We start from the raw sequence: 55,170 nt of genomic DNA, 5'->3' as shown, positions 1-55,170 counted from the left end.
GACGAGTTCGAAGGACGCGCGGCCCGAGACCTGCAGGACGGTCCCGCGCAGCGGCAGCATCCCCTCGCGCAGCGCCCAGCCCACCACCTTGTCGACGGCGTTGTGCCGCCCCACGTCCTCCCGCAGGCACAGGAGCTCGCCCTCGGCGGCGAAGAGACCCGCGGCGTGGACGCCTCCCGTGCGGTCGAACAGCTTCTGGCTCTCGCGTAGCCGGTCTGGCAGGGACGCGAGGATCCCGAGGTCCACGGGCGCGGCGTCCTCGTGCAGGTCGAACCGCGAGGACTTCCGCACCGCGTCGATCGACGCGGTGCCGCAGATGCCGCACGAGCTCGAGGTGTACACGTGGCGTTCCATCGCGGTGTCCGGCAGCTCGACGCCGGGACGGAGCTGGGCCTCCACCACGTTGAAGGTCTGCTGGCCGTTGTCGTCGACGCCGGCGCAGTACCGCAGGCTCGGCAGCTGGCCGGGCTCCCAGACCACGCCCTCCGAGACGAGGAACCCGGCCACGAGGTCGAAGTCGTCGCCCGGGGTGCGCATGGTCACGGTGAAGGCGCTCCCGCCGAGACGGATCTCCAGCGGCTCCTCCCCCGCCAGCACGTCCTCGCGGCGCCCCGTCTGTGCCCCCACGCGGAACTTGGTGATGCGGCGTCGCTGGGTGACCCGGTTCATGCTGTGCTCCTTGCATCGGTCCGTGCCTCGGTCCTAGAACGAGGTTAGTCGACCTCGGGCGGTCGCCCGGCCCGCCGGTGTCCCCGCAGGGAGGTGGACAGGAAGCCTCAGGCCCCGGGGGCGGGCCAGGGCAGGGACAGTGCGGGGACGTCGTCGCCCGCCGCGCAGCCCTCGGGCGGGACCACCAGGACGCCGTCCGCGGCGGCGAGGCCGCGCAGCATGCCCGAGCGCTGGTGGGTGCTCGGCACCGCCCGCCCGGCTTCGACCTGGTAGGGCACGAGGCGGCTCCTGCCGGGCAGCGGCTCGAAGGCGTCGGCGCTCGCCACCGTCCGGGGCTCGTCGAGCGCGGAGCCGCGCAGTCCGGCGAGCAGCGGCGCGGCGACCGTGAGCATGGCCATCATGGCGGCGAGCGGATTGCCGGGGAGCCCCACGAGGAAACGTCCGTCGGGCAGGCGTGCCAGCAGGGTCGGGTGTCCGGGCCGCATGGCGATGCCGTCGATGATCAGCTCCGCCCCCAGTTCCGTGAGCGCGCGGCGGATGTGGTCCGCGGAGGAGCTGCCGGTGCCGCCGGTCGTGATCAGCACGTCGCCGGAGGCACGTGCCAGCGAGAACTCGTCGGTCGGTTCCGCGCTGATGGCCGCCACGACGTCGTCGAGGTCGTCCTTCGCGCGGCCGGCGACGTCGACATGGCCGCCCAGCATCGCCACGAACCCGGGCAGCTGGGGGCCGAAGGTGTCCCGCACCTGGCCGGGGTGCGGCAGGCCGTGGTCGATCACCTCGTCGCCCGTCATGAGCAGCGACACGCGCGGTGCCCTGAGGACTGCGAGCGTGTCGTGCCCGCACACCGCGGCCAGGGCGATCTGCGCGGGGTTCAGGACGACTCCGGCGGGGATGGCCTCGGAGCCCTCCTCGGCCTCCTCCCCTGCGGGCCGGACGTGCTCGTGGAGCGAGGGCTCGTCGGGTCGTGCCGACTCGTTCCGCTCGAGCGTGTCGCCGCGGACGGCGCCGTGCTCGGTCCGGAGGATGCCGTGCGCGTTCTGCGGGACCACTCCTCCGGTGAGGATGAACGTCGCCTCCCCGGGCGCGAGCGACACCTCGCCGGAATCGGCGTGCGGTGAGGGCCTGCCCCGCAGGTGCTCCTCCGGCTCCGCGTGGCTCACCAGCGTCCAGGGCGGCTCGCCGCTGACCGCCCAGCCGTCCATCGCCGACGACGCGTAGTGCGGGATGGCCTGCAGTGCGTGGACGGGTTCTGCGAGTGTCTGCCCGAGGGCGTCGGCCAGGGTGACGGTCTGGAACGGCAGGGGGCGGCCCGCGGTGTGCGCGAGCGTGCGGGCGGTCGCCCAGTCGACGCCGCGTCCTGCGGCTGCCCCGCTCATGCGGTGCCTCGCTCCGCTGCGGCCTGCGCGCAGAGGGCATCGGCCACCGCTGACGCGGACCGCATGGCCACCTGCTCCTCCGCCTGCCCGCTGCCGACGGCGAGACCGGCGGCGTAGCCGACGACGAACGTGGTGAGGGGCGCCGCCGGCCGTACGACGCCGTGGGCGGCCCGTCCGGCCAGCCCGAGGACGGCGTCGATGTCGACGTCCGTCCCTTCGATCTCGAAGGCGGCGAGCAGCTTCTCGGTCCACTCGTGCAGCAGTTTCTCGCGGTCGTCCATGGGCCCTCCGGGTGGTGTCAGGGGACGTCGACACCCAGCTCTCGTGCGTCCTGCCAGGTGTCGACGTCGTGCGTCGTGCCCGGCGGAACCGGGATGTATCTGGTGCTCACACTAGCAAGGAGGCTTCGCATCGAGAGGTTGTCGGCGGGTCCGCGGGCCAGCACGGCGTCGACGGCGGCGGAGAGGTCATCGGTGCGGTACAGCGCCGCCAGCGGCTGGTCGCGGCCGCCGTCGACCGCCACCAGGGAGGTGTCGCCGCCCTTCGCGGCCTCGGCGAGGAGGAGTGCGAGCAGCTCCCCGACCCGGGGCATGTCGCAGGCGACGACGGCGCACCACGGTGCCGTGGGCTGCGTCACGGCGCGGGAGGACGATGCGCGGACTCCGGCGACGACGGCGGCCGCCGGACCGGCGAAGGCGGGTTCCTCCCGGACGAACGACGCGGTGCCCGTCGCGGGGCGGCCGTCGTCGGGCACGGGCCCCACGACGGTCAGGTGCAGGGCCGAGGAGAGGGCGGCGCAGGTGCGCTCGAGCAGGGTCTCGCCGTCGAGCACCAGACCGGCCTTCGGGACGCCGCCCAGTCGCGAGGAACGTCCCCCGGCCAGGACGATGGCGTCGAACGGCGGCGCGCCCGGGGTCACGCGGCGTTCTCCGCGAGGAACTCGCTCCACTGCGGTGCCGGCTTCTCGAGTTCGCGGATCTGCCACTGCGGCCCGCGGGGCGGGAGCGGGACCACCCGGAGCTTCCAGCCGAGGCTGCTGAGTGTCTTGTCGCCCTTGGCGTTGTTGCACCTGAGGCAGCACGCCACGAGGTTCTCCCAGGTGTCGGCGCCGCCCTTGGAGCGCGGCTGCACGTGGTCGATGGTCGAGGCGGTCTTCCCGCAGTAGGCGCACAGGTGGTTGTCGCGGCGCAGGACCCCGCGTCGCGTGGCGGTCACGTCGTGCCGGTACGGGATCTTCACGTACCGGTTGAGGAGGATCACCGACGGTCGGCCCAGCACTTCCGTCGGTCCGACGACCGGATCGTCGTCCTCGGCGACGACGCTGGCCTTCCCCGTGAGCACAAGCACCAGTGCCCGGCGGAAGGTGACCACCGCCAGTGGTTCATACCCTGCATTCAGAACAAGAGTGCGCATGAACAAAGCCTCGATGCTGACCTGTTCCCGCAACCGGTTGCCATCCCGGGGTTCGGGAGACGTGCTTCGGATTGACACTGCAAGGGTAAGCAAAACACACGCAGGCGGCTAATCGTCGGGATTCCGCGGCGTCCGTGTGGCGCACTGCAGAATCTGCTACCTGCTCACGCACGGGAGGACCGGCACACCGTGCCGGTCCTCCCGTGATCGTATGCGTCCGCCGATCAGCCGCCGACGCGGATGTAGACGCCGCCCGAGCCGAGTTCGGCGGGGGCGATGACCGTGGAGTTGCCGTTGAATCCACCGTGGACGGCCTGGCCGCCACCGATGTACACCGCGATGTGGGCCATGCCCATGCCGCCGTCGGCGTAGTAGATGAGGTCTCCGGGGATGGCCTCGCCGGCGCTGACGGTGCGCCCCAGGGAGAGGTAGCCTGCCGGCCAGCCGTGGAAGTTGATGCCTGCGGCGGCGAGCGAGTTGCTGGCCAGGCGGGTGCAGTCCTGCGTGACGCCCAGCTGGCCCTTGGCCGCTGCGGCGATCGTCGCGGCGACGCCCGACGACGCGACGGGAGCAGCGGGGGCTGCCGGTGCCGGGGCGACCGGAGCGGCGGCTGCCGCCGGGGCGGCGACGGGTGCCGGAGCCTTCGTGGCCACGGGAGCTGCGGCCTGGACGGCCGCGGGGGCCTCGACGGCGGCGACGGGCGCTGCGGCCACGGGGGCCTCGACGACGGGGGCCTCGACGACGGGCGCTTCGACGACGGGGGCCTCGACGACGGGCGCTTCGACGACGGGGGCCTCGACGACGGGCGCTTCGACGACGGGGGCCTCGACGGCGGGAGCCGGCTCGACGACGGGCTTCGCATTGACCTTGACCGCGGTCCTGTTGAAGGACACGACGGGCCCGGCGGGTGCGACGACGGCCGCGCGGGCCGAGGCGAGGGAGACGCTGGACGCCGCGACGTCGCGCTGGGGCTGGAGGTCGGCCGCGTTGGCGGCGACACCGCTGGACAGGACGAGGCCCGAAGCGGCGACGATGACGGCCGCCTGGCGGCCCATCCCGGTCGCGTTCGAGGTGACTGCTTTGGCGAGTTCGGAGAAGCCGGTGGCGGACCGCGCTTCTGCTCTATGGCGTGCGGGCATGACGGATGAAGGCATGGGGGATAACTCCAGGTGTGTGTTTCTAGCGGACGCGGACGAAGCTGGCGCCGGGCAGGTCGGCCAGGAAGTGGAGGCCGGTGTTCATACCGTTCAGGCCGCCACTGATGACCTGGCCGTTGCCGACGTAGATGGCCACGTGGCCGCCGGTGATCACGAGATCGCCGGGGGCGGGGCTGCTGACGACGTCGCCGAACTGGAAGAACTGGCCCGGGGCGAGATCGCCTACGGACTTGCCGACCGAGCGCAGTGCCTTCTCGACCATGGCGGTGCAGTCCTGGGCGACGCCGATCTGGGCGTACGCCGAGCCGACCAGGCCGGCAGCGACGCCGGAGGACGGGGCGGGAGCAGGAGTGGGCTTGGGAGCGGGAGCGGGAGCCGGTGCGACGGCGGCGGGCGCTGCGGCCGGTGCCACGGGAGCGGGAGCGGGAGCCGGTGCGACGGCGGCGGGCGCTGCGGCCGGTGCCACGGGAGCCGGTGCGGCGACGGGGGCCGGTGCCACGGGAGCCGGTGCGGCGACGGCAGCCACGGCGGGAGCGGCCGGCGCTGCGACCGGAACGACGGCGACGGGCGCTGCGACCGGGGCCGGCGCGGCGGGTGCCTGCTCCTCGACCACGGGAGCGGGCGCCTCGACGACGGGCTCGGGGGCGGCGGTGACCTCGACGGCCACGCGGTCGAAGGAGACCGTGGCGGTGGCGGGGACGGTGACCTCGGCCGAGACGACCCGGCTCACGGTCAACGCCGTGGAGGACGCTACTTCGCGCTCTGCGGGGGTGGCCCCGTGGGCCGGGAGGCCGGCGGTGAGGACGAGGCCCGAAGCGGCGACGATGACGGCTGCCTGGCGGCCGACCGATCCGGCGTTGGAGGTGACTGCAGTGGACAGGTTCGTCAGCGCACTGACGTTCCGGGCCGCACGGTGGCGGCCCAATGAAGAGCTATTGGACACGTTGGATTGCCTCTCCCAACGCCTGCGAGGTGAGCTGTCGGATTCGGATGGGAGTCACCCGGCCGCTGCGTGAAGCAGCGACTTAACCCCAAGGATTTCGGTTACGAAACCCAGAAATTGGTTCCCCCGCCTCTGCCATGCGATGGTGCGGACGGACCTCGAGCAATGGCAGAGCTAGGCGATTTGCAGGAGGGTGCCGGATCTAGAGCGAATTTGGCACGAGATGAAAGCTACCTCACAACCACCCGTTTGTCACGTTACGATCACGAAATGGTGTGTTCTTGGTGACGACGCCGGTTCGGAGGACCTTCTGCACACCCGCGCGGCGGCGGCCGAGTCCTCAGGCGGCGACGGAGACGAACACGTGCGAGGCCACCTCGGGCGGCAGTTCCAGGGCTCCCTCGACCCCCGGGACGCGGACGGACACGTAGTCACCCACGGATTCGAGATTGAGCTGCGCTCCGGGACGGAGGCCGCCCTCGTCGAGCTGCGTGAGCAGTTCAGGATCCACCTGGATCGGCTCGGCGAGGCGCACCAGGGTGACCTGCTTCCCGGGTGCATACGTGCCCATGGCGGACAGCAGGGTCACCACGCCGTCGGTGAACCGCTCGGACTCGATCCCGCCGATGGCCGCGAGTCCGGGGATCGGGTTGCCGTACGGCGATTCGGAGGGCTTGCCGAGGAGCTCGTAGAGCCGCCGCTCCACCCGCTCGCTCATCACGTGCTCCCAGCGGCAGGCCTCGTCGTGGACGTAGGCCCAGTCGAGACCGATGACGTCGCTGAGCAGCCGCTCGGCCAGACGGTGCTTCCTCATGACGCCCGTGGCCCTGTGGCGGCCCAGTTCGGTGAGCTCGAGGTGCCGGTCACCGGAGACGACCACGAGACCGTCACGCTCCATGCGGCCGATGGTCTGGGAGACGGTCGGACCCGAGTGGCGAAGGCGCTCGGCGATGCGCGCGCGGAGGGCGACGATGTTCTCTTCCTCGAGTTCAAGGATGGTCCGCAGGTACATCTCAGTGGTGTCGATGAGGTCCGTCATGCGGTTCAGCTCCTTGGTGCGGTGCGGGTGCGCGGCTGGAATGCCTCACGCCGGTGAGGCAGGCCAAAGCCGCCACGGACTGCTCCGCCCCACGCCCCCCAAGGTTAACCCATGGCGCAACGGCCCCGGCAATCGGGCGGAGCGCGGTCAGGGCGGCTTCCCGCAGCCGGTTAACAAATGGAGGGCCCGGGACCGCTGGGGCAGAATGAGGCCGTACCTGCCGCCCAACAGCTGGAGCATCGCATGAGTGACTCGCCCCGTATTCCCGACCACCTCCTGCCCTCGGACGGCCGTTTCGGCGCGGGCCCGTCGAAGGTCAGGAGCGGCCAGGTGGACGCGCTCGTGGGGGCGGGGCGGTCGCTGCTCGGGACCTCGCACCGGCAGGCTCCTGTCCGGGACCTCGTCGGCCGGGTCCGGACGGGTCTCAGCACGTTCTTCGGCGCCCCCGACGGGTACGAGGTGGTCCTCGGCGTCGGCGGCTCCACCGCGTTCTGGGACGTCGCCACGTTCGGGCTCGTCGAGCGGAAGGCGCAGCACCTGTCTTTCGGCGAGTTCGGCTCGAAGTTCGCCTCCGCGACGACGAAGGCGCCGTTCCTGGAGGCGTCCTCCGTCATCACGTCGGAACCCGGCACACGCCCGGATCCTGTCGCGGAGGCCGGCGTGGACACCTACGCCTGGCCGCAGAACGAGACGTCCACCGGTGTCGCCGCTCCGGTCCGGAGGATCGACGGCGCCGACAACGGCGCACTCGTGGTCGTCGACGCGACCTCCGCAGCAGGCGGGCTCGACGTGGACGTGGCGCAGGCCGATGTCTACTACTTCGCGCCGCAGAAGAACTTCGCGTCCGACGGCGGCCTGTGGCTGGGGCTCTTCTCCCCCGCCGCACTCGAACGCGCCGCGCGGGTCGATGCCGGCGACCGATGGATCCCGGATTTCCTGAACCTCCAGACCGCCATCGACAACTCGCGCCTGAACCAGACCTACAACACGCCGTCGCTGTCCACGCTCGTGACGCTCGATGCCCAGGTGCAGTGGCTCAACGCGCAGGGCGGACTGCCCTTCGCGACCGCACGGACGGCGGATTCGGCGGGGCGCCTGTACCGCTGGGCCGAGGCGTCCGCCGTCGCCCGCCCGTATGTCGCCCGTCCCGAAGACCGCTCGAACGTGATCGTGACCGTGGATTTCGACGACGCCGTGGATGCAGCACGCATCGCCGCGATCCTCCGGGCCAACGGGATCGTCGACGTGGAGCCCTATCGCAAGCTGGGCCGCAACCAGCTCAGGGTCGCCACGTTCGTGGCGATCGAGCCCGACGACGTCTCGGCCCTGATCGCCTGCATCGATCACGTCGTCGAGAATCTGCTCTAGGGCCGGTCGTCCACAGGCCCGCGCTATGGGGACGACATCGCGTGACTACTCCTCCACAGTCACGTCCCGCTCTGCGGAATAGAACATGTGTTCCATGAAATGGAGCCATGGCCGTCGCACCGACCGAACCGCTGACGCGGGCAGGCGGTTCGCTGGGTTCGGCGCGCTCGGCCCTAGCCGACTGTGCGCGCGCCCTGGGCCGTCGGCACCATGTCCTGTCCAGGACCGAGGCCCGCGATCTCGTCGTGGAGGTCGAGAACGTGTCCAGGATCGTCGATCACCTGCAGATCCGCCCTGGCCGCGGTCGTACTGCCCGGCCTGTCCGGCCCCGGCCTCCCGGCAACTGGCGGACACCGCCCACAGGTCATGGTGACGATCGCCCACCAGGATCTCGTCGGCATGACCGAGCAGGCCGGCTCCACCGGGTTCTCGGTACAGGCCAGTGCCCGTACCATCAGGAAGCTCGCCTGCGACGCCGACCTCATCCCGGTGGTCCTGGGCGGAAGCGGCCAGGTGCTGGATCTCGGACGGACCGCGGCGAAACCTGTTCCGGCAGGCAGGGCAGGTCATCGATGCGGACGTCACGCATCGATGACCTGCCCGTTCCGACCGACCCGGACCAGCCGAACCGGTAGGTCCCCGTGGTGGGCGTCGATGATGGATCATCGACGGGCGTGGCGTGCAGCGCCGGAAACCCTACGGCGCGTTGTCGCCGGCTCCGGCTTCGTGGTCGAGACGCAGGCGGCGCGGTGCGGACCGGTCGTAGCGCAGCCGCACCTCGTGATAACGCCACGCCCAGAAGATCCCTGCCGCCGCCGCGATGAGTCCTGAGGCCGCAGCGACCCCGAGGCTCCACCGCGGGCCGAAGGCGTCGGAGACCCAGCCGACCACCGGCGCACCCAGCGGCGTCCCGCCGAGGAAGATGGCGAAGTAGAGGGCCATGACGCGTCCACGCATCAGCGGATCGGTCGTGGTCTGCACGTAGGCGTTGGCGCTCGTCATCAGGGTCAGCGCGAACAGGCCCACCGGCACGAGCGCCAGCCCGAACAGCCAGAGGGTCGGTGCAAGAGCAGCGAGGATGCACGCGAGACCGAAGGCGGCCGACGCCCCGAAGACGAAACGCAGGCGCGGACGGTCCCGCCGCGCGGACAGCAGGGCTCCCGCGACCGATCCGATGGCCATCACGGAGGAGAGGACGCCGAAGACCCCCGCGTCCTGCCCGAACTCCGTGCGCGCCATGGAGGCGATGAAGACGGCGAAGTTCAGGCCGAACGTTCCGACGATGAAGATCGCGAGCAGCACCATCATGAGGTCGGGCCGGTGCCGTACATAGGCGAACCCGGCACGGATCCTGCCCTTGCCCGGCGCCTGCCGCGGCTGCCTGTTCAGCTCGGAACTGCGCATCGCGAGGAGTACGTAGACCATCGCGCCGAAGGTCAGGGCGTTGATCAGGAACACCCACCCGGGCCCGACCGCGGCGGTCAGGAGGCCCGCGATCGCCGGACCGATCAGGCGTGCGCCGTTAAAGGAGGCACTGTTGAGGGCCACGGCGTTGGGCAGGTACTCGTCACGCACGAGTTCGGACACGAAGGCCTGCCGCGCCGGGGCGTCGAAGGCCGAGACGATACCGAGCGCCAGGGCGAAGGCGTAGACGTGCCACAGGACGGCGACGTCGAGCAGGACCAGCACGCCGAGCCCGACGCCGAGGAGCGCCATGCCCACCTGCGTGACGACGAGCAGACGCCGCCGGTCGACGCTGTCGGCGATGAGGCCTGCCCAGGGGGCGATGACGAGCTGCGGCCCCAGCTGAAGGGCCATGACGACCCCGAGGGCCGAGGCGCTCTGCGGCGTCAGGATGTCGTAGACCAGCCAGTCCTGGGCTGTCCGCTGCATCCAGGTGCCGATGTTGGAGATCAGGGCCCCGACGAACCAGAGCCTGTAGTTGTGGATGCCGAGCGAACGGAAGGTACTCATGTTCCTCACCTTCCGCTACGGCGCCACGACGCGGTCACCCGGCGTCGGGGGCTTCCGCGGCGTCGTCGCCCGACGCGGTTTCGTCCGAGGCTGCAACCGACGGCGCCTCGTCGTCCTGGACCTGCGCCACGCCGTCGGCCGGCACCTGCCCGTCCGTCTGGGAGTCCTCGGGACGCACACGCTCGGACCATGGCAGCCACTCGGGCGCGATGAGGGACGCCGCGGAGGGCAGGAGACCCACCTCGCACACCGTCACGTCCTTGCTGCGCGCCACACGGGCGACACTCGCGTACCAGTGCCATCCTCCATAGCCCGGCACGAACGCCTCGAACCGGTGCGTGACGAGCCGTTCGCCTTCGACGACCGCGGACACGTGGCGGCCGACCTGCTCCTCTGGAGCGACCTCGAGGATGCCGAGGCGGGCGCGGTCCACGGCGGACTCGAGCACGACGTCGGACTTGGGGATGCGACGCGATGCCCGGGGCTTGCGCGGCGCCTCACCCGGAGCGGTCGTCGAAGCCTCGACCGACGTCCCGGCATCGGCGGAAGCAGCGGCGTCGGCAGTCTCAAGGTTGCTCGAGGTCATGATCGAAGCCTACGCGTGGAGGTCGTCGGCGACGGCGCGCAGCACGGCCGCGACCTTCGAGGCATGCGCCTTCTCGGGGTAACGGCCCTTGCGGAGTCCGTTGGACACCCCGTCGAGGAGCTTGATGAGGTCCTCGGTGATGACGGCCATGTCATCGGCGCTCTTGCGCGTGGCCTTGACCACCGACGGTGCCTGCTCGAGGATGCGCGCGGAGAGCGCCTGGGGTCCGCGCCGTCCGTCGGCCACGCCGAACTCGAGCTTCGTCCCGACCTTCACCTCGCTCACCCCGGCCGGCAGCGCCGAGGCGTGCAGGAACACCTCCTTGCCGTCGTCGGTGGACAGGAACCCGAAGCCCTTGTCCGCGTCGAACCACTTCACTTTGCCGATGGGCACGTCGTCTACCTCTTCTTAGCTGTACCGGGCGGCGAGCGCCTGCGGTCCTGGCCCCGATCCGTGAGCGCTCGGGTGTCCCGATGCCCGGGCGCACTGCCGCTCGGGCCGGCCGGGGAAGTCTGTACCCCCTAGGATATAGCGTCGCCCGGGGCCGCCGTCGCCGTGGTTCTTGTAGTCTGGGACAGCTATGATCCCCGACGAACCGGCACCGGCCCACTCCACCGACCCCCTGCACGGCGCCGCCGATGACGCACAGGACGAGAGATCCCGCGGCCGGTCGGTCGTGCTGATCCTCGCGGTGGCCTTCGCGGCCGTCGGGCTCGTCTCGCTCGCAGCGATCCTCGCCACCGCCTTTCTCCAGGGGACGGTGTGGCCCGGTTTCGTGCTCGCCACCTACTTCTGCCTGCCGATCGCCTTCCTCCTGATGGCGGCGCTCGTCGTGTGGTCGGTCGTCTCCCGCCGCAGATCCTGACCCCCGTCCCGCGAGGACGGGTGAGGCACGCGGACGGCCGGGCCCGTGTCGGAGGCGGCAGGTACCCTTGAAGGAATGTCCGCCATCCGAGCACTGGCCGAAGACCTGGCCCGCAGGAGCGACGACGACCTGCGCGGCCTGCTCGCCGTCCGGCCCGATCTCATCCTCCCCCCGGTGCCCGACTTCGCCGCGCTCGCGGCACGGGTGTCCACCCGCGCCAGTCTGCAGCGCGCCCTCGAGAACGTGTCCCGACCGCACCTGCAGGTCATCGAGGCGATCGTCGTCCTGAGCGACGACGACGGCGGCCCCGTCCCACGCGAACGCCTCACCAGCGCCTTCGCCGATTCGGATCCAGAAGCCATCGACGCCGTCCTCACGGGCCTCCTCGGGCGTGCCCTGATCGTGGGATCCGCGACGGAGGGCTTCCTGCCCGTCGGCGCGCTGCCCGACGCCGTCGGCCCCTACCCCGCCGGCCTCGGCAGGCCCTTCCGCGCGCTCGCCCGATCGATCCCACGCTTCGGCCAGGCGCTGATCCAGGCCGTCCCGCTCCTCGACCCTGCTGCGGCGGACGACACGATGACGAGCGCGTCCGCCGCGCAGGCCCTCACCCTCCTGACGTCGGACCAGGTGGCTTGGGACCGCGTCCTGGCCGACGCCCCCGAGGCCGCCGCGACCCTCCTCCGCCGGTTGAGGGACGCCCCAGTCGGCTCCACTGCGGCGGGAGGCGACGGCGGCGCCCAGCCTGCCGTGCGCTGGCTGCAGGACCGGTGCCTACTCGCACCGCTGGACGCCCTGCACGTGGAACTGCCACGCAGTGTCGGGATGGCGCTGCGCGGGCACGCGGTCTTCGCGTCCCTCGAGGCCGCACCGCCCACCGCCACGGGAAGCACCACCCGGGCGAGCCTGCGCGACAATGCGGCGTTCGGCGCCATCGCGGAGACACTCCGACTCATGACCGCCCTCCTCGGTTCCGTCGCGTCGACGCCCGTCGCCACCCTGCGGTCCGGGGGCATCGGGGTGCGTGAACTCCGACGCGTCCGCGAGGCGCTGCGCATCGACGACGACACGACGGCCTGGCTGCTGGAACTGGCAGCCGCCGTCGGACTCCTCACCCTCGATCCGGACGACTCGCGCTGGAAGACGTCACGTCTCGACGCCTGGGAGGCCCTGGACCGGGACGCCCAGTGGCTCCTGCTCGTCGAGGGGTGGCTGGCCGTGGACCGCGCACCGGCACTCGTGGGCTCCCGGATGCCCGACGGCACCGCGATCAACGCCCTCGCCGCAGAGGCTTCCCGGCCCGACGCCCCGATGGTGCGCCAGCGGCTGCTGGCCGTCGCCGTCGAACTCTCGGGGGCCGCGAGCGGCGACCCGGCGACCGGCGCGGACCCCGCCACCCCCGGGGAGGACACCGCTGACCGCCCCGCCGCCGTACCGGTCCTCGACGAGTCCTCCGTCGTGGCCCTCGCCTCCTGGCACCAGCCTCGCCTGCACCGACGGTTCGCCCGCCTGCTGCCCGGCATGCTCACCGAAGCCGCGTCCCTCGGGCTGACCGGCAGCGGCGCCCTCACCGGGGCCGGCCGGCTGGTTGCCGAGGGCCGCTTCGAGGATGCCGCGCTCGCCGTGCGCGGCGCCCTGCCCGAGCCGGTCTCCCAGGTGGTGCTGCAGGCGGACCTCACCGCCGTGGCACCCGGGTACCTGCGGCCGGAGGTCGCTCGCGGCCTGCTGCGCATGGCCACGCCCGAGGGCCAGGGACCGGCCACCACCTACCGCTTCTCCGCGGACTCCATCCGTGCCGCGCTCGACGCCGGTGAGGACGCATCGTCGATCCTCGCCTTCCTGCGCTCCTCGTCGATCACCGAGATCCCGCAGGCCCTGGCGTATCTCGTTGAGGACACGGCGTCGCGGTACGGCAGGCTCCGTGTCGGTCGCGCCGGGAGCTATCTCCGCACCGAGGACGACGCCGTGGCCGCCGCTGTGCTGGCCGATCCGCGGGCCGCGGTGCTCGGCGTCGTCCGGATCGCACCGACCGTCCTGGTCTCACCCGCCTCCGCGCCGGAGCTGACCGCACTCCTGCGGGATCTCGGGTTCTCCCCCGCATCGGACGCCGCCGCCGTCGGGCCCTCCCCTGCACCGGGCGATCCGGTCACGGCGGCCCGCGTACCGGCCGAGCAGCTGAGATCACGGCTGAACCCCTGGTCCGTGGCCGAGGAGGAGATCGCCACGCAGGTCGAAGCCCTGCGCTCGGCGAAGCCGGTCGCCGCAGACCCTGCGGGCGGCTCCGACAGCGAGACGCTCCTCGGGCTGGAGACACTGCGTGCGGCCATCCGGTCCCGCAGCCGCATCCGCCTCGGCACCGCCGACAGCGAGGGGAATCACGTACGCCAGGTCCTTGTTCCACTCTCGGTGTCGGGTGGCCGCCTGCGCGTGGTCGATCCCGAGACGCAGGTGGAGAAAGTCGTGTCCGTGCATCGTGTAATGGACGTCGAGATCCTCGAAGGGAGCATCGCAGATGGCTGACGGGCCGTTGATCGTCCAGAGTGACAAGACCATCCTGCTCGAGGTGGACCACGAGCAGGCCACCGAGGCGCGGCATGCGATCGCCGCGTTCGCGGAGCTCGAACGCGCCCCCGAGCACGTGCACAGCTACCGCCTCACGCCGCTGGGCCTGTGGAACGCACGCGCTGCAGGGCTCGACGCCGAGCGCGTCCTCGACACGCTCCTGAAGTACTCGCGCTTCCCGGTGCCGCATGCCCTCCTGATCGACATCGAGGACACCATGTCCCGGTACGGCCGACTCCGCCTCGAGAAGGACCCGCAGCACGGACTCGTGCTGCGCACCACCGACTACCCCGTGCTCGAGGAGGTCCTGCACGCCAAGAAGATCCAGCCGCTGCTCGGCCCGAGGATCGACGGCGAGACCGTCGTCGTCCACTCCTCGCAGCGCGGCCAGCTCAAGCAGCTGCTGCTCAAGCTCGGCTGGCCCGCCGAGGATCTCGCGGGTTACGTGGACGGCACACCGCACCCCATCGTGCTCGACGAGGACGGGTGGGCGCTCCGCCCGTACCAGCAGCTCGCCGTCGAGAACTTCTGGTCGGGCGGCTCCGGCGTCGTCGTCCTGCCCTGCGGCGCAGGGAAGACACTCGTGGGAGCGGCCGCGATGGCGACGAGCCAGACCACCACGCTGATCCTCGTGACCAATACGGTGTCGGCACGGCAGTGGAAGGACGAGCTGCTCAAGCGCACCTCGCTCACCGAGGAGGAGATCGGCGAGTACTCCGGCGCCGTGAAGCAGGTGCGGCCCGTGACCATCGCGACCTATCAGGTCCTCACGACCAAGCGCGGCGGACTCTACCCGCACCTCGAACTGCTCGACGCCAACGACTGGGGCCTGATCGTCTACGACGAGGTCCACCTCCTGCCGGCCCCCATCTTCAAGATGACCGCCGACCTCCAGGCGCGCCGCCGGCTCGGCCTCACGGCCACCCTCGTCCGCGAGGACGGCCGCGAGGACGAGGTGTTCTCGCTGATCGGCCCGAAACGGTACGACGCACCGTGGAAGGACATCGAGGCACAGGGCTACATCGCCCCGGCCGACTGCGTGGAGGTGCGCGTTGACCTGCCGCGCGACGAGCGTGTCGCCTACGCCATGGCCGAGGACGCCGACAAGTACCGCCTGTGCTCGACGTCGGACACGAAGTCGGACGTGGTGGAGAAGCTCGTCGCGGCGCACAAGGACGAGCAGCTCCTCGTCATCGGCCAGTACATCGACCAGCTCGACGACCTCGCGGCACGGCTCGATGCCCCGGTGATCAAGGGTGAGACGACGGTCAAGGAGCGGCAGCGGCTCTTCGACGCCTTCCGGGCGGGCGACGTGCACGTACTCGTGGTGTCGAAGGTCGCGAACTTCTCCATCGACCTGCCCGAGGCATCCGTGGCGATCCAGGTCTCCGGTTCGTTCGGATCACGGCAGGAGGAGGCCCAGCGCCTGGGACGCCTGCTGCGGCCCAAGGCCGACGGCCGCGCCGCCCGCTTCTACACCGTGGTCGCACGGGATACCCTCGATCAGGACTTCGCGGCGAAGCGCCAGCGGTTCCTCGCCGAGCAGGGCTACGCATACCGGACCCTCGATGCCGCATCGATCGGGGACGCGCCCGACAAGGAGCGCGGGGACGCCCCGACCGGGGAGAAGTAGCCCAGCGTCCAGAGAGCAACCCAACAGGAATGGTCCAGCCAATTCACAGGCTACCTGCGGATACTGGTGGGGTGAAGAAATCAGCCCCCGAAGCGAAACTGCTGGTCGTCGACGACGAACCGAACATCCGCGAGCTCCTCTCGACCTCGCTCCGGTTCGCCGGTTTCGACGTCGTCGCCGCGGCGAACGGGCGTGACGCCCTCGCCGCCGCCGAGACGCACAACCCCGATCTCGCCGTACTCGACGTCATGCTCCCCGACATGGACGGCTTCACCGTCACGCGGCGGCTGCGTGCTGCCGGTCGTCACTTCCCCGTGGTCTTCCTGACCGCCCGCGACGACACCGACGACAAGGTCACCGGCCTGACGGTCGGCGGCGACGACTACGTCACGAAGCCGTTCAGCCTCGACGAGGTCGTGGCCCGCATCCGGGCCGTCCTGCGCCGCACACACCCCCTGGAGGACGACGACGCCGTGATCCGCGTCGACGACCTCGAACTCGACGACGATGCCCACGAGGTCCGGCGCGGCGGGGAGACGATCGACCTCTCGCCCACCGAGTTCAAGCTCCTGCGCTACCTCATGATGAACCCGAACCGCGTGCTCTCGAAGGCGCAGATCCTCGACCACGTCTGGGAGTACGACTTCAACGGCGACGCCTCGATCGTCGAGTCCTACATCTCCTACCTGCGCCGGAAGATCGACCGGAACCCCGATGCGGTGGCGCTGATCCAGACCAAGCGCGGCGTGGGTTACCTGCTCCGCACCGCCGACAAGCGGTAGCGCGGCCCCTTGATCAAGCGCTGGAACGCGGCGTCGCTCCGCTCGCAGCTCGTGGCGATCATCATGCTCCTCATGATCGTCACGGTGGGCATCACGGGCCTCGCCACGGTCTCCCTCCTGCGCGACGGCCTGATCGACCGGGTGGACGCCGACCTCCAGAGCAACGCACGCGCCGTCGCCGCCGAGATCTACACCGCCGAACCGCAGGCGGACGGCGCCGTCCTGCGGTACTACGCGGCCGTGCTGGACCGGAACGGCACCAAGCTCGTGGCGAACCAGTCCGATGACGCCGAGGACATCCCTGACCTCGAGGGCATCACGCCGGAACGCATCATCGCCCTCGACGGTGCCGGCTTCGACGTCGCCAGCACCGGCGACGACAGCCAGGGCTGGCGCGTACGGATCTTCCGGTTCGCCAACACCGAGGGCTACCTCGCCATCGCCTCCCGGCTCAACACCGTCAACGAGTCGCTGCAGGAAGCCGGGGAGATCATCTTCACCTCGGGCCTGATCACCACCGCGCTGGCCTCCCTCATCGCCTTCGTCGCCGTGACCCGGCAGTTCGCACCCCTCGCCCGGGTGGAGCGCACCGCTGCCGCCATCGCCGCAGGCGATCTCTCCCGCCGCGTCGCCGTCGAGCGTCCCTCCACCGAGATCGGCCGACTGTCCCGGTCCCTCAACGCGATGCTGGCGCACATCGAGCGTGCGTTCGCCGCCCGGACGACGTCGGAGACCAAGATGCGACGCTTCGTCGCGGACGCGTCCCACGAGCTGAGGACACCGCTCGTCACCATCCGCGGCTACTCGGAGCTCTACCGGCACGGCGCCCTGCAGAAGGAGGAGGACGTCGCCGCTGCCATGAAGCGCATCGAGAGCGAGGCGATCCGCATGGGCCAACTGGTCGAGGACCTCCTGACCCTCGCGAGGATCGACGAGCAGCGCCCCCTCGAGGTGAAGCCCGTGGACCTCATGGTGCTCGGCCACGACGCCGCGTTCGACGCCCGCGCCACGGCGCCCGATCGGACCATCACCGTCATCGGGCTCGACGGCGGCCACCCGCGCTCCGCGCCCACCAGGGGTGACGAGGCCCGCCTGCGCCAGGTGGTCGCGAACCTCATGACCAATGCCCTCCGCTACACGCCCGAGGGCTCGCCGATCGAGCTCGCGGTCGGCGTCGCACCCGTGCTCCACGGCCACAGCGACGCCGTGCTGGAGGTGCGGGACCACGGCCCCGGGATCTCCGAGGACGACGCCGCCAAGGTCTTCGAGCGCTTCTACCGCGCCGACACGTCCCGTCATCGGGAGACGGGTGGCACAGGGCTCGGCCTCGCGATCGTGGCGGCGCTGGTCGCGCAGCACGACGGCTCCGTACGGCTGGAGGAGACCCCCGGCGGTGGGGCGACGCTGTCGATCCGCCTGCCGTATGCGCCCGGCGAGGGTCAGGGCGACGACGCCGATCCCTCGGATCAGTCCGCCCCGCGCGAGGGGGAACACGCCTACTCGAACGGGGCCACTCCTCCGCAGGCGCCGTCCGCGAAGCCGGTTGTCCACAAACCCCGCGAGGACCGCTGATCGCTCTCCGCCGTGCCCTAGCGTCGGGGCATCATGCAAGCGCGAGGACAGGGAGCACAGCAATGACATTCTTCAACGTGGACACCGACGGCCTCGCCGCCAGGAGCAGCCAGGTGCAGGGCACCATCACGAGGCTGCGGGCGGAGGTCGATTCGATGCAGGCCGGGCTGCGCGAGCTCGAAGGCCTCTGGACGGGTCAGGCGGCCACCAACTTCCAGCAGGTGATCCTGCAGTGGAGGGCCACGCAGCAGCAGGTCGAGGAGTCCCTGACCGGCATCAACGAGGCGCTCACCGTCGCCACCCGGCAGTACGCCGACGCCGAGCAGAGCAACGCCCGCATGTTCATGAGCTGACCGGCCGGATCGCGCCGGGTCTGCGCCCCCTCCCCGGACAGGACGACGCCCCTGCGGCTTCCGTCCGGGTCGCGGACAAGGGAAGGGCGGCACCCCCTCTCCAGGGAGTGCCGCCCTTCTCGAACTGCGTCGGCGGGTAGCCGGTGGGGGCTAGAAGCCGCCCATACCGCCCATGCCGCCCATGTCGTCGCCGCCGCCGGCAGGAGCTGCCTTCTCCGGCTTGTCGGCCACGACGGCCTCGGTGGTGAGGAACAGGCCCGCGATCGAGGCCGCGTTCTGCAGCGCCGAGCGGGTGACCTTCACGGGGTCGTTGACACCGGCTGCGAGGAGGTCCTCGTACACGCCGGTCGCCGCGTTGAGGCCGTGACCCGCAGGCAGGCCGCGGACCTTGTCGACGACGACGCCAGGCTCGAGGCCTGCGTTGAAGGCGATCTGCTTCAGCGGTGCGTCGATGGCGACACGGACGATGTTGGCGCCCGTGGCCTCGTCACCCGAGAGCTCCAGGTTGGCGAATGCCTTGGCGCCGGCCTGGATGAGGGCAACACCACCACCGGCGACGATGCCTTCCTCGACGGCTGCCTTCGCGTTACGGACGGCGTCCTCGATACGGTGCTTGCGCTCCTTGAGTTCGACCTCCGTGGCTGCGCCGGCCTTGATGACTGCGACACCGCCGGCCAGCTTGGCCAGGCGCTCCTGCAGCTTCTCGCGGTCGTAGTCGGAGTCGGAGTTCTCGATCTCGGCACGGATCTGGGCCACGCGACCGGCGATGGCGTCGGCGTCGCCGGCTCCCTCGACGATCGTGGTCTCGTCCTTGGTCACGACGACCTTGCGTGCGGTACCGAGCAGGTCGAGGGTGGCGGTCTCGAGCTTGAGACCCACTTCCTCGGCGATGACCTGGCCGCCGGTGAGGATGGCGATGTCGGCGAGCTGCGCCTTGCGGCGGTCACCGAAGCCCGGAGCCTTCACGGCGACGGACTTGAAGGTGCCACGGATCTTGTTGACCACGAGGGTCGCGAGGGCTTCGCCTTCGATGTCCTCAGCGATGATCAGCAGCGGCTTGCCGGACTGCATGACCTTCTCGAGGACTGCGACGAGGTCCTTCACGTTGCTGATCTTCGAGTTGACGATCAGGATGTAGGGATCCTCGAGCACCGTCTCCTGGCGCTCGGCGTCGGTGACGAAGTAGCCCGAGATGTAGCCCTTGTCGAAGCGCATGCCCTCGGTGAGTTCCAGTTCGAGGCCGAACGTGTTCGACTCCTCGACGGTGATGACGCCTTCCTTGCCCACCTTGTCGAGGGCTTCGGCGATCAGGTCACCGATCTGCGTGTCACCGGCGGAGATGGACGCCGTGGCAGCGATCTGCTCCTTGGTCTCGATCTCCTTGGCGGAGGCGAGCAGCTCATCGGTGACGGCCTTGACGGCCTTCTCGATGCCGCGCTTCAGGCTCAGCGGGTCCGCACCGGCAGCGACGTTGCGCAGGCCTTCCTTGACGAGGGCCTGGGCGAGCACGGTGGCCGTGGTGGTGCCGTCGCCTGCGACGTCGTCCGTCTTCTTGGCGACTTCCTTGACGAGCTCGGCGCCGATCTTCTCGAACGGGTCGTCGAGTTCGATCTCCTTGGCGATGGACACGCCGTCGTTCGTGATGGTGGGGGCGCCCCACTTCTTCTCGAGCACGACGTTACGGCCACGGGGGCCGAGCGTTACCTTGACGGCATCAGCGAGGATGTTGAGGCCTCGCTCGAGGCCGCGGCGGGCCTCTTCATCAAAAGAAATGATCTTGGCCATAACGGCTTAGGTCCTTTCGGGACGGTTTCATCTGAAGCACTTGAATGCTCTGCCTGTGTGCGGTGCCCGCGACGGCCGGACGACGCCTGAACGATCTCTTTCACGTTCCGGGCGCCATCCCCACCACAGAGGTTTTCCTGCCTCTCCACCCGCAGATTTAGCAGTCTGCGCGCGTGAGTGCCAACTCAATAATTAGCACTCTCACCACGTGAGTGCAACCTGCCGCAGCCCGGGACGGCGACCTTGCGGCGGCTCGGGTAACGGCCGCGACGGGGGCGTAGCGCGGAGAGCATCGAGCGCATAGGTTGGGCGTACAACGAGCAGAAGGGGAGACACAGTGTCGTCGTCAGCAAACGGTTCGGACAGGCAGCCCGACGGGTCATCGCATGAGCACTCCGGCGCGCAGGAACGGGACGGCGGGGCTCCGGGAAGCACTCCGCAGGGAACGGGGCAGGGCCCCACCGCCGCGGAGAACGCTTCCCCGCATCGTTCGAGCGCGAGCGACGCCGACCCTTCGCCGCCGAAGCCCGTCCCCCGGCCCTACACGCCCGGGAGCGAGGACCCGTCCACGCACCGGTCACCCGCCCAGAACCCCCACGCCCAGGGGTATTCGCAGGGGCCCTACGGACAGCCCTCCCCCGCACAGGGCGGGTACAACCAGGGCGGGTACAACCAGGGCGGGTACAACCAGGCCGGGTACAACCAGGCCGGGTACAACCAGGCCGGGTACAACCAGGCCGGGTACCCGCAGGGGCAGTACGGCCAGCCGCACGCGCCCCAGAAGTCCCGCGTGGTCGCCGGAGTCCTCGGGATCCTGCTGGGCTCCCTCGGCATCCACAGGTTCTACCTCGGCTACACCACGATCGGGGTCGTCCTGGTCCTCATGTCCACCGTCGGGGTGTTCCTGACGTTCGGGCTCAGCGCCATCGCGGCGGGCATCTGGGGACTCGTCGAAGGCATCCTGATCCTGGTCGGATCCGGATCGTTCCGGACGGATGCACGCGGCATCCCGCTGAGGGACTGACAGCTTACGGGTCGACCGGCCCTGAGTGACCGGCCCGCGGGACGGGTCGGGGTACTTACTGGAACTCCGGCCCGAGCACCACGGAGATGTACGGCGAGATCCCGGGGCTGTCGGCGAGATCGCCGATGCCCAGGTCTGCCGCCACCGACTCGGCAGCGGAGCGCTGCTCCTCGCCGTTGTAGAAGACCACGGAGGTGTCGAGCGGTGCCCCCGCCCAGTTGCCGGGGAGCACCGACACCCAGCCCTCGGACGCCAGACGGGCGGCGGCCACCGAGGCGAGCCCGGGGGAACCGGTGCCGTTGAGCACGTTGACCGTCTGCGCCAGGTCGGGTTCCTCCCCGTCCGTGCCCATGGTCGAGGTCGTCTCCCGGCCTGGCGCATCGGTCGCCTCCGCGTCCGCGTCCTGTGTGGCCGATGCCGATGGAGCGTCGGACGCCTCGTCGTCCTGCGCCGCGGCCTCGCTCGGGGCGCTGGTGGGCAGCACTGCCGTCGCGCCGTCGCCGCCCCCGGTGAGGCCCAGCCGGGGAAGGAGGAAGTACGCTCCCAGACCGATCACGAGGGCAAGCACTCCCACCGTGATCTTGAGCCCCAGACCGCCCGCACGCGCCGGGATGAGCCGCTCGCGGTGGACGCCCTGGCGCGCCGAAGCCTCCGGGACCTTGTCGAACTCGTCCCGTGGGTGATCAGTCATGGATGAGGATGTCCTTCGCTCGTGGCCGTGGCGGGCTGGATCAGATGTCCGCGCCGAGGCGGCGGGCGGAGCGTGCCTTCTGACGAGTGGACCTCAGGCGCCTCAGTCGCTTCACGAGCATGGGGTCGTGAGCGAGGGCTGCCTCGGTGTCGATCAGGGCGTTGAGCACCTGGTAGTAGTGCGTCGCGGACATGTTGAACAGGTCGCGGATGGCCTGCTCCTTCGCGCCCGAATACTTCCACCACTCGCGCTCGAGGGCGAGCATGCGCTGTTCGCGGTCGCCCAGGGCCGGCTTTGGGTCCTGCCCGGAGGTGTCCGAGTGCCTCTGCGGATCGGCCATCGCGCCACCGCCTTCCATCTGCCGGCACAACTGTCATCCCATGGTAGAGGGGAATTACACCGGTGTCATTCCGGACACGGCCGTGGGAGGAGCACGCAAGAATGGGCCCATGACCCACGACGACGGAGCACTCTTCGACCTTCCCGAGACCCTTCCCCGGGACGGGACCACGCGTGGGCGCGGGCCCGGCAGGAACGCGAAACCCTCCGTCCCCTCGCCCAACGCCTCGGTCTTCCCCTTCGCGGCACCCGCGGACGTGGGCGACCTCCTGCCCGCGGACTGGGCAGCGGCCCTGAAGCCCGTGGAGCCCGTGCTCCACCAGCTCGCCGAGTCCCTCGGCGCCGACCTCGACAAGGGCGGGCGGGTGCTGCCCGAGGCCCACTCCATCCTGCGCGCCTTCACCACGCCCCTGGATCGCGTGCGGGTCGTCATCGTGGGGCAGGACCCCTACCCGACGGTGGGCCACGCCGTCGGACTCAGCTTCGCCGTCGACCCCGCCACGCGCCCCATCCCGCGCAGCCTGGCGAACATCTACCGGGAGCTCGCCTCGGACACGGGGTCCGCACCACCCGCCACGGGCGACCTGTCGGGCTGGGCCGAGCAGGGCGTCCTCCTGCTCAACCGGGTGCTGACGGTCCGCGCAGGAGAAACCGCCTCACATCGCGGGATCGGCTGGGAACTGGTGACGGACGCGGCCATCCGGGCGCTCGTGGCCAGGGGCGGACCGCTCGTGGCGATCCTGTGGGGCAAGGACGCCCTGCGCCTCAAACCGATGCTCGGCCCGACGCCCACCGTCGAATCGGCGCACCCCAGCCCGCTCTCCGCCTCCCGGGGGTTCTTCGGCTCACGACCGTTCAGCCGCGTGAACGAACTCCTGGCCCAGCAGGGCGCCGACCCGATCGACTGGTCGCACACATCGGCGGCCCCGGGTGCATAGGACAGGCCGTTCCCGACGGCCGCCGCGCAGCTAGCGCCGTCGGTTCCTCTGCCGCTCGTCGGAACTGAGCTTCCTCGTGAACGGTCGGGCCAGGTTGTCACCCAGTACCACCCCGGCCGCCACAGCGAGAACGATGGTCAGGGCGTTGAACAGGCCGAACGCGCCGTCGCTCGCCACCCCGGAGTCGATGGTGAGCATGTACATCGAGCGGAAGATGGTCAGCCCCGGGTACAGGAACAGCACGGCCGGTACGGCCACGACCAGCTGCGGGGCGCCGAGCCGGAGGGCGACGACGCGGGAGAGCGCACCGATGAGGATCGCCGCGAGGGCCGGCGCGAGCCGGTACCCCGCCCCGGCGGCCATGGCGCTGATCATCAGGAGGTAGCCCGCCACGGCGACGAGCGACGTCGGGACGACCAGCCTCACGTCCGTCTGCTCGGCGACGCAGATCATCGCCACGGCCACGAACGTGAGCAGGGCAACCACCGGCCACGGGTACTGGCTGCCCGAGGACTCGAGCACCTCGAGCTCGGGGATCCCCAGGGCCGCTCCCGCCACCAGCGCGACGGCGATACCAGCCACCAGCGCTGCGAAGATGAGGATCGCCGAGAGGAAGCGTCCCGCGGCAGTGACCGGGAAGCCGTTGATGGCGTCCTGGGTCGCGGAGACCAGCCGTCCGGTCGGCAGGAGCAGCAGGATCCCTCCCACCACCACGAGCGCCGGGGAGATCGGCACCTGCAGCCACCAGAACAGCATGGCGATCAGCGTGACCAGTGCGGACGACGTGGCGACCGAGAAGAACTCCGGCACGCGCCACTCACCGAGCTTGCGGCTCACCAGGTCGACCAGGATGCAGCTGACGAACCCGATGAGGGATCCGAGCGGGGTCCCGCCGACGAATCCGACGATGGCCGCCGAGAAGATCCCGAAGGCCGCGGTCACCATCCAGCGGGGGAAGGGCTTGGGGCGGTGGATGATCTCGTCGAGCCGCTGTGCTGCCTCGGTCCGCGAGACCCCGCCGTCGGCGATGTCGGAGACGAGCTGGTGGATGGCCGTGAGACCGGCATAGTTGTTGGTCCACGAGCGCACCACCCGCAGCACCGTCGTCGGTGTCTGGTCCTTCGCGGAGTAGTTGATCACCACCGACTGGTTGGTGATGTCCACCTCGATGTGGTCCAGTCCGAACGCAGCCGTGACGGCGATGATGCTGGTCTCGACCTCGAGGGCCCCGGCGCCGTAACGGAACATGGTCTCGGCCAGGTTGAGGGCGAAGTCGAGGGCCTTGCGCGCACTGGCATCCGGGCCGCCCACGTGGATCATCGGGTTCGCGTAGGGGCTGCCGGCCAGTCGCTCGACGATGCTCATGGCCTGGGTCGGCGGCGCCTCGCCCTGCACGAGCCGCCGGAGCACCGTGCGGGCTGCGGCATTGGGCCGGCTCGACGCCGGGACGCTCCTGGGGGTGGTGGGCAGGGCGTCCGTCGGCCGCGGCTGTCGCCGACCCGGACGCGGAACCTTCGGTTCCGTTGCGGGACGCCGTGGAGGCGTGGTGGCTTTCGGAGGTTTCCTTCCGCTGCTGCCTTGACCCGCCGTGAGCCTGCTCTTCTCGTCGTCGCTCGGATCGAAGGGACGCCGGATGACGGGCAGTGCTTCGGCGACGGGCGACGGGTTGTTGGGGGGCAAGTGGGCTTCCACCGGTTTCTCACGGTTGCCGTCTGTCATGGGAGCACCTCTTGAATCGTCCATCCAGGTGGTTCGGGCGGCCTGAGAGGCCTAGTAGAAAGGCTGCCGGTGACGGCGCCAGTGGATCTGGCGGGCTACGCGTTCACCCACCGAGTGCCACACCCGGTAGGTGCGAGGCCGGACGACGGCGTCGTAGCATCCCGCGAAGTCGGTCACCGTCTTCGTGAAGCTCGTCTTGAACATCCCGAGTCCGTACTGCGGGTGGTCCTTGTCCTTGAGCCGGCTGGCTGGAGGGGTCCCGCAGAAGTCGTACTCGCGGGCGCCGAGGCGCTTCATATCAAGGATCGCCTCCCACTGGACGAGGTGCGAGTCCCCGTACTGGTTGCGTTTCGGCAGGGAGCCGCCGTCCTTGTAGGTGGCCTTCCGGCCGTAGAGGATGACGAACGCACCGACCGAGGGCTTCCCGTCCTCGAAGACGAAATAGAAGCGTCCCATACCGGCGTCGACGAATTCCTGCCAGAAGCCGCGGTAGTACTCGTACGGCCTCGGCACGGCGGAGAGGCGGCCTTGCTGGGCCTGGCCGATCAGCGCGTACATGGTCCTGTACGTCTCCTCGGTCGGATCGACACGCTGCGCCTGGACGCCGTCACGCAGAGCCCGACGCACGGCGTTCCGCCCGCGCGAGGAGAGGTTCCGCAGGAGCTGGTTCTCGTCCGGGGTGAGATCCAGGATCGCGGTGCTGTCATTGGCCTGGATGTTGAACGTCTTGACGAGCCCGGCGCCCGTGAAGAGGGCACGCAGCTCGTCGGTGTCGGGGAAGTCGGGTTCGATCTTCACCGCGAACACTCGGCCCGGCCGGGTCCGGGCATAGGCGACCACGGCGTCGACGAACGGCGGGACCTCCTCGGGGACAGCAGTGTCGGGGCCCTTGATCAGGTACCAGAGGGCGCCGAGGGCGGGGATGCTGCGCTGGTAGGCGATGACGTAGCTGGTGTAGTCCGCGGCCTCGACGGCGAGGTGGACCGGCACCCAGCCCTGGCGCTGCTTCACACGGCTGAACGGACCCGACTGGAGGACGTTGCCGCCCAGCGGGTTCGCGGGGACGAGCTCGTCCCAGCGCGCCACCTCGTCCGCCGTGGCGGCACGGGCGGTGAACTTCGTCATTCTCAGTACCAGCTCTCGTGGTGGCGCATGCGGTGGATCTTCAGGGCGGCCCGTTCTCCGACCCGCAGCCAGGCGCGGTGCTGGAGGGGTCTGACCGGAAGGTCGAAGGTCCCCACGAAGTCGGTGATGGTGGAGTTGAACCCGGTCTTGAACATGCCGATGCCGTAGTGCTCGTGGTCCTTGTTCTTCGCCTGGCTCGACGGCGGGGCCCCGCAGAGGTCGTACTCCGTGACCCCGCGGGCCTTGAGCCATTCGATCGCCGCCACCTCGAGCAGGGCGCTGGCTCCGCGGACCGTCCGTTTGCGCGTGCTGGCGGCGTCCTTGCGGCTGGCCTTCGCACCGAGCACCATGACGAAGTCCGCGGACACCACTTCGCCGTCGACGTACGCGAACAGGAAGGTCCCTGCCTGGGCGCGGGCGTGGCGCTGCCAGAAAGCGGTGTAGTACTCCTCGCTGCGGATCGAGAAGCTGCCCTCCGCCGTCTCGTCGAGCAGGCGGTAGAAGATGCGGCAGTTCTCGTCGTCGACCTCCGCCACGCGCGTCTCGACGCCGGCCTTGCGGGCAGCGCGGATGTTGTACCGGGTCTTCGACCCGAAGGACGCCTCGATGCCCTCGAGGTCACCGGAGATGTCGAGGATCACCGTCGAGACGTTGGGCTGGACGTTGACGGTGCGCACCAGGCCCGCGGCCTCGAGAGTTCCCGCCACGGCGGGATCGGCGGGGAGTTCCGGGTCCACCTTGACGCCGAACACGCCGCGGCGGGCCGCGAAGGCCTTCAGTTCGGGCAGCAGCGCGACGAGGGCTGCGGCGTCACCGACGCCCGGGCCCTTGGGGACGTACCAGTAGCGGCCGAGCGGGAGAACGGTCTTCTGCAGGACCGTGAGCGCTGTCCCGTTCACCATCAGGTAGACCGGCGTCCACCCCGTCGCGCGCTTCTGCTCGGCGAATTCCCGCCCCTGCATCACGTTCCCGCCGTCCGGATTATCGCTGATGATGGTGTTCCAACGGGCTATCTCGTCGGGCGTCGCGAAGCGGGTAGTCATGATGATCGAGTCTACGGTAGGGCCCGAATCCCCTCCAAAGCACTCCCCCCGTCCCGGTGGTTGCCCAGGCGACCTACCGCAGCGCGTGCCGGCAGGGCTAGCATCGCGATATGGACTTCAGACACCTCGGTAACAGCGGATTCAAGATCTCGGAGATCACCTACGGCAACTGGCTGACCCACGGCTCGCAGGTGGAGAACGACGTGGCGACGCAGTGCGTCCGCGCGGCGCTCGACGTAGGCATCACCACCTTCGACACGGCGGACGTCTATGCGAACACGGCGGCGGAGACCGTCCTCGGCGAGGCGCTGAAGGGCGAGCGCCGGCAGTCGCTCGAGATCTTCACGAAGGTCTGGGGACCCACGGGCCCCAAGGGACACAACGACGTCGGGCTGTCGCGCAAGCACATCATGGAGTCGATCGACGGCTCCCTCCAGCGCCTGCAGACCGACTACGTGGACCTGTACCAGGCGCACCGGTACGACTATGCGACGCCGCTGGAGGAGACCATGCAGGCGTTCGCGGACATCGTGCGGCAGGGCAAGGCCCTCTACATCGGCGTCAGCGAGTGGACGGCCCAGCAGATCCGTGACGGGCACGCCCTCGCGAAGGACCTCGGGTTCCAGCTCATCTCCAACCAGCCGCAGTACTCGATGCTCTGGCGCGTCATCGAGGGCGAGGTCATCCCGACCTCCGAGGAGCTCGGGCTGTCCCAGATCGTCTGGTCGCCCGTCGCCCAGGGCGTGCTGACCGGCAAGTACAGGCCCGGGCAGCAGCCCGAACAGGGCACACGGGCCTCGGACGACAAGGGCGGGGCCGACATGATCAAGCGCTGGATGGGTGACGACGTCCTCACCGGAGTCCAGAAGCTCGCGCCGATCGCCGACGGCGTCGGCCTCACCATGGCGCAACTCGCGATCGCCTGGGTGCTGCAGAACAGCAATGTCGCCTCGGCGATCATCGGCGCGTCACGCCCCGAGCAGGTCGAGTCGAACGCGGCCGCCGCCGGCGTGAAGCTCGAGGACGACGTCCTGAAGGCGATCGACGACGCCATCGGGGACCTCGCCGAGACGGACGTCACGAAGACCGTCTCCCCCGAAAAGCGGCCCGTCTGATGGCGGGCCCGACGCCGCTGAACGTCGCGGTCACCGGATCCAACGGCAAGCTGGGCCGCAGCGTGGTGCGCGGCCTGCGCGAGGCAGGGCACACCGTCCTCGAACTGGACCAGTACGGCGAGCGCAGCCCCGGGTTCCTGCGGATCGACCTGCGGGACTACGGCCAGGTGATCGACGCCCTCCTCGGCGTGGACGACAGGCACAGCGGGTTCGACGCCGTCGTGCACCTGGGCGCCATCCCCGCGCCGGGCCTGCAGGCGGACGTGGCCACGTTCCACAACAACATGACGGCCACCTACAACGTGTTCCAGGCATGCCGGCGTGCGGGTATCAAGCGGGTCGTCTACGCGTCCAGCGAGACAGTGCTCGGGCTGCCGTTCGACACCCCTCCCCCGTACATCCCGGTGGACGAGGACTACGCCGCGCGGCCCGAGAGCACCTACTCGCTGGTCAAGCACCTCGAGGAGCAACTGGCCATCGAGCTGACGCGCTGGGACCCGCAGCTGAGCATCACGGCACTGCGGTTCTCGAACGTGATGGACCCCGGGGACTACGCGGAGTTCCCGTCCTTCGACGCCGATGCCACCGCCCGCAAGTGGAACCTCTGGGGCTACATCGACGGACGCGACGGCGCGCAGGCCGTCGCGAAGGCACTGGAGAACGCGGCTCCGGGATTCGACCGCTTCATCATCGCCGCCGCCGACACCGTCATGACGCGCCCGAGCGCCGACCTCGCGGCGGAAGTGTTCCCCGACGTCGAGCTGACGCGGGGCGTGACCGGCACCGAGACCCTCCTCTCGATCGACAAGGCCCGCCGCGTCCTCGGGTACGAGCCCCGGCACAGCTGGCGCGACCACGTCTAGCACCTGGACTCCCGGCCGGGCGGCGGTGGCGACTGTCGCCCGGCGGAGAACATCAGTAGGCTGATGATCAGAGGATGCGCACCGACGAAAGGCAGAGAAGATGACCGAGAACCTTCCCGACGAGGAACTGACCATCGTGGGCGAGGAGCCCGAGACGCCGAACGATTCGCTCGCTCCCGAGGCTTTCGACCCCGTTCTCGAGGGTCAGCCGGACGTGTACGAGGGCGCGGCGGAGGTCGACCCCGACCGCTGGCAGGAGGATCCCCTCCTGCAGGACGAACCGGGTGTGGCCGAGAGCGGCGACGACGAGAACGACTTCGACGAGAACGGCGTCTCCGCGATCGGCGAGGAGGGCTACCTCAGCGACCAGACGCTCCGCGAGGAGACGTCCGAGGTGCGCTTCGCCCACGGTGACGAGCAGATCCCGCCGGCTGAGCCCATGATGGGCGAGGCGGCCGCCGACGTCGACTTCGGCATGATGGAGGACGACGAGGTCGACGCGAGCGACGATCCCGCGAACCGCGGTGGCTCGCCGCTCAGCGCGATGGACGAGCAGGACGTCAGATAGCCCGGCACCTGCCGTGAACCACCGAACCCCCCGGGCCTCCGCCCGGGGGGTTCGTCCTGTCCGGATCCGTCACGGACGCGCCCCTCGGCCTGCCCCGTGGAGGGCGCCCGGGGCGGCCGGTGGTCCTTCGATCGCACAGTGGGCAGGATGCTCGCTCGCCGCGACGGACGTCGCCCGGACCGCGGGGTTCCGGATGGTGACGGCCGCGAGGACGGCACCCAGTACGAGCACCCCGGCGCCGATGAGGCACGCGGCGTCGAACCCTGCCCGGAAGACCGCCGGATTGCTGTAGGCGTCGCCGGTGAGTCCCACGGCGGCCGGCAGCACGGCGATGGCGACGAGGCCTGCCGCGCGGGCCACGGCGTTGTTGACCCCCGAGGCCAGGCCCGCCTGGCGTTCGGGCACCGCGGACAGGGCCGCCGACGTGAGGGGGGCGACGAGCAGCGAGAGTCCCAGACCCAGCACGATCACGGCCGGCAGCACGTCAGGGACGTAGGACGCCCCCGGCCCGATCCGGAGCATGAGGACCAGTGAGACGGCACACAGCAGCGGCCCCGCCGCCATGGGGAGCCTCGGCCCGATCCGCGCACCGAGCGCTCCCGCGCGCGGCGACAGGACGAGCATGAGGGCCGTGACGGGCAGCATCGCGGTCCCCGCCCCGACCGGGCTGAAGCCCGCCACCACCTGCAGGTGGAGGACGAGCAGGAAGAAGATGCCGGAGAAGACCCCGTAGATGAGGAAGGTGACGGCGTTCGCCGCGCTGAACTGGCGGTTGGTGAAGATCTGCAGCGGGAGCATCGGATGCGCCGTACGCCACTCCACGAGGAGGAACGCCACAGCTGCGAGAAGACCCAGGAGAGCGCTCACCAGGACGGGCGGCGCGCCGAGGCCCCGGCCCGGCGCCTCGATCAGCGCATAGGTGGTGCCGGCGAGGGCGAGGGCGCCCAGGACGGCCCCGGCGACGTCGGGCCGGCCCGTCGCATCCGTATCGCGGCTCTCCGGGACGTGCCGCACAGCGATCAGGACGACGACGGCGGCCAGGGGCACGTTGATGAGGAACACCGACCGCCAGGAGACGCTCTCGACGAGCCAGCCGCCGAGGAAGGGCCCGATGGCCGTGGCCACTCCGCCGAGGCCGGACCACGCACCGATGGCCCGTGCACGGTCCTCGCCCGAGAACGCGGCCTGGATGATGGCGAGACTCCCCGGCATGAGGAGCGCCCCGCCCACGCCCTGCAGCGCGCGCGCGGCGATGAGCAGGCCGGCATCGGGAGCGAGCCCGCACAGCAGGGAGGCGACGGCGAACCAGACGACCCCGATGACGAAGACCCGCCTCCGCCCGAACCTGTCCCCGAGGGAACCTCCCAGCAGGATGAACGACGCGAGCGTAAGGGTGTAGCCGGTCACCATCCACTGCAGGGCGGCGAAATCCGTGCCGAGCTCGGAACCGATGGTCGGCAGGGCGACGTTCACCACCGTGGCGTCGATCCCCGCGAGGCCGGAGCCCAGCACCGTGGCCAGCAGGATCCACCTCCCGGGCGCCGTGCCCATCCTGATCCGATCCATGAGTTCCCCGTCCGCCCGGCCCGCTGCGTCGCGGGATCACGCACAGTGTCGCACCGGCATCGTCCGTGCGTCATCCCCGCCCGGCTGGCCGGGGAGCAAGGGGAGGCGGGCGTGAGACGGGCCACACCTGGAATAGCACTTCACCCTGCCCGGTTACCGCCCGGTAGGAAACCAACCCGGAAGTAGGCCTCGTGAAGCTGTTCTCCCCCCTGACCCTCGGCACGCTCGAACTCCCCAACCGCGTCGTCATGGCACCGCTCACCCGGGTCCGCTCGGGCGAGGCGGGCGTCCCGGGTGACATGGTCGTCGAGCACTACCGCCAGCGCGCCTCCCTCGGCCTGATCATCAGCGAGGGGACGTACCCGAGCCATGCGGGCCAGGGTTTCCCGGGTCAGCCGGGCCTGGTCGAGGACGAGCAGCTCGCGGGCTGGAAGCGCGTCACGGACGCCGTCCACGCCGACGGCGGACGTATCGTGGCGCAGGTCATGCACGCCGGACGCGTCACCCACCCCGACACCAACGGCGGCCACGAGGTCGTGGCTCCGAGCGCCGTCGCCATCGACGGCACCACGCGCACGAGCGCCGGGAAGCAGCCCTACCCCGTGCCTCACGCCCTCACCGCCGAGGAGCTTCCCGACATCATCGACGAGTTCGTCACGGCCTCGCGCAGGGCGATCGACGAGGCCGGCTTCGACGGCGTGGAACTCCACGGCGCCAACGGCTACCTGCTGCACGAGTTCCTCTCACCGGAATCGAACCAGCGGACGGACGCCTACGGAGGCACCCCCGAGAAGCGCGCACGGTTCGTCATCGAGCTCGTCACCGCCGTCGTGGCGGAGGTGGGCGCCGAGAAGGTGGGGCTGCGTATCTCGCCGGCGCACAACATCCAGGACGCCCTCGAGACGGAGGCCTCCGAGGTCTCCGCCACGTACGGCACGCTCATCGACGCGCTCGCGCCCCTGGGCCTCGCGTACCTCAGCGTGCTGCATGCGGAACCGACGGGTGACCTGATCCAGGATCTCCGGAAGCGCTTCCACGGACCCGTGCTGATCAACAGTGGTTTCGGCGTGATCACCAACCGCGAGGAAGCCATCGCCATCCTCGAGGACGGTGTGGGCGACGCGGTCGTCGTCGGCCGTCCCGCGATCGCGAACCCGGACCTGGCACGCCGCTGGCGCGAGAACCTCCCGGAGAACGAGCCGAACCCCGCGACGTTCTACTCGACCGGGCCCGAGGGCTACACCGACTACCCGTTCTACGACGGATCGGTCAGCGCCAACTAGTCCGGCCGATGCCGCGCCGGTCCGCGCCGGACCGGTGGGCGCCGGACCGGTCGGCGCGGCACCGGCGGAAAGGCGCTCCCGTCACCTGACGGGGGCGCCTTCCTGCATCTGTGGCGCCTGCAGGGCGTTGCTGCTCCGGTCGGGCCGGGACAGCCGGCCCTTCAGCCGGTGGGACTGCGCGGCCGCCCAGGCGATCAGGAGCGCGGCCGCGAGGTGGGTGTGGAGCATCAGCATGATCTCCGGCGAGTGCCCCTGACTCCCGCCGGCCCCGACCGGGACCTCGCCACCGTGGTGCACACCCGTGACGGACACGGTCGACGACGCCCCTGCGCCGAGGCCGCCGAGCAGCCAGTGCAGCACCTGCTGCGCGGCACCGAGCAGCAGCAGCACCGCCCAGCCCGGCGGCCGGAACTGCGCCACGAGGGTGGCCGCCAGGACGGCGAGTGCCGCGAGGCAGCCGAGGATCGGGATGCTCGGCAGCGAGCCTCCGGACAGGGCGTGCGCACCCAGCCCGAGGCCGACGGACAGGATCCCTGCACCGGCGGACCGCAGGAGCATCTGGGTGCGATCGTCAGGGCGGGACGCGGTGTCCGCGGCGGGTTCCATGCCCTGATGGTAAGCATGCTGACGACCCCGCGTCACGCGGAAGGTGCGGGTTATGTTCAGGCCACCCCGTCCGTAGACTGACCGTAAGGGGGCTTACCTTCCCCGCAACCGAAAGGACGAACACATGTCAGAGAATCCCGGCGACAACGATTCTGCGGACAGCGCCTCGGACAACTACCCCGAGACCGTACGTGCCCGCCCAGACGAGCCCGCGGAGGGCGCGGACTCCGAGGAGAAGACGGGCGACGGCTCGTAAGCAGCCCCCACCGCACGAGAGACACGAGCGCCGGCCCCAGGGCCGGCGTTCGTGCGCTCGGGCCCGATCGGCCACGGCTGGCGGGCCGGACTCCTCCGCCGGGTCAGCGCGTGCCCTCGACGACCTCGCCGAACGGGACCTCCTGCGACAACTCCGCCTGCCGGTCGAGGGCGTGGCTGCTGACGAGGACGCCGTACTTGCCCTCGGCGACGGACTGCTTCATGACCATCAGCACGGTCTCCGCGAAACCCTCGTCCTGGGCTTCGAGGAACGCGACATAGGCGGGCGGGAGGTTCTCGGGAACGGTGAGCATGACCTCACGCTACCTGCCGCCACCCACGCCTGCCGAGCTATTTTCAACCCCGGGCGCAGATGCATCGCGACTTCTCGCCTCCCGTCCGGAGTGGTAGACCATAAGGGTCCTTAGTGTTCCGGCGCAGGACCATGCCGGACGAACCACCACCGACACGACAGGGGATCTTCGTGACGCACGTACTCAAAGACCACGCCGAGCTGTTCGAGCTGCCCGGCCCATGGACCACCATCTACGCCGACGGCAGCACCGGCACCGTGGACGGTTTGGCCAGTGACGAGATCCTCCCCCGTAGCATCGCGCAGGAACTGCAGGTCGCCGGCGCCCCCGAGAAGGACATCGAGGCCGTCGTCACCGCACTCGGCACCACCGCCAAAGGGCTGCCCGACCCGGTGACGCGCTACATCCTCGTGAACGACGGGAAGGCCGTCGTCGACGAGTTCCTCCCCGGCGGCCTCGTAGGCCTCGCCGTGACCGCCACGGGACCGATCCCCGACCTCACCCCCCTGGTCCGACACACTCCCGAAGACTTCGCCTACATCGTCGCCGAGGTGGGCCACCACGGCGGAGAGGTGTACCTGCGCTACGCGAACGGCGACGAGGAGCACCCCAGGGCCGGCGGCGCGGACGCGGTGATCGAAGGGGACACGGACCACACCCGCAAGCTGCCCGGCGGCGGCTGGGGACACCGCCGCATGCAGGGACACGCCGAGAAGGTATGGAAGATGAACGCCGGAGAGGTGGCCTCGGAGATCGACCGCATCTCGGCGGAGCACCGCGCGCAGCTCATCGTGCTCGCCGGGGACATCCGCGCCCGGCAGCTGGTCGCTGACCAGGTGTCGCAGGAGTCGCGTGCCAAGCTCGCCGTCGTCGAGGCCAACACGCGCGCCGCGGGGGCGGACGAGGAGACCTTCCTCGAGGAGGTCCAGCTGCTCGTGGCGCGAACCATCGCCGACCAGCAGCACGCACTGCTGGAACGCCTCTCCGAGAAGGAGGGCCAGGGGACGCGCACGTCCGCCGTGGGCCGCGGACCGGTGATCACCGCGCTGCAGCAGGCGCAGGTCGAGTCTCTGCTCCTCGAGACCACGGCATGGGACGGCGAGACGCTCCTCGCGCTCGACGCGGCGCCCTGGGTCGCGGCGTCCGAGGGCGAGACCGCGGGCGCCGGCGTGCTGGGCGAGGTCCCGGCCGTGGCCGCACTGCTCCGGGCCGCGGCCCTCACCGACGCCCAGGTCACCATGTACCCGTCCGGCGCCCTCGAGGCGAAACCCATCGCCGCGCTCCTGCGCTGGCCCACGGGCCCCGACGTCCCGGCCGCGGTCTGATCCGTGGCCGACGACGCGGCCCCCGGTACCGTGGCGGACCTCGTCGTCCGCCGCCTCGCCGCATGGCGGGTGGAGAGGATCTTCGGCTACAGCGGTGACGGCATCAATCCCCTGCTCGGCGCGCTGCGCCGGGCAGGGGCGCCCGCGTTCATCCAGGCGCGCCACGAGGAGGCTGCCGCCTTCATGGCGGTGGCCCACGCCAAGTACACCGGCGGCCTCGGCGTGGTGATGGCGACGCAGGGCCCCGGCGCCGTCCACCTGCTCAACGGACTGTACGACGCGCGGATGGACAGCGTGCCGGTCGTGGCACTCATCGGGCAGCAGAACCAGACCGTGCTCGGGTCCGCCTACCAGCAGGAGATCGACCTCCTCACCCTGTTCAAGGACGTCGCGTCGGGGTTCCGGCAGCAGGTCTCGAGCCCGGAACAGCTACCGATGGTCCTCGACCGCGCCTTCAGGACGGCGCTCGCCACCAGGTCGCCTACCGTCGTGATCCTCCCGCACGACGTCCAGCAGGCACCCGCGCCCGAGGTGCCCCACGAGCACGGCGTGGTTCCGTCGTCGCCGGCGTGGTCCCTGGGGTGCCTGTCCCCTCGTGAGGCGGACCTGCACGACGCCGCCGCACTGCTCAACGCGGGCCGGAAGGTCGCGCTGCTGGTGGGGCAGGGCGCGGCGCACGCCCAGCAGGACGTCGTGGCCATCGCCGACCGGCTGGGCGCGGGGATCACCACGAGCCTGCTCGGGAAACCGTTCGTCGACGAGTCCCTGCCCCACGCCACGGGCACCATGGGCCACCTCGGCACGACCGCGAGCGCGTACCTGATGGACCACTGCGACACGCTGCTCATCATCGGTTCCAACGACCCCTGGACCGAGTACTACCCCGCCCCCGGCCAGGCCCGCGCCGTGCAGATCGACATCGATCCGAAGGCCATCGGCAACCGCTACCCCGTGGAGGTCGCCGTGAACGGTGACGCGGCGACGACGCTCTCCGCACTGGCCCCCCTCCTGCACCGACAGCAGGACCACTCATGGCGGACGGAGATCGAGGAGCAGGTGCGCCAGTGGCACCGGGTCGCGACCGAGCGCGCCATGACGCCCGCCGTACCCGTGAACCCGGAGCGCGTCGTGCACGAACTCGACGCCGTGCTCCCGGACGACGCCCAGGTGGCGATCGACGTCGGCAGCTGCGTCTACTGGTACGCACGCCAGCTCCGGCTGCCGCGCGGCGTGCCCGCCCACCTCTCCAGCACGCTCGGCTGCATGGGCGCCGGGGTGCCCTACGGCATCGCCGCGAAACTGGCGCGCCCGGACCGTCCCGTCGTCGTACTCGCCGGCGACGGCGCCATGCAGATGGCCGGTCTCGCCGAGCTCGTGACGGTCTCGGGGCTGTGGCGGGACTGGGCCGATCCCCGCTTCGTCGTGTGTGTCTTCTCGAACGGCGACCTCGCCGAGGTGACGTGGGAGCAGCGCGAGATGGAGGGGGAACCGCGCTTCGGGGCCAGCCAGGCGCTGCCTGCCGTGGACGTCGCGGCGCACGCCCGGCTCCTCGGACTCGACGGCGTCCGGGTGGAGGACCCCGAGGATCTCGCCGGCGCCTGGCGGCAGGCCTTCGCCGCGGACCGCCCGTTCGTCCTCGACGTCGTGACCGACCCGGACGTGCCGCTGCTGCCGCCCTTCCCCGCGGGCGCGGCGAAGCTCGGATCCATGCGGGCGGCCCTCGAGCAGGAACCGGCGGGCAGCGCGGCTGGGCTTCTGCAGCGCTACGCGGAGATCGAGGAGGGCACCGGCTCGAGGTCCTCCTGAGCGGCCGGACCCGTGGGCCGGATACTGCGGCTCGGGCCGGCAGGAGCGGCGGTCTCGCCTAGCGGCGGCGCCTCTGGGCGGCCTGCCGCCCGAGTTCGGCCACGGCGGCCGCGGCGATGACGAGCGAGAGGGCGACGACGGCGAGCATCACGTACAGGAGCACCAGGGTGGTCATCGGCGATGATGCGGTGTGGAGGACCCGCAGCCCGCCGAACAGTCCGACGGCCCAGAACACCCCGACGCCCAGGAGCGCGTAGGCCGCACGGCGGTGCCCGCGGTCGAAGCCCATGCTCCGGGCGCACTGCGCCAGGAGACCCTGCCATTGATTCATAGGTCAACTATTACCGGGCGGCCCTCCAGGGCTGCGCGCCGCGGATATCGTGTCCCTCACATTGACAGCCCTCCTGGCCCATGAGAATGGGCCCTTCGCCGGCGTCCGCAGCAGCGGCCTCAAAGCCCCGGCGTCCGCCGCAGCCAGGGCAGGATCCGCCACCCACCCGTGACGCCCGTGGCGTCCCGATCGGGCTGGAACACGTTGCCGGGGGCCTCGGGCATCGAACCGCGCTTCAGGGCGAGCGCCACGTAGGCCCGGGCGACGACGGGTTCGTAGACGGCCGGAGCCAGGGCCCTGGCGTAGACGAACAGGGACTGGATCCGTCCCACCTGCGTGAGCCGCCGGGGCCTGCGGGAGACCCTGACGATCGCCCGTGCCACACGCACGGGGTCCGTGACCGGCGGGGGCGGGCGCACGGGCCGGCCCGTGTAGTTCGCGGCGTGCTGGTGGATCGGGGTGTCGATGGTCGCCGGTAGGACGGCGCAGACGTGGATGCCCGGTGCGCCCCGCAACTCCATGCGCAGCACCTCGAGGAAGCCGAGGAGCCCGAACTTGCTCGTCACGTAGGGGCTCACGAGGGGTGAGGTGATCCTCGAGTAGACGGATGCCACGGAGACCAGGACGCCCCGGCCCTGGCGGCGGAACACCCGCAGGGCTGCGCGGGCCCCGTACACCTGGCCCAGGAGATTCACGTCGATGAGCCGGTCGAACACCTCCGACGGGGTCTGCTCGAACGTGCCGAAGCTGTAGAGCGACGCGTTGCCGACCCATACGTCGATCCTGCCGAAGCGCTCGATGGCCGCGTCGGCGAGCCGGTCGACGTCCGCCTCGGAGGACACATCGGTGGGGACGGCGATGGCCACGGCTCCCCGGTCGCGGCATTCGGCCGCGACGGCTTCGAGCGTGCCGGCGTCCCGGCCGGCCAGGACGAGGCGGGCGCCGTCCTCCGCATAGAGGCACGCCGTCGCCCGTCCGATACCGCTCGATGCCCCCGTGATGACCACGGTGATGCCCTCGCCCATGTGCCTGCCTCCGGTTCCACCGGCCCGGGCGGTGGCACGGGCTCCTCTCCGAGTCTTCGGGGCCGCCACGGATTTGTCACGCACTTCTGCGCCGCCCGCATCGCCCGAAGGGTTGAAGGGCCGGATACACGGAAGGGAGCACTCATCGAGTGCCCCCTTCCGTGTATCCGGATGCCGACAGGGCTCAGGAGCCGCGACGCTGGTCCTTGTCCGTGGTGACGTCGGGGTCCACCTCGTCCGCCGCCTGGACATGGTGGGTCACCTTGTCCCGCAACCCCTGGGCGTCGCCCTGCCGTTCCTGGGCCTGCTGCCGGAGCCGCTCAGCCTCGACCTCGGCCCGCTGTGCCTCGGCCTCCGCCATGGAGGCCTTGGCCTCGCGCTCGCGCGCCTCGAGTTCCGTCGCCTTGGCCTGCTCGCGCATCTCCGCGGCGCGATGCCTGTCCTTCTCCTGCTGGCGCTGCCGCTGGACGGTGCCGCGCTTGCGGGCCAGGATCGCCACGACGGCGATGATGGCCAGGAGGACGACGATCCCGACGACGATCCACACCACTTGGGTAGTATCCATTGCTGACTCCTCTCCTCGTCGGCGCCTGGGCGCCGGATCGGTTAGCCCCCGAAGCCACCCAGGCCGGGGATCTTGCCCAGCAGGTCCTTGGGGTTGATGCCGAACTTCGCAAGGAGGTCCGAGTGCTGCTCCGGGTCCACCTGATCCGGGAGTTCGGCCTGCGCCTGATCGGCGTGCTCGTGCTTGCCCTGGCTTTTCAGCAGGTCGATGATCTGCGACTTGTCAATCTGCACTGATGCCTCCTCGTAGTCCCGGACGCTATTACTAAGCGTGCTTACGAAAGCATGGCACAGGGTCCCCCCGATGTCACGGGTGCCCGCCCCTGCCGTGCCCACCCGGAACGGACGTCGGAGAATGGGCTCCATGAATCCCACCCTGACGCTCCTCGCCGACACCCACCTGCCGAGACGCGCGAGGGACCTCCCGGATCAGGTGTGGGCCGCGGTCGAGTCCGCAGACGTCGTCGTGCATGCCGGGGACTGGACGGAGGTCTCGCTGCTGGAGGAACTGGAAGCCCGCTCACAACGGCTCATCGCCTGCTACGGCAACAATGACGGCCCCGACCTCCGGCGTCGCCTGCCGCTCGTCGGGAGGGCGGAGCTCGACGGCGTCCGCCTCGCCGTCGTGCACGAGACCGGCCAGAAGCAGGGTCGCGAGGCACGCATGGCGGCCCTGTACCCCGACGTCGACGTCCTGGTGTTCGGCCACAGCCACATCCCCTGGGACACGCGGGCCGACTCCGGGCTGCGGCTCCTCAACCCGGGTTCCCCCACCGACCGCCGCCGCCAGCCGCACTGCACCTATATGACGGCCGCCATCATCGAGGGCCGCCTCGACGTCACCACGCACCGGCTGCCACCGCGCTAGCCCGGGTCCGGTCGCGTGTCCAGTGGCTCGCCGTCGACGACACATTCGAAGCGAATCTGTTCGCCCGGTCAACGATCTGCCTAGGGTTTCAGGGTGACTACCGCGAGAACCGCCACGGCCGCGCCCGGCCGCCGCTCCAGCGTCAAGTGGATCCTGATGCTGGGTGCCCTCGCGGCCCTCCCGGCCATCACCACGGACATGTACCTGCCCTCCCTCCCCACGGTCGCCGACGATCTCGGGGCGTCGCAGGCCGCGGCGCAGTTCACCATGTCCGGCATGCTCATCGGTGCCGGGGTGGGCCAGCTCGTCATCGGGCCGTTCTCGGACCGGTTCGGGCGGCGCCTGCCCCTGCTCATCGGGATCTCCCTCCACGTGGTGACGTCGATCCTGTGCTCGATGGCGCCGGACATCGGATCCCTGATCGCTCTGCGCGTCTGCCAGGGGTTCTTCAACGCCGCGGCCTCGGTGGTGGCCATCGCCGTCATCCGGGACCGCTTCGTCGGCTCCGACGCCGCACGGCTGCTCTCGCGCCTCATGCTCGTCATCGGTGTGGCGCCGCTCTTCGCGCCGACCGTCGGGCAGGCCGTCGCGGGCGCCTGGCAGTGGCGGGCGGTCTTCTACGCCCTCGCGCTCATCGGATTCGTCCTGGTCCTGATCGTGTGGCGCTTCATGCCGGAGTCACTGCCCCGCGGGAAGCGGCGCTCGGGTGACCCGCGCCAGGTCGCAGGGGGGTACCTCACCCTGCTCCGCGACCGGCACTTCATGGCCCTCGCGGTGATCCCGGGTCTCGGCCTGGCCGTGATCATGAGCTACGTGGTCGGCTCCCCCTTCGTCTTCCAGGACGAGTACGGCCTCACCCAGGGACAGTTCGCCGCCGTGTTCGCGCTCAACGGCGCGGCGATCGTGGGGTCGGCACAGCTCAACGCGGCCCTCGTCCGGCGCGCCGCACCCATCCGTGTGCTCCGGGTGGCCGTGATCGTGCAGCTGGTGTGTGCGCTGATCCTCCTCACCCTCGTCCTCACCGGCGCCGGAGGCTTCGTCGGGCTCGTCGCGGGCCTGTGGCTGGTCCTCGGGACCCAGGGCCTCATCCCCGCGAATGCCTCCGTGCTCGCCCTGCACGACTACGGGCATATGGCCGGCACGGCCGCCGCCGTCATCGGTGCCCTGCAGTCCGGCGTGGCAGGCCTGGTCAGTCCGCTCGTCGGGCTCCTCGGCGGGAACTCGCTCGCGATGGTTTGCGTGATGCTCGCCGTCGCCCTCCTCACCCTCGTGATCCTGGCGGTCGGCACGCCCGCCTACCGCAGGGGCGGCTGGCGCGAGCGCGACGGTATGGAGCCAGGACCGACGACGTCGGCCGGAGAGACCGAGGAGCGCGAGGCCGAGCAGGTCGAGGCGCAGGGACCCGACCAGCGCGGCTGAGGCCGACGTCGTCGGGCGACTTCACGGGACGACGCCGACGTTCCCCTTCGCATGGTGGAGGACCGCGTGGATCGTGGAACCGAGCCTCGTCCCCGTCGAGTGGCTGCCCCTGGCCCCGAGGAGGACACATGACGCGTCCGAGGTCCGTTGCACGATGAATCCCGCGGCGGAGGAGCTTGCGGAGGAGTCCTCCGTGATGGCCAGATCGGTGGTTCCGGCCAGCAGCGTTGCCGCGCGCTCGAGGACGGGATCCCTGCCCTCGGGAAGCGCGCCGGACTGCTTGCGGCGGCGCTGCACGTGCACATGGAGGAGCTGCAGGCGCTTGTGCAGCGTCCGAGCGAGGTCAGCGGCCGTCGCCGCCGCCCTGTCGCTCGCGGGCGACCCGTCGACGGCGACCACGACGGTGTCCTGGGTGGGACGTGCATCCCGCACGACCATGACCGGGCACGAGGCACTCGCGGCGAGGTGGAGGCTGACCGACCCGATCAGCAGCTCCGCGAAGCCCCCGAGCCCTCGTGTCCCTGTCACCAGGAGGGACGCTTCCGCGGAGAGTCTCACGAGGGCCTCCGACGGGAAACCGACGACGAGGCGTGTGCGGACGAGGAGGTCCGGTTCCGCCCGGGTGGCGAGGTCCTGCCCTTCGGCCATGAGCCTCTCGGCCTCCCTGCGCAACCCGCTGTCCTGCACGCCCGGCACCGGACCGAGCTCGCGGGTGAAGAACGGCCACGTCCAGCAGTGCACGACGACGAGGGGCAGCTGCGCGGCGACCGCGTACCGGGACGCCCACAGGACGGCCCGCTTCGCGCCGTCGGATCCGTCGTAGCCGACGAGGACGGGACGGCGCGGGGCGGTACCGTCGATCTCGCCGGTCTCGTCCCCGGTCATGTCCCCGGTCTCGTCCCCGGTCTCGTCCTTGGTCATGTCGCCGGTCTCGTCCCCGGTCATACTGCTGGGCCGGTCCCGACGGGCGCGGTTCTCCCGGTCCGGTGGGCAGGATCCATGACGATCGCTCCTCTGTCTCGAGCGGTGTCCCGGGCGGTGGTTCCGGGCACGGCGCTCATCCATGGTGACCGCAGCTCGCCCCATCGGGTAGGGCCGAACGGCCCGACGGAAAGGCCCTTCGGCCCTCCCCACCCTGCGCCGATTGGATCATGATGGTCACCAAGGGGTCTGCTCGTGCAGGCACGGGGCGTTGAGGTGGAGGAGACGACATGTCCGGCATCGAGCGCGACACGACCCGGCGACAGGTCTCGGTGTTCATCCTCGACGACCACGAGCTGGTGCGCCGCGGGCTGCGTGAACTGCTCGAGGACGAGGGCTTCGTGATCGTCGGCGAGTCAGGATCGGCGGAGGAGGCCGTCCGCTGGATCCCGGCCCTCAGCCCGGATGTCTCGATCCTCGACGCACGGCTACCGGACGGCGGGGGGATCGAGGTGTGCCGCGACGTCCGTTCGGTGGATCCGTCGCTCGCCTGCGTGATCCTCACGAGCTACGACGACGACCAGGCGCTGCGCGGGGCGATCCTCGCCGGCGCGACGGGGTACATCCTCAAGGAGATCCTCGGATCGGACCTCGTCGAGAAGGTGCGCCTGGCCGCCGAGGGGAAGTCCCTCTTCGAGGCGGGGGTGCGCGAGCGCATCGTCGCCGGGCTCGCGGACCCCTCCGTGGAGGACCCGCGTCTGGCCGCGCTCACGGGCCAGGAGAAGCGGGTCCTGGACCTGATCGGTGCCGGGCTGACGAACAGGGAGATCGGCGCCGAACTGTTCCTCGCGGAGAAGACCGTCAAGAACTACGTGTCGTCGCTGCTGTCGAAGCTGGGGTTCCAGCGGCGCACTCAGGCGGCGGTCTTCATCTCCAGCCCGGAGCGCTCTCAGTCTGCCTGAGGTCCACGGGCACCACGAGATGGATGCGGGTGCCGTGGCCGGGAGTGCTGGTGATGGAGATGGTGCCGCCGCAGAGCTCTGCGCGACGCCTCATGTTCACGAGTCCGCTGGCACGGTCGGGCTCCGTGAAGCCGCGGCCGTCGTCGTCGATCGAGAGGTCGAGTGTCCCGTCGGCGACGCCGAGCGTGATGGTGATGACCTGGGCGTCGGCATGCCGGAGGGCGTTGGAGAGCCCCTCGAGGATGATGGCCCTCAGGTGGTCCGCACGTTCCCCGTCCACGAACGAATCCAGCGGACCGGAGAGGTGGAGGACCGGCTCGAGGTCGTGGCCGTCGAAGGCATCGGCCACGAGGGAGAACACCGTGGAGGTGAAGCTCGGGGCGGCCTGCGGGACGGACCGGAGGGAGTAGATCGTGTCGCGCAGCTCCCGGATGGTCGCGTCGAGCTCCGTCGTGACGGCGGAGATGCGGTCCAGTGCGTGGGCATCCGCCGTGTATTTGCGAAGGGTCTGGATGCTCAGGCCTGCGGCGAACAGGCGCTGGATGACGACGTCGTGGAGGTCCCGCGCGATGCGGTCGCGATCACCGAACACGGCTTCCTGCTCGCGCCGGCGGTGGGCGCGCAGCAGTTCGAGGGCCAGCGACACGTGGGAGGTGAAGGACCGCAGCATCTCGTGGTCGGCCACGGAGAACGCGACGGCGCCCGGCGCCCTGCCGATGACGAGGAAGTGCCGTTCCCCGTTACCAGGGAGCCTGCAGCACAGGGCGGCGTCGATGGTCTCCGCAGCTGCGTCGGGTAGGACCAGGGCGAGGTCTGCTCCGGTGATCAGGGCGGGCGGTGAGGTCGCCGTGAGGTCCCGCAGGACGGGGCCTCCCCGCACGTGCCGCCCGAGGTGCGTCCCGGCTCCGCATCCGTCGGCGGCCTCGCAGATGAGGCCGCGCTGGTGACCGAGGTCCCGCAGGACGATCACGAGGGAGCTCTGCGACGCGCGCAGCGCATGCTGGGCGACCACCTCGAGATCGCTGTGCGCCCCGATATGCCGTCCGAGCAGTTCACGCGCGGCGTCGAGCCCGCCCTCGAGCCAGCGGGCCCTGCGCGTCGATTCATCGAAGAGCCGTGAGTTCTCGATCGCGATGCCGGCCGCTGAGGCGAGGGCGACGACGAGCTGCTCGTCCGCGTCGGAGAAGGCCGCTCCCCCACGCTTCTCCGTCAGGTAGAGGTTGCCGAAGACCCTGTCGTGGACGCGGATGGGCACACCCAGGAACGAGGTCATCTGCGGGTGGCTGTCGGGGAAGCCGTATGCGAGGGGGTGTCGGCGCAGATCGGCGAGGCGTACCGGCTTCGGCTCGGTAATGAGGAGCCCCAGCACCCCGTGGCCCCGGGGAAGCGGACCGATGCTGCTCTTCTCGTCGTCGTCCAGGCCCACCGTGATGAAGGGGCCGAGCATCCGGTCGGGGCCGATGACGCCCAGCGCCCCGAACCGGGCGTCGACCAGCTGGCATGCGGCGGAGACCACCCGCTCGAGGACGGTGTCGAGGTCGAGATCGTCCGCTACGGCGGCGAAGGCCGAGAGGAGGTTCTCGATGCCCGTGGCGGTGGAGGACTGCACCCGTGATCCCGGAGGCAGGTAGTGCGGCTGTGTGTCCACAGAACGTTCCGTCCTGTTGCCCGGGGCTCGCCCCGACTCGGTGGGGTTCGGCCATCCGTGGCCGCTAGGACCGGTCATCCAGATCCCTGCGACGGGCCTCGTGAACCCTCCCGCAGGTGCGCAGCGCTGCATCGTCTCGCGCTATGGAAGCCGAGACTACACCCATGGGATTCCTCCTGGCCCTCTTGGGCGGTCAGGAGTTCGACCGACAGCGCCGCGGATCCCGACGGCCTCAGGTCCCGGGGCCGATCACGCGCAGCCGCAGACCCATGGCGGTCGGCATCCCGGGTGCCAGCCGGGACACGAAGGAGGCCGCCTCGAGGTCTTTCTGGATCGAGTCCCAGGCCTCGGCCTCGCCGAGATCGAGCGTGACATCGGTCGCGGGCGCCAGGCTGGCAGCCCGGCGGACGACCAGATCAAGACCGTGCACGTTGACCGGTGAGACGCACCCGTGGACGATGATCCGGATGCTGTTGAGGTCCGGATCGGCCCTGACGAGCACCTTCAGCTTCTGCCGCGCAGCGGACGGGTGTACCGCCATCGACCGTTCATGGGGAGTGCCTCGGGTCATCGGTCCACGGCTTCCGCGTGCTCGGCGCTGCGGACCCCGGACAATGTGTCCGTGGCACTGTCGGAGACGCTCTCGCGTCGTCGGTCCTTGAGGAAATCCAGGTCCTCCTCGGACAGGATGTGTTCCCCATGACCGTCGGTCGCCACGGACGTACCCGTCGTCGCCTCCACCCGGTTCACCAGCGTCCGGGGCAGCATGAGGCAGCCCGGGTTGGCCAGCAGCCATTGCTGCACGGTGGGGTCGATCCTGGTCCAGAGTGTGTTCAGGGTCATGATGGGGGATCCTCCTCGAACCTCAGGGGTACTGCTCTCCTCGCGCTGTGCGCAATGCGACGTCGTCGTCGTCGTCGTGCCACCCATCCCATGCCAGAGCCTCGATACTGGCTAGGGCCGAAAGTCCCGTCCGAGCCCCATACCGCAAGCGCAGGGTCCAGCACCCTTCTCCTCTGGACAGGCGCAGGGTGCGAGGCGGTACCATGGGCACCGCACATCGCGCTCACCCGCCGTGCGGCCCTGACCCGCGCGGTCGATGGTCTCGGCCTGGCTCGTGGGGCTCGGGCTTCCGGACGGGCGCCGAGGGGGTCGCCCCGGGGTGACGGGAGCGGAGGCGTCGATGATGCTGGGCACGAACCGGCAGAAGTAGGCGAGCAGTGCCGTCACTCCGAGGGCGACGCCGGAACTGCGATGGGCCCGGACGCCGGGAGTGGGACTCGTACACCGATTTTCCCAGGCGGACCGCCACGCGGGTCTGGTCACCTCGTCCGGACGGAATTAGTATGTGTGTCCTCCGGCCGCCGGGCCGGAAGGGTCCTGAGGAGGTGGAGTCATGAAGGTCAGTGTCGTTGCGCTGCGCGCCGCCCACTCCATCGACCCCGCCTCCGCGACGACCGCGCCCTAGCGTGCCGTGGGAGGCCTCCCCCTAGAGGACCCACGTTGAACACTCTCGAGCAGTACGGCTTCACCGACCGCATCGGCGGTCTCTTCTCCTTCCACTTCCCTGGTCCGGCCCCTACGGATCCGGCGCGTGTCATCCGCTCGGACCGCGGCCGCGTACTGGTCGCGTCACGGCACGGCATCGTCCATCTCGACGGCGGGAGCACGCTCGTCACCGGCGACTGGGCCGCGGTCCAGCCCGAAGGCACCGTGATCGGGTGCCTTCCCCGGTCCTCCCTGCTCCGGCGCAAGCGGGCGTACGACCCGCTCTCCGAGGCGCAGATCCTCGGCGCCAACATCGACCTGCTCGGCGTGGTCGTCCCCCTCGACCGGCCGCTGTCGACCAACCGGCTGGAACGGACCCTCGTCGCGGCCTGGGATTCGGGCGCCGTGCCGATCGTCATCCTGACGAAGGCCGATCTCAGTACACGGTTCGACGACGTCGTCGCCGAGACCGTGCAGCGAGCCCGCGGCGTGGAGGTGCTCACGACGTCGGCGGAGGACCTGGACGGCCTCGAGGAGCTCCGCGGGAGGATCGGCACCGGGCAGACCCTGGCCCTGCTCGGCCCCTCCGGTGCCGGCAAGTCGAGCCTGATCAACGCCCTGGTGGGCGATCCCCGCCAGGACACCGGCGAGGTCCGGGCCGGGGACGCGAGGGGCCGGCACACGACGACGGCGCGCGAGCTGGTGCCCCTCGGTGACGGCGCGGTGGTGATGGACACGCCGGGGCTGCGCGGCTTCGCCCTGTGGGACGCCGAGGCCGGCCTGTCCGAGGTATTCGGGGACATCGAGGAACTGTTCGAGGGTTGCCGCTTCCGCGACTGCGCGCATGACCGCGAACCGGGGTGCGCCGTGCAGGCTGCTATCGGGTCGGGGGCGCTGGAAGAGCGGCGCTGGCTGAGCTACCGGAAGATGGAGCGCGAGCTCGCGAGCCTTCACCGGAGGCAGGATGCCGCCGAACAGCGCCGCCATGAGCGATCGTTCCAGCGGGTGGCCCGTGAGGCGGCCCTGGCGAAGGATCACAGGAGCCGTTTCAGGGAGGGCCGGTGAGATCGGCGCCGGCGACCGAGGCGGACGGGCGCAGTGGAGCCCCCTGTCGGATTCGAACCGACGACCCCCGCTTTACAAGAGCGGTGCTCTGGCCAACTGAGCTAAGGAGGCGTGCCGGCCCGAGCCGGCGGGCGTCGGCGTCCCCGTGCCGGACCGGCGGGCAGGAGGGGACGCTGAGCGCTCGTTAAGGGTAGCCCAGCACCAGCACCGCGGGAAATCAGCTGCGCACGGCTCCGGCGGGGCGGATCGGCGGACATCACGGCAGCGACTTCTCCCGGGCCCATAAGACTCCGGGTGCGCGGACGGAGTGAACCGATAGAGTCGGTTCCGAGACCACACCAATGCGATGGAGCCAGTTTTGAGCGCAGCACAACCTTCGACCACACCGGGCGTCACGCCACCGGCCGCACCCGAGGGACAGTTCGGGGACTTCGACTTCATCGTGGTGTCCAATCGGCTCGCCGTCGATCGTGTCGTCGACGAGCACGGCGAGAGCGCATGGCGCCGGTCCCCCGGCGGCCTCGTGACGGCCCTGGCGCCCGTGATGGCGAAGGCCGACGGCGCCTGGGTCGGCTGGCACGGCGCGCCGGACGAGACACTCGAGCCCTTCGATGAGTCGAACATGCGCCTCGTGCCCGTACCGCTCAGCGCGGAGGAGGTGGAGCTCTACTACGAGGGCTTCTCGAACGCCACCCTCTGGCCCCTGTACCACGACGTCATCGCGTCCCCGGAGTTCCACCGCACCTGGTGGGACTCCTACCGGAAGGTCAACGAGCGGTTCGCGGCGGCGACGGCGTCCGTCGCCGCCGAGGGCGCCACGGTGTGGGTGCAGGACTACCAGCTGCAGCTGGTGCCCCGGATGCTGCGGCAGGCGCGTCCGGACCTGAAGATCGGCTTCTTCAACCACATCCCCTTCCCGCCGCTGGAGATCTACGCACAGCTGCCCTGGCGCCGCCAGGTCATCGAGGGCCTCCTCGGCGCCGATCTCATCGGCTTCCAGCGCCCGAGCGACGCCAGCAACTTCCTCCGCTGCGTGCGCCGTTTCAAGGGCTACACCATCAAGTCCCAGCAAGTGCACGTGCCGGCCGACGACGGGATCCCCGCCTACGTCTCCCGCGCCGAGGCGTTCCCCATCTCGATCGACACCGCGTCCATCACGGAACTGGCGCACCGCCCGGACGTCATCGAACGGTCCAGGGAGATCCGGCGTGAACTGGGCGACCCCCAGCACATCCTGCTCGGCGTCGACCGCCTCGACTACACCAAGGGCATCGGGCACCGGCTCAAGGCCTACGGTGAGCTGCTCGAGGACGGCGCCATCACCGTCGAGGACGCCGCCCTCATCCAGGTCGCCAGCCCGAGCCGCGAGCGCGTTGAACAGTACCGCCTCCTCCGCGAGGACATCGAGGGCGCCGTGGGCCGCATCAACGGTACCCACGACACCATGAAGAACACCGCCATCCGCTACCTGCACCACAGCTATCCGGTCGAGGAGATGGTGGCGCTGTACCTCGCCGCCGACGTCATGCTCGTCACGGCTCTGCGCGACGGCATGAACCTCGTCGCCAAGGAGTACGTCGCTGCCCGCACCGGCAACACGGGCATGCTCGTCCTCAGTGAGTTCGCGGGTGCCGCGGACACGCTCCGGCAGGCGATCCTCGTGAACCCGCACGACATCGACGGCCTCAAGGCCGCGATCGTCTCTGCCATCTCCATGCCGAAGGTCGAGGCCATGCGGCGCATGCGGCTCATGCGCCGCCAGGTGGTCCAGAACGACGTCGAACGCTGGTCGCAGGCGTTCCTCGACGCCCTCCGGTCCGGGAGCCCTACCCGTGGCGATTGACGCGGATCTCCACGCCGCCCTCCGCGCCCTCGCCGCCACGCCGCACCTGCTCGTGGCGCTGGACTTCGACGGCACCCTCGCCCCGCTCGTCGAGCGGGCAGAGGACGCGCGGGCTCTCCCCGCGTCCGACGCGGCGGTCCGTGCCCTGGCGGCGCTGCCCGCGACGACGACAGCGCTGATCTCGGGACGCGCCCTCAACAGCCTCCGGGCCGTCGCGGACCCTCCCGCCGAGACCATGCTGATCGGCAGCCACGGGGCGGAGACATGGACCGGCCCGGACGGCGCACCCCTCGCGCTGACGCCGGACCAGGAGGACCTGCGGGCACGGGCCGTCGACATCGTCGAGCGGACGGTCGCCACACACGAGGGAACCCGCGTCGAATACAAGCCTGCCGGCGTGGTCCTCCACACCAGGACCGCCACGGATGACGTGGCCGAGGCCGCCGTCGCCTCCGCCCGCGGCGAGCTGGAGCGGCTGGAAGGCCTGGGCGTCACCGATGGCAAGCGCGTCCTCGAGATCGCGGTGGTCGAGGCCGACAAGGGGCAGGGACTGAGCCTCCTCCGTCGGCTCACAGGCGCGACGGGCGTGCTCTTCGCGGGTGACGACGTCACCGACGAGAACGCCCAGCGCACGCTGGGCCCGGACGACCTAGGCATCAGGATCGGCCCCGGCGCGACCGCCGCCCGCTTCACGGTCGCATCACCCGAGGAATTCAGCGCCGTCCTCGAGGATCTGGTGGCCCTGCGGACGGCAGGTGCGCCCGCGTAGGGAACGTGTCATACTACGGGGGCGTGACCGACGTCACCGGTACTGCTGGCGGGTCACGCACTCCAACTGAATATCTGTCTTCCATTCACTACGGATCGTCGGGCACGTACCTGCCCGTGAAAAGGAACCAACACCATGGCAACGGTAACGTTTGACCAGGCCACGCGCCTGTACCCGGGCACCGATAAGCCCGCCGTCGACAAGCTCGACATCGATATCGCCGACGGCGAATTCCTCGTCCTCGTGGGACCCTCCGGTTGCGGCAAGTCCACCTCCCTGCGCATGCTCGCCGGCCTGGAGGACGTGAACTCCGGACGCATCCTCATCGGCGACCGCGACGTCACCGACGTCCCCCCGAAGGATCGCGACATCGCGATGGTCTTCCAGAACTACGCCCTCTACCCCCACATGTCGGTCGCCGACAACATGGGCTTCGCCCTGAAGATCGCGGGCGTCTCCAAGGAGGAGCGTGCGGAGCGCGTCCGCGAGGCCGCCAAGCTCCTCGACCTCGAGGACTACCTGGACCGCAAGCCGAAGGCCCTCTCCGGTGGCCAGCGTCAGCGTGTCGCCATGGGTCGCGCCATCGTGCGTAACCCGCAGGTGTTCCTCATGGACGAGCCCCTGTCCAACCTCGATGCCAAGCTCCGCGTGCAGACCCGTACGCAGATCGCATCGCTGACCCGGCGCCTCGGCGTCACGACGGTCTATGTCACGCACGACCAGGTCGAGGCCATGACGATGGGTGACCGCGTCGCGGTCCTGAAGGACGGCATCCTCCAGCAGGTCGACACCCCCCGCAACCTCTACGAGCGTCCCAAGAACGTCTTCGTGGCCGGCTTCATCGGCTCACCCGCCATGAACCTCCTCGAACTGCCCGTCGCCGACGGCGGTGTCATCTTCGGTGGCATCGTCTACCCGGTCCCCGGCAACGTCCTCGACGCCGCAGCCGGCAACACCGTCACGCTGGGTGTCCGTCCCGAGGACCTGGTCGTCTCCGCAACCGGTGAGGGACTGCCGGTCGAGGTCGACGTCGTCGAGGAACTCGGCGCCGACGCCTACATCTACGGCCACACCACGCTCGACGGCAAGGACCACGACATGGTGGTCCGCGTCGACGGTCGCCGTCCTCCGATGAAGGGCGACACCGTGTTCGTCCGCCCCGAGCAGGGCCACGTACACCTGTTCGACACCACCAGCGGACTCCGCCTGGCCGAGACGGTCTAGTCCTACCGGACTCAGCACCACGCACGACGACGGTGGCGTCCACCGGGCACCCTCTGGGGGCTCGGCGGACGCCACTGCCGCGTTAACGGCATCTACGCTTGATGCAGGCCCTTTCCCGCCCCGACACGGAGGCAGCACCATGACCGAGACCTCGAACGCCCAGTGGCACGACGAGCCGACCGACTACGACCAGACGGGCAAACTGCCGAGACTGCGCCCCGCATCGGCGGAGACCCCGAACCTCGGGTCGCTGAGCATCACCGCGGCGGCCTCCGATCCCGAACTCCTCGACCTCCCCTGGCACATCGCCCTGGAGCAGTGGCCCGCCAGTGCCCTCGCCGCCCTGCCCCGCGGTATCTCACGGCACATCGTGCGCTTCGCGCACCTCGGGGGATCCGTGATCGCCGTCAAGGAGACCAGCGAACACGTCGCACGGCACGAGTACCACATGCTCCGGAAGCTGCAGCGGCTGGACGTGCCCTGCGTGGAGCCCGTCGCCGTCATCTCCGGCCGCACGACCCCCGAGGGTGACGAGCTCGACCCCGTCCTCGTCACCCGGCACCTGAAGTTCTCGCTCCCCTACCGGGCGCTGTTCTCCCAGACCCTGCGCCGTGACACGCTGACCCGCCTCATCGACGCGCAGGCGCTGCTCCTCGTCCGCCTCCACCTCGTCGGGTTCTACTGGGGTGACGTCTCCCTCTCCAACACCCTGTTCCGACGCGACGCGGGATCCTTCGCCGCCTACCTGGTCGACGCCGAGACCGGAGAGCTGTACCCCGAGCTCTCCACCGGGCAGCGCGAGTACGACCTCGAGATCGCCCGCGTCAACATCGCCGGCGAGTTGATGGACCTCGCCGAGGGCGGCCTGATCGAGGAGAAGGTGGACCCGCTGGCGACGAGCGAGCTCATCATGGACAGCTACCGCCGTCTCTGGACCGAGCTCACGGAGAAGGAGTCCTTCGAACTCGGCGAACGCTGGCGCGTCGGGGCCCGCATCCGGCGCCTCAACGAGCTCGGCTTCGACGTCGAGGAGTATGTCATCAAGACGGCGGCCAATGGGACCCAGATCCAGCTCCAGCCCAAGGTCGTCGATGCCGGACACCACAGCCGGCGCCTCCTCCGGCTGACCGGACTCGACGCACAGGAGAACCAGGCCCGGCGGCTCCTGAACGACATGGATGCCTACCGTGCGGACAGCAACCCGTCGCTCGACGAGGAGTTCAGCGCCCACCTCTGGGTGAACGAGGTCTTCGAGCCGATCGTACGGGCCGTCCCGCGGGAGCTGGGCGGGAAGCTCGAGCCCGCCCAGGTGGTGCACGAGGTGCTGGAGCACCGGTGGTACATGTCGGAGCGCCAGGACAGGAATGTCCCTCTGGCGGAGGCCGTGCAGTCCTACCTGGATGACGAGCTTCGGCACCGGCGCGACGAGGCGGCCATCATGCTGACGGCCGATGCCAGGACGATCGGCATCGACGAGGACTCGGAGTACAGCGACAACTAGCCTTCACAGCGAGAAGGACCGGCAGCCATGGGCTGCCGGTCCTTGTCGCCTGAGCGGCTAAGGGCAGGTCGTCGTCTGGCCCTGGACGGTGACAGGCGAACCCGACGGCAGGCCCTCGCAGGCCTCGATGATCTGTCCGGCCAGATCCGCGGCAAAACTGGCGATGACGGCGATGAGAATGGCGCCGAGGACCGTGAACACCGCGCCGATGATGATGCCGGCGAGGGCGAATCCGTTGCCCATCTTCGCCTTCCGGGACTGCACGAAGGCGATGATGCTGATGACCAGGCCGACCGGAGCGATCAGGATGGCGAGGATGAAACCGACGATCCCGAGCGTGCGGCCCGGGTTCTCCGTGACCTGGCCCGGGTAGCCCTGCTGTCCCGGGTAGTTGCCCGGCCCCGTGCCGTACTGTGCCTGCTGGCCGTAGGGTGATTGCCCCTGCCCGGAGGGCGACGTGCTCTGCTCACCGTACTGGGGCTGGTTCTGCCCGTACTGGGGTTGGTTCTGCCCGTACTGGGGCTGGTTCTGCTGGCCGTAGGGCGAGCTGCCCTGCGATCCCGGGTCGTTCTCGGTCATGGTTCCCCCAAGGGAAGTCGTGGAAAAGGCGGAATGATTTCCGGCAGTTTCCTGAAGAATATCACTGGGCGGCAGCACGGATGAGGAGCAGCGACCCATTGATCAGGAGACGATCGCCTTGCCCGGATTGAGGATGTTCGAGGGATCGAAGACCTGCTTGAGGCGGGCCTGCAGGTCGATGACCTCCGGCGACTGCTCCCAGGCGAGCCAGCGGCGCTTGTACTGACCCACACCGTGCTCGCCGGTGATCGTCCCACCGAGGTCGAGCGCGTGCCTCACCGATTCGTCCAACGCCTTCTCCAGGCGCTCCTGCGCCCGGGGTCCCTCGCTCCGCTCCACCCAGAACGTCGGGTGCAGGTTGCCGTCCCCGGCGTGCGCCACGACCTTGAGATTGACCTCGTGACGGAGGGCCATGCCCTCGAGGGCCGCCACGTACGGCACGAGCTTCGATTTCGGGACGGCGACATCCTCCCCCACCCTGTACAGGTCGTCGACCTCGTCACCCCTGCTGTGCCTTCTCAGGTCTATCAGCCGGTCCGCCTCTGCCGACCCCTCCTCACTGATGACGGCACCCAGTCCGGTGAGCGCTTCCCTCACCGCGTCCGCCTCCGCCGCGGCTCCGTACCCGTCGGTCTGCACGAGCAGCAGCGAGCCGCCCCGGCGCCGAAGGTCCGAGCCGTGTGCGCCGTCGAGCGCCTCGAGGGTCCTGCCGTCCAGAAGTTCGAGGATTGCAGGCTGCACACGGGCACGTCCGATCGCGAGGACACCGGCAGCCGCCCGCGGGAAGTCGTCGAAGAAGGCCGCCAGCGTGTGGACGGCCCGTGGCAGGTAGCGGAGCCGCACCGTGATCCCGACGACGACGCCGAGGGTGCCCTCCGACCCCGTGATCAGCGCCGTGAGATCATAGCCCGCCACACCCTTGAAGGTCCGGTGACCCGTAGAGATGAGGGTGCCGTCGGCCAGCACGACGTCGAGGGCGAGTACGGAATCACGGGTGACACCGTACTTCGCGCAGCGAAGGCCCCCCGCGTTGGTGGCCACGTTCCCGCCGAGGGTGGACCACCGGTAGCTCGCCGGATCAGGGGCGTACATGAGGCCGTACTGGGCCACCGCGGCGTTCAGGTCGGCGTTGATCACGCCCGGCTCGACGACCGCGGTCTCGTCGTCGGCGTCGATCTCCACGATCCGATCCATCAGCTCCAGTGACAGGATGACGCAGCCCGTCGTGGCGTGGGCACCTCCGGACACCCCGGAGCCGGCCCCGCGGCTGACGACCGGCACGTCATGGCGCGTCGCCCAGCGCAGCAGCGCCTGTACATCCTCGACGGAACGCGCTCGGACGACGGCATCGGGCAGGGCTGCCCGCAGGACCGGGCCCTGATCGCGCGAGTAATGCGCCAGGTCTGCCGGCGTCGTCGAGATCCGCCCGGGAAGCGCCGCTACCATCTCCTCGAGAGCGGCCCCGTCGATCATGACCCTCCCATGAAGCGCAGGTAACGTGACAGCGCGAGAGGCCAGAAGTCCCTGTAGAACTCGTAGACGTCCTGTGGATCGGCCTCGGACCACCCGCTGTGAACGACGGCAAGGGACGTGCCGGAAGGTCCGGCATCGCGCCCGCCGTCCTGCAGCCCTGCGGATCCGCCGGCGGGAGCAGCCGGTGCGGTCGACGAGTCGGAGCCTGCTCCGTCCATCACCAGCCTCAGCAGCGTGGTGGAGGCGGACCCGACGTGCCGCCACTGCAGCTCGAGCCACTCCCCGGCCTGACTGCCGGTCACCTCGCCCCACACGTTCTCGTCGTCATCCACCGACGTCTCGACCAGTGCGTTGTCCTCGAGGTCGAAGAAGCTGTCGGCACCCCAGCGGCTGAGCTCGCCGCCGGGCCACCAGAGGTGCAGGTGCTCAGTGAGCCCTGCCCAGGCGTGATCGAGCGGTGCGGGAACCGCTACCGCGGCCCGCAACGGCGGCCGCGGCTCGGAGACATCGGCCGCGCCGGAAGGATGCGAGAACAAACCACTCATGCATCGACCCTACAGTCGTGCACGGCCACGACGGGTGCCCGGGGCTCCCTACTGCCCGACGTGCATGTGGCGGGAATCGTGCGTCGTCCACGGTCGTGTACCGCTGCCGGCCGCGTTCCAGGGCGGGGTCTCGCCTGGCGTGTGGTGTTGGAGGTGGTCGCCCCGGCCGCCTTCCAGGGCCGCGTTGCGCCGGGTGTTGGGGGTTAAAGGGGTCGAGGCCCCACCGGTGGTGGGGCCTCGAGCCGTAATGGTTGTCCGGCGGTGTCCTACTCTCCCACACTCTCTCGGGTG

General features: G+C 70.2%; 55 protein-coding genes, 1 tRNA gene, 1 pseudogene and 1 riboswitch (1 of these 58 only partly in view). Of the genes and pseudogenes, 25 read left to right on the top strand and 32 right to left on the bottom strand.

All coding sequences use genetic code 11. The annotated features are described in order from the left end of the window. The 8 genes from fdhD to AC4D2O_RS03580 form a co-directional block, all read right to left on the bottom strand. Window positions 1-669: the 5' portion of a formate dehydrogenase accessory sulfurtransferase FdhD gene (gene fdhD, locus AC4D2O_RS03615; protein ID WP_490905240.1), read on the bottom strand. It extends 159 nt beyond the left edge of the window; 669 of the gene's 828 nt are visible here — the first part of the coding sequence; the start codon lies at window positions 667-669; its stop codon lies beyond the left edge, outside the window. A 107-nt stretch (window positions 670-776) separates the two neighbouring features. Beyond that, window positions 777-2,045, bottom strand: a complete 1,269-nt coding sequence (locus AC4D2O_RS03610) for a molybdopterin molybdotransferase MoeA (protein WP_490905239.1) — start codon at window positions 2,043-2,045, stop codon at window positions 777-779. Further along, window positions 2,042-2,326: a DUF6457 domain-containing protein gene (locus AC4D2O_RS03605; RefSeq protein WP_490905238.1), complete on the bottom strand. Its 285-nt coding sequence runs from the start codon at window positions 2,324-2,326 to the stop codon at window positions 2,042-2,044. The genes AC4D2O_RS03610 and AC4D2O_RS03605 overlap by 4 nt, the downstream gene beginning before the upstream one ends. A 17-nt stretch (window positions 2,327-2,343) precedes the next feature. Next, window positions 2,344-2,964, bottom strand: coding sequence for a molybdenum cofactor guanylyltransferase (mobA, locus tag AC4D2O_RS03600; RefSeq protein ID WP_490905237.1), 621 nt, complete (start codon window positions 2,962-2,964; stop codon window positions 2,344-2,346). Beyond that, window positions 2,961-3,458 carry an HNH endonuclease gene (locus AC4D2O_RS03595; protein WP_490905236.1) on the bottom strand — a complete coding sequence of 166 codons (498 nt, stop codon included), beginning with the start codon at window positions 3,456-3,458 and terminating at the stop codon, window positions 2,961-2,963. Before AC4D2O_RS03595 ends, mobA begins: the two co-directional genes overlap by 4 nt. A 224-nt stretch (window positions 3,459-3,682) precedes the next feature. Beyond that, window positions 3,683-4,612 (bottom strand): NlpC/P60 family protein, encoded by a 930-nt coding sequence (locus tag AC4D2O_RS03590; protein ID WP_490905235.1) that lies wholly within the window; start codon window positions 4,610-4,612, stop codon window positions 3,683-3,685. A gap of 25 nt (window positions 4,613-4,637) precedes the next feature. Further along, window positions 4,638-5,558, bottom strand: a complete 921-nt coding sequence (locus AC4D2O_RS03585; protein WP_490905234.1) for an NlpC/P60 family protein — start codon at window positions 5,556-5,558, stop codon at window positions 4,638-4,640. Between the two features lie 5 nt (window positions 5,559-5,563). Further along, window positions 5,564-5,716: riboswitch (cyclic di-AMP (ydaO/yuaA leader) on the bottom strand. A 182-nt stretch (window positions 5,717-5,898) separates the two neighbouring features. After that, window positions 5,899-6,597 (bottom strand): iron-dependent transcriptional repressor DtxR, encoded by a 699-nt coding sequence (locus AC4D2O_RS03580; protein ID WP_490905233.1) that lies wholly within the window; start codon window positions 6,595-6,597, stop codon window positions 5,899-5,901. Window positions 6,598-6,840: 243 nt separating this feature from the next. Between AC4D2O_RS03580 and serC the strand changes: the two genes are divergently transcribed. Together serC and AC4D2O_RS03570 are read left to right on the top strand one after the other, a co-directional pair. Further along, a complete protein-coding gene (gene serC, locus AC4D2O_RS03575; protein WP_490905232.1) occupies window positions 6,841-7,965 on the top strand; it encodes a phosphoserine transaminase in 1,125 nt (374 codons plus the stop codon). Window positions 7,966-8,202: 237 nt separating this feature from the next. Continuing rightward, a pseudogene (locus AC4D2O_RS03570) lies at window positions 8,203-8,508 on the top strand (DUF222 domain-containing protein); the annotation flags it as partial. Window positions 8,509-8,661: 153 nt separating this feature from the next. Here the strand turns inward: AC4D2O_RS03570 and AC4D2O_RS03565 are convergent. The 3 genes from AC4D2O_RS03565 to AC4D2O_RS03555 are packed head-to-tail and all read right to left on the bottom strand — an operon-like array spanning window position 8,662 to window position 10,918. Further along, window positions 8,662-9,939 (bottom strand): MFS transporter, encoded by a 1,278-nt coding sequence (locus tag AC4D2O_RS03565; protein ID WP_490905231.1) that lies wholly within the window; start codon window positions 9,937-9,939, stop codon window positions 8,662-8,664. A 34-nt stretch (window positions 9,940-9,973) separates the two neighbouring features. Then, window positions 9,974-10,525 carry a DUF3027 domain-containing protein gene (locus AC4D2O_RS03560; protein WP_490905230.1) on the bottom strand — a complete coding sequence of 184 codons (552 nt, stop codon included), beginning with the start codon at window positions 10,523-10,525 and terminating at the stop codon, window positions 9,974-9,976. 9 nt (window positions 10,526-10,534) lie between these two features. After that, window positions 10,535-10,918, bottom strand: coding sequence for a cold-shock protein (locus tag AC4D2O_RS03555; RefSeq protein WP_490905229.1), 384 nt, complete (start codon window positions 10,916-10,918; stop codon window positions 10,535-10,537). 187 nt (window positions 10,919-11,105) lie between these two features. Between AC4D2O_RS03555 and AC4D2O_RS03550 the strand changes: the two genes are divergently transcribed. The 6 genes from AC4D2O_RS03550 (at window position 11,106) to AC4D2O_RS03525 (ending at window position 18,289) form a co-directional block, all read left to right on the top strand. Beyond that, the gene (locus AC4D2O_RS03550; protein WP_490905228.1) at window positions 11,106-11,390 is read left to right on the top strand and encodes a hypothetical protein; all 285 of its coding nucleotides are present in this window, start codon (window positions 11,106-11,108) and stop codon (window positions 11,388-11,390) included. A gap of 75 nt (window positions 11,391-11,465) precedes the next feature. Further along, window positions 11,466-13,907 (top strand): helicase-associated domain-containing protein, encoded by a 2,442-nt coding sequence (locus tag AC4D2O_RS03545; protein WP_490905227.1) that lies wholly within the window; start codon window positions 11,466-11,468, stop codon window positions 13,905-13,907. Next, a complete protein-coding gene (locus AC4D2O_RS03540; RefSeq protein WP_490905226.1) occupies window positions 13,900-15,582 on the top strand; it encodes a DNA repair helicase XPB in 1,683 nt (560 codons plus the stop codon). The genes AC4D2O_RS03545 and AC4D2O_RS03540 overlap by 8 nt, the downstream gene beginning before the upstream one ends. Window positions 15,583-15,653: 71 nt before the next feature. Further along, window positions 15,654-16,364 (top strand): response regulator transcription factor, encoded by a 711-nt coding sequence (locus AC4D2O_RS03535; protein WP_490905225.1) that lies wholly within the window; start codon window positions 15,654-15,656, stop codon window positions 16,362-16,364. Between the two features lie 9 nt (window positions 16,365-16,373). Then, entirely contained in the window at window positions 16,374-17,936 is a 1,563-nt protein-coding gene (locus AC4D2O_RS03530) for a sensor histidine kinase (protein WP_490905224.1), read from the top strand. 62 nt (window positions 17,937-17,998) lie between these two features. After that, on the top strand, window positions 17,999-18,289 hold the full coding sequence (locus AC4D2O_RS03525; RefSeq protein WP_490905223.1) for a WXG100 family type VII secretion target: 291 nt from the start codon (window positions 17,999-18,001) through the stop codon (window positions 18,287-18,289). Window positions 18,290-18,439: 150 nt separating this feature from the next. Here AC4D2O_RS03525 and groL read toward each other — a convergent pair whose 3' ends face one another. After that, window positions 18,440-20,074, bottom strand: a complete 1,635-nt coding sequence (gene groL / locus AC4D2O_RS03520; protein ID WP_490905222.1) for a chaperonin GroEL — start codon at window positions 20,072-20,074, stop codon at window positions 18,440-18,442. A 337-nt stretch (window positions 20,075-20,411) separates the two neighbouring features. Here groL and AC4D2O_RS03515 point away from each other — a divergent pair, with 337 nt between their 5' ends. Continuing rightward, window positions 20,412-21,098, top strand: coding sequence for a TM2 domain-containing protein (locus tag AC4D2O_RS03515; protein WP_490905221.1), 687 nt, complete (start codon window positions 20,412-20,414; stop codon window positions 21,096-21,098). A 55-nt stretch (window positions 21,099-21,153) separates the two neighbouring features. Here the strand turns inward: AC4D2O_RS03515 and AC4D2O_RS03510 are convergent, their stop codons facing one another. After that, complete coding sequence (locus AC4D2O_RS03510; RefSeq protein WP_490905220.1) at window positions 21,154-21,789, bottom strand: LytR C-terminal domain-containing protein; 636 nt, start codon at window positions 21,787-21,789, stop codon at window positions 21,154-21,156. Window positions 21,790-21,829: 40 nt separating this feature from the next. Next, window positions 21,830-22,129 (bottom strand): DUF3263 domain-containing protein, encoded by a 300-nt coding sequence (locus tag AC4D2O_RS03505; RefSeq protein ID WP_104051863.1) that lies wholly within the window; start codon window positions 22,127-22,129, stop codon window positions 21,830-21,832. Between the two features lie 109 nt (window positions 22,130-22,238). Between AC4D2O_RS03505 and AC4D2O_RS03500 the strand changes: the two genes are divergently transcribed. After that, on the top strand, window positions 22,239-23,066 hold the full coding sequence (locus AC4D2O_RS03500) for a uracil-DNA glycosylase (protein WP_490905219.1): 828 nt from the start codon (window positions 22,239-22,241) through the stop codon (window positions 23,064-23,066). A 30-nt stretch (window positions 23,067-23,096) separates the two neighbouring features. Here AC4D2O_RS03500 and AC4D2O_RS03495 read toward each other — a convergent pair whose 3' ends face one another. From AC4D2O_RS03495 to AC4D2O_RS03485, 3 genes are read right to left on the bottom strand one after another with little or no spacing between them, the layout of a single operon-like run. Then, the gene (locus tag AC4D2O_RS03495; RefSeq protein WP_490905218.1) at window positions 23,097-24,785 is read right to left on the bottom strand and encodes a threonine/serine exporter family protein; all 1,689 of its coding nucleotides are present in this window, start codon (window positions 24,783-24,785) and stop codon (window positions 23,097-23,099) included. Window positions 24,786-24,836: 51 nt separating this feature from the next. After that, the gene (locus AC4D2O_RS03490; protein WP_490905217.1) at window positions 24,837-25,910 is read right to left on the bottom strand and encodes a lipid II:glycine glycyltransferase FemX; all 1,074 of its coding nucleotides are present in this window, start codon (window positions 25,908-25,910) and stop codon (window positions 24,837-24,839) included. A 2-nt stretch (window positions 25,911-25,912) separates the two neighbouring features. After that, window positions 25,913-26,953 (bottom strand): lipid II:glycine glycyltransferase FemX, encoded by a 1,041-nt coding sequence (locus AC4D2O_RS03485; RefSeq protein ID WP_490905216.1) that lies wholly within the window; start codon window positions 26,951-26,953, stop codon window positions 25,913-25,915. 110 nt (window positions 26,954-27,063) lie between these two features. Between AC4D2O_RS03485 and AC4D2O_RS03480 the strand changes: the two genes are divergently transcribed. The 3 genes from AC4D2O_RS03480 to AC4D2O_RS03470 all read left to right on the top strand — a co-directional run bounded on the left by AC4D2O_RS03480 (window position 27,064) and on the right by AC4D2O_RS03470 (window position 29,499). Next, on the top strand, window positions 27,064-28,068 hold the full coding sequence (locus AC4D2O_RS03480; protein ID WP_490905215.1) for an aldo/keto reductase family protein: 1,005 nt from the start codon (window positions 27,064-27,066) through the stop codon (window positions 28,066-28,068). A 17-nt stretch (window positions 28,069-28,085) separates the two neighbouring features. After that, window positions 28,086-28,931: an NAD-dependent epimerase/dehydratase family protein gene (locus AC4D2O_RS03475; protein WP_490905840.1), complete on the top strand. Its 846-nt coding sequence runs from the start codon at window positions 28,086-28,088 to the stop codon at window positions 28,929-28,931. 100 nt (window positions 28,932-29,031) lie between these two features. Continuing rightward, window positions 29,032-29,499 (top strand): hypothetical protein, encoded by a 468-nt coding sequence (locus AC4D2O_RS03470; RefSeq protein ID WP_490905214.1) that lies wholly within the window; start codon window positions 29,032-29,034, stop codon window positions 29,497-29,499. Window positions 29,500-29,568: 69 nt separating this feature from the next. On the opposite strand, the gene AC4D2O_RS03465 is transcribed toward AC4D2O_RS03470, so the two are convergent. Continuing rightward, window positions 29,569-31,065: an MFS transporter gene (locus AC4D2O_RS03465; protein WP_490905213.1), complete on the bottom strand. Its 1,497-nt coding sequence runs from the start codon at window positions 31,063-31,065 to the stop codon at window positions 29,569-29,571. A gap of 191 nt (window positions 31,066-31,256) precedes the next feature. Between AC4D2O_RS03465 and AC4D2O_RS03460 the strand changes: the two genes are divergently transcribed. Next, window positions 31,257-32,348, top strand: coding sequence for an alkene reductase (locus AC4D2O_RS03460; protein WP_490905212.1), 1,092 nt, complete (start codon window positions 31,257-31,259; stop codon window positions 32,346-32,348). An 81-nt stretch (window positions 32,349-32,429) separates the two neighbouring features. On the opposite strand, the gene AC4D2O_RS03455 is transcribed toward AC4D2O_RS03460, so the two are convergent. Continuing rightward, window positions 32,430-32,954, bottom strand: a complete 525-nt coding sequence (locus AC4D2O_RS03455) for a hypothetical protein (RefSeq protein WP_490905211.1) — start codon at window positions 32,952-32,954, stop codon at window positions 32,430-32,432. A gap of 124 nt (window positions 32,955-33,078) precedes the next feature. On the opposite strand from AC4D2O_RS03455, the gene AC4D2O_RS03450 reads away from it, so the two are divergent. After that, window positions 33,079-33,210 carry a hypothetical protein gene (locus AC4D2O_RS03450; RefSeq protein ID WP_490905210.1) on the top strand — a complete coding sequence of 44 codons (132 nt, stop codon included), beginning with the start codon at window positions 33,079-33,081 and terminating at the stop codon, window positions 33,208-33,210. Window positions 33,211-33,313: 103 nt separating this feature from the next. Here the strand turns inward: AC4D2O_RS03450 and AC4D2O_RS03445 are convergent, their stop codons facing one another. Then, a complete protein-coding gene (locus tag AC4D2O_RS03445; RefSeq protein ID WP_334208751.1) occupies window positions 33,314-33,523 on the bottom strand; it encodes a hypothetical protein in 210 nt (69 codons plus the stop codon). 170 nt (window positions 33,524-33,693) lie between these two features. On the opposite strand from AC4D2O_RS03445, the gene AC4D2O_RS03440 reads away from it, so the two are divergent. Next, window positions 33,694-34,848: a baeRF2 domain-containing protein gene (locus AC4D2O_RS03440; protein ID WP_490905209.1), complete on the top strand. Its 1,155-nt coding sequence runs from the start codon at window positions 33,694-33,696 to the stop codon at window positions 34,846-34,848. A 3-nt stretch (window positions 34,849-34,851) separates the two neighbouring features. After that, window positions 34,852-36,654, top strand: a complete 1,803-nt coding sequence (locus tag AC4D2O_RS03435) for a thiamine pyrophosphate-requiring protein (protein ID WP_490905208.1) — start codon at window positions 34,852-34,854, stop codon at window positions 36,652-36,654. A gap of 58 nt (window positions 36,655-36,712) precedes the next feature. Here AC4D2O_RS03435 and AC4D2O_RS03430 read toward each other — a convergent pair whose 3' ends face one another. From AC4D2O_RS03430 to AC4D2O_RS03415, 4 genes are all read right to left on the bottom strand, one after another. Further along, window positions 36,713-36,985: a hypothetical protein gene (locus AC4D2O_RS03430; RefSeq protein WP_490905207.1), complete on the bottom strand. Its 273-nt coding sequence runs from the start codon at window positions 36,983-36,985 to the stop codon at window positions 36,713-36,715. A gap of 119 nt (window positions 36,986-37,104) precedes the next feature. Continuing rightward, complete coding sequence (locus AC4D2O_RS03425; RefSeq protein WP_490905206.1) at window positions 37,105-38,010, bottom strand: SDR family oxidoreductase; 906 nt, start codon at window positions 38,008-38,010, stop codon at window positions 37,105-37,107. Between the two features lie 184 nt (window positions 38,011-38,194). Beyond that, window positions 38,195-38,575, bottom strand: a complete 381-nt coding sequence (locus AC4D2O_RS03420; RefSeq protein ID WP_490905205.1) for a hypothetical protein — start codon at window positions 38,573-38,575, stop codon at window positions 38,195-38,197. 41 nt (window positions 38,576-38,616) lie between these two features. Continuing rightward, the gene (locus tag AC4D2O_RS03415) at window positions 38,617-38,808 is read right to left on the bottom strand and encodes a hypothetical protein (RefSeq protein ID WP_490905204.1); all 192 of its coding nucleotides are present in this window, start codon (window positions 38,806-38,808) and stop codon (window positions 38,617-38,619) included. A 130-nt stretch (window positions 38,809-38,938) separates the two neighbouring features. On the opposite strand from AC4D2O_RS03415, the gene AC4D2O_RS03410 reads away from it, so the two are divergent. Both AC4D2O_RS03410 and AC4D2O_RS03405 read left to right on the top strand, forming a co-directional pair. Further along, a complete protein-coding gene (locus AC4D2O_RS03410) occupies window positions 38,939-39,442 on the top strand; it encodes a metallophosphoesterase family protein (protein WP_490905203.1) in 504 nt (167 codons plus the stop codon). A 93-nt stretch (window positions 39,443-39,535) separates the two neighbouring features. Then, a complete protein-coding gene (locus AC4D2O_RS03405) occupies window positions 39,536-40,861 on the top strand; it encodes a multidrug effflux MFS transporter (RefSeq protein WP_490905202.1) in 1,326 nt (441 codons plus the stop codon). A gap of 21 nt (window positions 40,862-40,882) precedes the next feature. On the opposite strand, the gene AC4D2O_RS03400 is transcribed toward AC4D2O_RS03405, so the two are convergent. Continuing rightward, on the bottom strand, window positions 40,883-41,782 hold the full coding sequence (locus tag AC4D2O_RS03400) for a universal stress protein (protein ID WP_490905201.1): 900 nt from the start codon (window positions 41,780-41,782) through the stop codon (window positions 40,883-40,885). Window positions 41,783-42,072: 290 nt separating this feature from the next. On the opposite strand from AC4D2O_RS03400, the gene AC4D2O_RS03395 reads away from it, so the two are divergent. Further along, entirely contained in the window at window positions 42,073-42,744 is a 672-nt protein-coding gene (locus AC4D2O_RS03395; RefSeq protein WP_490905200.1) for a response regulator, read from the top strand. On the opposite strand, the gene AC4D2O_RS03390 is transcribed toward AC4D2O_RS03395, so the two are convergent. The 3 genes from AC4D2O_RS03390 to AC4D2O_RS03380 form a co-directional block, all read right to left on the bottom strand. Next, complete coding sequence (locus tag AC4D2O_RS03390) at window positions 42,710-44,392, bottom strand: GAF domain-containing sensor histidine kinase (protein WP_490905199.1); 1,683 nt, start codon at window positions 44,390-44,392, stop codon at window positions 42,710-42,712. The two genes, AC4D2O_RS03395 and AC4D2O_RS03390, sit on opposite strands and share 35 nt — an antisense overlap. Window positions 44,393-44,624: 232 nt before the next feature. Next, a complete protein-coding gene (locus tag AC4D2O_RS03385) occupies window positions 44,625-44,933 on the bottom strand; it encodes a hypothetical protein (protein ID WP_490905198.1) in 309 nt (102 codons plus the stop codon). Between the two features lie 26 nt (window positions 44,934-44,959). Next, entirely contained in the window at window positions 44,960-45,235 is a 276-nt protein-coding gene (locus tag AC4D2O_RS03380; protein WP_490905197.1) for a hypothetical protein, read from the bottom strand. A 660-nt stretch (window positions 45,236-45,895) separates the two neighbouring features. On the opposite strand from AC4D2O_RS03380, the gene rsgA reads away from it, so the two are divergent. Next, on the top strand, window positions 45,896-46,945 hold the full coding sequence (gene rsgA / locus AC4D2O_RS03375; protein ID WP_490905196.1) for a ribosome small subunit-dependent GTPase A: 1,050 nt from the start codon (window positions 45,896-45,898) through the stop codon (window positions 46,943-46,945). Between the two features lie 34 nt (window positions 46,946-46,979). Here the strand turns inward: rsgA and AC4D2O_RS03370 are convergent. Next, window positions 46,980-47,056, bottom strand: a tRNA-Thr gene (locus AC4D2O_RS03370). A 235-nt stretch (window positions 47,057-47,291) separates the two neighbouring features. Here AC4D2O_RS03370 and AC4D2O_RS03365 point away from each other — a divergent pair. From AC4D2O_RS03365 to AC4D2O_RS03350, 4 genes are all read left to right on the top strand, one after another. Then, complete coding sequence (locus AC4D2O_RS03365) at window positions 47,292-48,788, top strand: alpha,alpha-trehalose-phosphate synthase (UDP-forming) (RefSeq protein ID WP_490905195.1); 1,497 nt, start codon at window positions 47,292-47,294, stop codon at window positions 48,786-48,788. Next, entirely contained in the window at window positions 48,778-49,557 is a 780-nt protein-coding gene (gene otsB, locus AC4D2O_RS03360; RefSeq protein WP_490905194.1) for a trehalose-phosphatase, read from the top strand. Before AC4D2O_RS03365 ends, otsB begins: the two co-directional genes overlap by 11 nt. Window positions 49,558-49,692: 135 nt before the next feature. Next, on the top strand, window positions 49,693-50,781 hold the full coding sequence (locus tag AC4D2O_RS03355; protein WP_490905193.1) for an ABC transporter ATP-binding protein: 1,089 nt from the start codon (window positions 49,693-49,695) through the stop codon (window positions 50,779-50,781). 139 nt (window positions 50,782-50,920) lie between these two features. Further along, the gene (locus tag AC4D2O_RS03350; protein ID WP_490905192.1) at window positions 50,921-52,282 is read left to right on the top strand and encodes a DUF4032 domain-containing protein; all 1,362 of its coding nucleotides are present in this window, start codon (window positions 50,921-50,923) and stop codon (window positions 52,280-52,282) included. Window positions 52,283-52,339: 57 nt separating this feature from the next. On the opposite strand, the gene AC4D2O_RS03345 is transcribed toward AC4D2O_RS03350, so the two are convergent. The 3 genes from AC4D2O_RS03345 to AC4D2O_RS03335 form a co-directional block, all read right to left on the bottom strand. Further along, the gene (locus tag AC4D2O_RS03345) at window positions 52,340-52,861 is read right to left on the bottom strand and encodes a DUF4190 domain-containing protein (RefSeq protein ID WP_490905191.1); all 522 of its coding nucleotides are present in this window, start codon (window positions 52,859-52,861) and stop codon (window positions 52,340-52,342) included. A 102-nt stretch (window positions 52,862-52,963) separates the two neighbouring features. Then, window positions 52,964-54,334: an FAD-binding oxidoreductase gene (locus AC4D2O_RS03340; protein ID WP_490905190.1), complete on the bottom strand. Its 1,371-nt coding sequence runs from the start codon at window positions 54,332-54,334 to the stop codon at window positions 52,964-52,966. Then, entirely contained in the window at window positions 54,331-54,879 is a 549-nt protein-coding gene (locus tag AC4D2O_RS03335; RefSeq protein WP_490905189.1) for an SRPBCC family protein, read from the bottom strand. Before AC4D2O_RS03335 ends, AC4D2O_RS03340 begins: the two co-directional genes overlap by 4 nt. Window positions 54,880-55,170 lie beyond the last annotated feature (291 nt).

Source organism: Arthrobacter sp. TJ-238, from assembly GCF_058269215.1.
Note: the sequence above shows the minus strand (reverse complement) of the source record. Positions and strands in the feature narration are given on the sequence as shown.

What these genes read in the sequence shown, in the direction of transcription:
- AC4D2O_RS03610 (WP_490905239.1), bottom strand. Translation starts at nt 2,045, where the DNA reads ATGAGCGGGGCAGCCGCAGGACGCGGCGTCGACTGGGCGACCGCCCGC.
- AC4D2O_RS03605 (WP_490905238.1), bottom strand. Translation starts at nt 2,326, where the DNA reads ATGGACGACCGCGAGAAACTGCTGCACGAGTGGACCGAGAAGCTGCTC.
- AC4D2O_RS03595 (WP_490905236.1), bottom strand. Translation starts at nt 3,458, where the DNA reads ATGCGCACTCTTGTTCTGAATGCAGGGTATGAACCACTGGCGGTGGTC.
- AC4D2O_RS03590 (WP_490905235.1), bottom strand. Translation starts at nt 4,612, where the DNA reads ATGCCTTCATCCGTCATGCCCGCACGCCATAGAGCAGAAGCGCGGTCC.
- AC4D2O_RS03580 (WP_490905233.1), bottom strand. Translation starts at nt 6,597, where the DNA reads ATGACGGACCTCATCGACACCACTGAGATGTACCTGCGGACCATCCTT.
- serC (WP_490905232.1), top strand. Translation starts at nt 6,841, where the DNA reads ATGAGTGACTCGCCCCGTATTCCCGACCACCTCCTGCCCTCGGACGGC.
- AC4D2O_RS03565 (WP_490905231.1), bottom strand. Translation starts at nt 9,939, where the DNA reads ATGAGTACCTTCCGTTCGCTCGGCATCCACAACTACAGGCTCTGGTTC.
- AC4D2O_RS03560 (WP_490905230.1), bottom strand. Translation starts at nt 10,525, where the DNA reads ATGACCTCGAGCAACCTTGAGACTGCCGACGCCGCTGCTTCCGCCGAT.
- AC4D2O_RS03550 (WP_490905228.1), top strand. Translation starts at nt 11,106, where the DNA reads ATGATCCCCGACGAACCGGCACCGGCCCACTCCACCGACCCCCTGCAC.
- AC4D2O_RS03545 (WP_490905227.1), top strand. Translation starts at nt 11,466, where the DNA reads ATGTCCGCCATCCGAGCACTGGCCGAAGACCTGGCCCGCAGGAGCGAC.
- AC4D2O_RS03540 (WP_490905226.1), top strand. Translation starts at nt 13,900, where the DNA reads ATGGCTGACGGGCCGTTGATCGTCCAGAGTGACAAGACCATCCTGCTC.
- AC4D2O_RS03525 (WP_490905223.1), top strand. Translation starts at nt 17,999, where the DNA reads ATGACATTCTTCAACGTGGACACCGACGGCCTCGCCGCCAGGAGCAGC.
- groL (WP_490905222.1), bottom strand. Translation starts at nt 20,074, where the DNA reads ATGGCCAAGATCATTTCTTTTGATGAAGAGGCCCGCCGCGGCCTCGAG.
- AC4D2O_RS03510 (WP_490905220.1), bottom strand. Translation starts at nt 21,789, where the DNA reads ATGACTGATCACCCACGGGACGAGTTCGACAAGGTCCCGGAGGCTTCG.
- AC4D2O_RS03505 (WP_104051863.1), bottom strand. Translation starts at nt 22,129, where the DNA reads ATGGCCGATCCGCAGAGGCACTCGGACACCTCCGGGCAGGACCCAAAG.
- AC4D2O_RS03500 (WP_490905219.1), top strand. Translation starts at nt 22,239, where the DNA reads ATGACCCACGACGACGGAGCACTCTTCGACCTTCCCGAGACCCTTCCC.
- AC4D2O_RS03495 (WP_490905218.1), bottom strand. Translation starts at nt 24,785, where the DNA reads ATGACAGACGGCAACCGTGAGAAACCGGTGGAAGCCCACTTGCCCCCC.
- AC4D2O_RS03490 (WP_490905217.1), bottom strand. Translation starts at nt 25,910, where the DNA reads ATGACGAAGTTCACCGCCCGTGCCGCCACGGCGGACGAGGTGGCGCGC.
- AC4D2O_RS03485 (WP_490905216.1), bottom strand. Translation starts at nt 26,953, where the DNA reads ATGACTACCCGCTTCGCGACGCCCGACGAGATAGCCCGTTGGAACACC.
- AC4D2O_RS03480 (WP_490905215.1), top strand. Translation starts at nt 27,064, where the DNA reads ATGGACTTCAGACACCTCGGTAACAGCGGATTCAAGATCTCGGAGATC.
- AC4D2O_RS03470 (WP_490905214.1), top strand. Translation starts at nt 29,032, where the DNA reads ATGACCGAGAACCTTCCCGACGAGGAACTGACCATCGTGGGCGAGGAG.
- AC4D2O_RS03465 (WP_490905213.1), bottom strand. Translation starts at nt 31,065, where the DNA reads ATGGATCGGATCAGGATGGGCACGGCGCCCGGGAGGTGGATCCTGCTG.
- AC4D2O_RS03455 (WP_490905211.1), bottom strand. Translation starts at nt 32,954, where the DNA reads ATGGAACCCGCCGCGGACACCGCGTCCCGCCCTGACGATCGCACCCAG.
- AC4D2O_RS03450 (WP_490905210.1), top strand. Translation starts at nt 33,079, where the DNA reads ATGTCAGAGAATCCCGGCGACAACGATTCTGCGGACAGCGCCTCGGAC.
- AC4D2O_RS03445 (WP_334208751.1), bottom strand. Translation starts at nt 33,523, where the DNA reads ATGCTCACCGTTCCCGAGAACCTCCCGCCCGCCTATGTCGCGTTCCTC.
- AC4D2O_RS03430 (WP_490905207.1), bottom strand. Translation starts at nt 36,985, where the DNA reads ATGAATCAATGGCAGGGTCTCCTGGCGCAGTGCGCCCGGAGCATGGGC.
- AC4D2O_RS03425 (WP_490905206.1), bottom strand. Translation starts at nt 38,010, where the DNA reads ATGGGCGAGGGCATCACCGTGGTCATCACGGGGGCATCGAGCGGTATC.
- AC4D2O_RS03420 (WP_490905205.1), bottom strand. Translation starts at nt 38,575, where the DNA reads ATGGATACTACCCAAGTGGTGTGGATCGTCGTCGGGATCGTCGTCCTC.
- AC4D2O_RS03410 (WP_490905203.1), top strand. Translation starts at nt 38,939, where the DNA reads ATGAATCCCACCCTGACGCTCCTCGCCGACACCCACCTGCCGAGACGC.
- AC4D2O_RS03400 (WP_490905201.1), bottom strand. Translation starts at nt 41,782, where the DNA reads ATGACCAAGGACGAGACCGGGGACGAGACCGGGGACATGACCGGGGAC.
- AC4D2O_RS03395 (WP_490905200.1), top strand. Translation starts at nt 42,073, where the DNA reads ATGTCCGGCATCGAGCGCGACACGACCCGGCGACAGGTCTCGGTGTTC.
- AC4D2O_RS03385 (WP_490905198.1), bottom strand. Translation starts at nt 44,933, where the DNA reads ATGGCGGTACACCCGTCCGCTGCGCGGCAGAAGCTGAAGGTGCTCGTC.
- AC4D2O_RS03380 (WP_490905197.1), bottom strand. Translation starts at nt 45,235, where the DNA reads ATGACCCTGAACACACTCTGGACCAGGATCGACCCCACCGTGCAGCAA.
- AC4D2O_RS03365 (WP_490905195.1), top strand. Translation starts at nt 47,292, where the DNA reads ATGGAGCCAGTTTTGAGCGCAGCACAACCTTCGACCACACCGGGCGTC.
- AC4D2O_RS03355 (WP_490905193.1), top strand. Translation starts at nt 49,693, where the DNA reads ATGGCAACGGTAACGTTTGACCAGGCCACGCGCCTGTACCCGGGCACC.
- AC4D2O_RS03350 (WP_490905192.1), top strand. Translation starts at nt 50,921, where the DNA reads ATGACCGAGACCTCGAACGCCCAGTGGCACGACGAGCCGACCGACTAC.
- AC4D2O_RS03345 (WP_490905191.1), bottom strand. Translation starts at nt 52,861, where the DNA reads ATGACCGAGAACGACCCGGGATCGCAGGGCAGCTCGCCCTACGGCCAG.
- AC4D2O_RS03340 (WP_490905190.1), bottom strand. Translation starts at nt 54,334, where the DNA reads ATGATCGACGGGGCCGCTCTCGAGGAGATGGTAGCGGCGCTTCCCGGG.
- AC4D2O_RS03335 (WP_490905189.1), bottom strand. Translation starts at nt 54,879, where the DNA reads ATGAGTGGTTTGTTCTCGCATCCTTCCGGCGCGGCCGATGTCTCCGAG.